Here is a 57671-nt window from a genome sequence, read left to right on the forward strand (position 1 = left end):
TGGCACTAAAATTTCTTCTCTGTCTGGACATGATAATGAATCCTCTCTTTCATACTGATTTTAGTATATCAGATTCATTAAAATCTGTCCGAAAAAGTGTCTTAATTTATGAGACCATTATACTCTCCAAGAATGGAAGAGATCGCATTCACTGCATGAAATGCGGTCGGACTCTTTTTGATAAAATCAAACAAATCCGTTATCATATTTTCACACATTATAGTTTCCTCTTATTGAATATTTTCTTTCTGGTTTTCTTTCTTTGCGATCTGTGGCATTAAAACTCCAAGCGCAGTAAGGACAACCGGTGTAATCACATTCAAGGCAAAAGTAAACAGATCATCACTGTACATACCCAGGAAACAGCATACTGCTGTGACTGCAAAACACCATCCTACAAAGAATTTGGCTACTTTCTGATTCTGAACAAAATGATATTCCGCAGGAATTCTGTCAAATGCTTTTCTAAGCGCCAGATAAGCCACAAACACCCATAACTGCCATTGCAATCATACCTTTCGGGAACCCCTTACTCGGATTTTCCACTTTATTAACATATGGAGATATTTTCTCACATCCGCCAACTGCAAAAACCAGAATCGATAAGGATGTGAAATACGCAACATTAAAGTTCGGTATTAGCATGTCCCTGCCAATGACAGCAGTTTCTTCAGCGGATTTAATCCTCTGCTTGCAATAAAACAGCCAATTAAGAATACTGCGAGTGACGCTAATTGTACATAGAGTGTCGGAAATGAATCATAAGTTTTCGCATTGCGAAATACCATCCAGCTAAGTGCCTTAAGACTTCCACTACCCTTGCTTGCGATATAAGTAATATGACAGGCAAAATAGATAAATCCATTCAGAACATTTCCAAATCCCCATACTGTGGAAAATCCCATCATAGCCAGAGCTGTCCATTTTATCTTTTTTGAATCTGACATATCCTTTTCCTCTTTCATATCTTGTGTTTACGATATCCTGTTATGCATCTGCATAAAGCTTAAGAATATCCTTTGTAATCTTTACCACAAGATCCATTGCTTCAACTGTAATATGCTCATATGGTCCGTGATATGCATAACCACCGGTTCCGAGGTTCGGACATGGCAATCCTTTAAAACTGAGTCTTGCCCCATCTGTTCCGCCACGAACCGGAGAAATATTCGGTACAAGTCCGACATTCACAAAAGAATACTGAATAGAAAATGCCGAATCCAGCATAGACTTATCCTCATACATACGTCCTTGAAGTGCGGACAGATTTCCTTTAAAGAAACCAGTACCAATCGCAATGATAATAACCATAAAGCTTACCATTGACGCATTCGAAGCCTTCCATCCAATTAAATATCCCATTCCCATAATAATTGCCCCAAGAGGAATTGCATATCGTGCTCCCAGCCAATGGTCGCAAATATAACCTCCAATAATCGGTGCAAGATACGTATATGCCGTCAGATTTGCAGCGATAATTGCAGCTTTTCCTGCATCAATTCCCAGACCGCCTTCGGCAGCTACCGTAATGAGGAATAATAAAAGGATCGGTTTTGAGCCATAGTATGCAAGTCTTTCAAATGTAAACGTTAAATTACATACATAAAATCCTTTCGGGTGTTTTTCTTTTCTGTGTTTTCTCCCATGTGTTTCTCTCTCCTTTTCTTTTGTGATTTTCTTTCAAAATAATTCTCTGAATTAAATTTTATTATTGATATGTCACAAACTCAAACAAGAAAAACTAATAACCAATAAGTATAATTTATGTTCGAAAGCGCAAAACTGCCGGTTGTTCAAATGACTTCAACCGGCATTTTTTCTAATTCTTCATAATATCTTTTATTCTAGATAACACATCATACATCTTCTTTTTTGTTGGATCTTTTCTATAGAATACTTGTATCGACTGTGGCATATCAATGTCTTCAATTTCATAAATTATCCCACTGCATTCCGAAAAAAAATAACTGTCAACAAATGCATATCCATCATTGAAATCCACTTTCAGTTTCATAGTCTCCACATTATCCACATAAGTTACATCGCCACATGTCTCCCAAAACTCCAAACTTCTGTTTTCAATAATACTGCAAGGATACATTTTTGTCCCATATCTTTTATAACCATCCAGATTTTGAATTGTAATTTTGGACTCTTTTTGTAACGTAGATTCTTTTCCTACATATACTCCGATATTATGGCTACTAACTGCAATACTATCTATGTTTTTTCTCTGACATTTTTCATCCAGCCCATAACCAATATACATATCTATAGACCCATCCTGCAAAAGAGCAGTTCCTATAGCACAATCAATCTTACTGAATCGAAAGTCTTCTTCTGTATAATATATATCCAGCATTTCCTGCATCTTTCTCCAGAAAAGTTTATTAATGGAATTATCAATCCCTATTTTAATAATATATTTTTCTTTACACCGTTCTACATCTTTTTCTAACTGTGACTGAATGAGCAGCATTTCTTTTGCTCTCTCGTACACAATATCTCCCAGATCTGTCAACATCAAAACTCCCCCATCTCGGTAAAGAAGCTTTCCTCCAATCTTCTTTTCCAAGTCTGCAATCTGTTGGCTGATAGCTGTCTGAGACACATAATTCTTTTTCCCTGCTTTCGTAAAACTTTTACATTCTACAACATCAACAAAGTATTTGTATTTCCATAGACTCATTTTTCCCCACCTGCATAAAATGATTTTTTCACTGCATCCATCATATAGCAGCAGCACAATATATTCAAATACATATATTTATATATAAATTATATTATTTTAACTATAACAAATAAATATTATATGCAAATAAAAAAGAGACTTAAGATATCTCATTCCTGTCAGATACCTTAACTCTCTTTTTCTAAAATAACTCAAACTATTACTTTCCCTTTTTTGCATCATGGAAAAAGATGCCGGAACATATAAACATTACAATTACCACTATCCATGTCAGAACAGTTAAAGGCAAAGATGTAATGACAAAACATGCAATTAAAACACCAATTACACCCGAAATAATAAGCGGCAATGCTGCTCGTCTGTGATATTTTCCGGCACGAATGAATGGAATACTTCCTGGCGGCATGAGAAATGCACAAGATCCCATCATAATCGGGAATGCCATATCCGCGCTTAATCCCAAAAGGAGACATAATGCCATACATGGTGCATACAAACCGACTCCAACCATCATAAGAGCGCCAAGTACAAAATTAGCAACAACTCCTATCACAAGTTTCGGTCCTCTGAGAATGTTCGCTGTTCCAACAATTCCAAATGGACCAAATCCAATTAATTTGCAGATCATAATAATTCCAAGTGCAATCATTGCAAACCCAAGTGCAACTCGCACTTTGTTAATATCCCATTTTGAAATAACAGATGCTCCAACTACTGCCCCAACAATAGATGCAACAATCATAAGAACTAACGTAAGCGGATCAATCTCCACTCTCTGAATAAAAACAAATGCCTCTACAGCAATCGGAACAGCATATGAGACGTTCATCGTCCCCGGAATAAGATCATCTTCACAAGACTTTGTAAATTTAAATGCTGTTGTTGATGTTGCAAAGCTTCCGATGCCAAGTGTATCAAAAAAGTTGGCAAGAAGCCCGATCAGAAGAACAGGGACTGTTTTCATTGGCAGATGTTCTTCTTTGTGTGTTGCCACGTCTCGCACAAGATAAACCATATAAACAACAGTCATAATCCCCAGTGCAAGCAATAAGATTTTTGCGATATTCATTTGAAAACTCCTAAAATTATAATGACACCCATAATAATATTGTAGTAAATATTTATTCACCGTTACTATCATATAACAGGAGAATCATATATTCTAATACCTATATCTATATATGAGTTATTACATTTTAACTATAAGAGGTTTTAATAAAATTGTTCTGATTCCTGCAACACTCTGCTTTCCCAGTCATAAAACTGGCTTGTATTTCCATAATCATATACATTCTTATTCTCATCAATATATCTGATCATGACACCGTCTTTAAAATATAATCGATGTTCTTCCGTCCCATTAAAGACGAATGCAAAATACAATACTCCATCATGGAAATAGTATTCTCGTGAATAGTTCCATCCGTCGGTTCCATTATTTAAAACAAATTTTTCGTCACTTTCGGTTGGAGAATAATACCACGAACGAATTTGTTCCACTTCCGCTTCCACATCCAGATTATCAAATGCATGATTCTCTTCCTCTGTCAGATCAGAAGAAGCTGGTTCATCATCGTTGCTGATGATCTCCTCTTCTACTTCTTTTTCTACTTCCTTCTCTGCATCCTTATCCGCTTCCTTTTTAGCTTCCTTTTCTTCTTGTATTTCACTCAAATACTCAGACTCTTCTTTCTTGTTATTAAAATGAGCCACAATCAAACCGGCCACAAGCGCACAACTAATCAGACCCCCCAAAAAGATGATAACAAATTCTGTCCTTGATGGCTTTTTTAACTTACTTGTGTTATTTTTCATGTAAGATTCTTTCTCTTTCGCATTCGAAGCGCCACTGCAATCCTGCTGATCGACTAACTGTGCCCCACACTGTGTACAATAAGAACCTTTTTCATATCTTTTATTACATACAGGACATATCTTCATTTCTGCTCATGCAATATGCATTTCCTTCCCTTCTGGTTTTCTTTGTTGATATTATTGAGTATATGAATATCATAAACCAGTAAAATCTTATCACAAACAAACAGACTTCTCAATATCTGTACTGCCGTTTTCCGGAATCTATTCTATCGATCCCTCCAGTTCTTTCCATACAAAGAAGCAGGCCCTATAAACCTGCTTCTCTTTCTTCTATTCTGTTTTCGTAGCTCCCGGCACCCATTTACCTGATGCATCCACATAGTACTTTCCGCCGTCTACCCATTCATCTCGAGCAACTGTTCCATCTTCTTTCAAGTAGTAGTCTCCTACCCATGCATTTTGAACTCTGGCTCCATTCGAATCGAAATAATATAACTCAACATGTACCCGTGTCCAGCCGATCTGCATTGCTCCGGATTCATCAAAATAATAAGTCTTTCCTCCAAGTTTCAGCCAGCCGGTCTTCATCTTTCCTTTTGGATCTGAATCCGGCATGCCGTAATACCAGATACCCTTAACTTTATACCAGCCGGTCTGTACTTTTCCGGTTGTCCCAAGGTAATACCAGTTAGTATAACCGTCCTCGTCGACCAGTTTCAACCAGCCCTTCTGATATTTGCCGGTTTCTCCTACATAGTAATCACCGATCCACGCATTCGTTACTATCTTTCCGTCTTCTCCGAGATAATAACTGCCTGCCCATGCATTCTTAACCATTGCCCCGCTGGATGCAAAGTAATAATCACTTCCATCGATGACCTGCCAGCCGGTCTGCATTGCTCCGGATGCGCTGAAGTAATACGTTTTGGTTCCGATCTCACGAAGTCCTGTTGCCATCAGACCCTTGTTTTCTGATTTCGGATCTCCGTAATACCACACATTTTTCCACTGATACCAGCCGGTCTGTACTTTTCCGGTTGTTCCAAGATAATACCAGCCTTCTTCCAGCTTGATCCAGCCTTTCTGATATTTGCCGTTTGCATCTACATGATAGTCGCCTACCCATGCATTTGTTACCATCTTTCCGTCAGATCCCAGATAGTAATCACCTTGCCATTTGTTCTCTACGCGATATCCACTTGCATTGAAGTAATAATAGTCACCGTCGATCAGTTTCCAGCAGCTCTTCGGATAGGTTCCATCCGCGTTGCGGTACCACCATCCCTTGCTGTCATGCTGCCATCCTCCGACAAGCCTGATCACATAAGTGTCATCCGTAAAGCTTGTATGTGCAGGATTACTGGTTGTAACCTCTACCACATGAGATCCGTCTTTGCCCATATTATTCAGGAACGGCTTCTCTCCTACGATCCGGATACTGTTCGGGAAATGAACTGTTTCCAGCAGTGCCTCTTTGAACGCATACTTGCCAATAGATTCCACACCTTCTTCAATCACAAGTTTTGAAAGTGTCGTGGCTTTATAAGTTCCCTCAAATGCGGATTCCCCGATTTCTTTTACATTACCGGGAATCGTAAGTTCAGTCAGGTGATGTAAGTGGAATGCCTTTTCCCCAATCTTAGTTACGGATTCCGGAATCATCAGTGAAGTCAGCCTTGCTCCGGCAAACGCCGTCGCACCGATCTCAGTTACAGTATCCGGAATCGTGACATTCTCTAATCGGATATTCATGGAGAATGCACCCTGTGGAATCACGGTAACACCTGCGGAAAGCTTCAGTTCTGTAATATCATTGGTTGCAAATGCTCCTCCTCCGAGTTCTGTTACGGTATCCGGAAGTTCCACTTTTACAAGATCATTTCCATAGAAAGCACTTTCTCCGATCGATGTCACTCCGGTCAGATCCACTTCTGTAAGTGCATTCTGTGAGAATGCCTCTTTTCCGATCACAGTCACATGTTCCGGAAGATTTACAGATATCATTCCGTTTGGAGAATCAATGCCAAATTTTGTAATAATAACTTCCTCATCCGGGATCTTGAACGCGCCATCCCCAATTGCAGTGATATCCTTACCATCCGGTGTCTGATCCGGAAGAACCAGTTCTCTTAACGTCGTTCGTTTTGCCTGTCCGCTTTCGGACCAGCCGGTAATCGTTGCGGTCTCCTCATCATATGTAAAGTCGTCTTCTGTCCAGCCGGTACCTACCATCTTATCATATACCACAATATGAGAATAATTATTCGCAAATTCTGTATTGCAGATCTCTACCGTCTCTTTATCAGATGTTTTTAATACAACAATCGGATCTGCAGGAGTCTTCGCATTTCCAAAGATACAGTCTGCAGCTTTATTGGTTGCGGATAACACAACCGTACCCGGAAGTTCTATCTCTGAGATCTGATTTCCCATAAATGCTTCCTTACCGATTGTCACAAGCCCTTCATGTAAAGTAACGCTCGTAAGTGATTTTTCCAGTCCGGTCTGCGTAATCTTAAATGCAGAAGTTCCGATCGTCTGCACACTTCCTGGAATCTCAACTTCTGTCAGCTGATGATTCTGGAATGCGGTATTTCCAATGGATGTAAGTGTATCCGGAAGTGTCAGGTTCTCCACATGTGTTCCTGTAAACGCAAGATTTCCAATGGTCTTCACACCTTCCGGAATCACAAGCGTTTCCAGTTTCATATCTGTAACCGTTCCTGCATTAAATGCGGACTGTGGAATATCCGTCACATTTTCGGAAAGCTTCACGCTTGTTAACGCGCCGCTTCCTGTAAATGTTCCGCTTCCCATGGTCGTCACACTGTCCGGAATGGATACAGACGTCAATCTGGAATTCTGGAATGCTGTCTGTCCGATCTCCAAAAGTCCATTTGGAAGAACGATCGATGTCATCTCTGCTTCATAAGTGAGACTTGGATTTAACGCAAAAGTCCATTTTCCAATCTTTGTAAGAGTCTTTGGAAGCAATACGCTTTCCGGTGTATAATTCTTGTCTTCTTCTGTATAGACAAAGATACCCGTCAAATTCGTTCCGTCGCCCAGCGCTGTGATCGCCTCACCCGTCGGACCTGCTTTTGGAAGTACCAGTGCAGGATTTACCTTGATCTTTGCTTTTCCCGCATCAGAAAGACCTGTGATCGTAGTTCCGGCTTCGTCGTACGTATAATCATTCACATTCCATGGAGCCTGTTCATCCGGAATCGTTCCAAAGATGATTTCCTGTACGTTAGAGGTTCCTTTGGTCTTATAATCCACATAATCCCCTGCTGACTTCGCATTCAGATACAGATATACGAGTCCGCCTTTTTTCTCAGCAGAAGTTCCCTCGGTGATCTCTTCCATTCCTGTATTCTGAAGGAATGCCCATTTGTGTAACTTTTCTGTATTTGCAGGAATCTGAACTGCTTTGATACTGTTGACTGCGAAAGCCATGTTGTCTGCCTGGAAGGCAAAGTCTGTCTCTGCCGGAAATTCCAGAGAGGAGATACTGTTCTTTCCAAATGCGCCGTTTCCTACCATCATAATGGATTTCGGCAGTTTCACAGTCGTCAGCTGATTGGTATTAAATGCATTTCCTCCAACATAGATCACGCCATCCGGCAGTTCAAGCTCTGTCAGACTGTTTTTCTGGAATGCACTTGATCCGATGAAAAAGTCTCCTCTTTCCGTAAGCCCTTTGCCGGTCGTTTCCCATGTAGAATCATCATACGCAGCCTTTACATTTTCCGGAAGTGTCAGAGATGTGATTCCTCTGCTCTTGAAAGCACTGTCTCCGATTCCCTGTACTTTCTTTCCATCCGTATCTTCCGATGGAATGACAACTTCGGTATTCTCTGCAATCTTCTTTTCCCCTTCTTCAGAGAATCCTGTCACTACCCATACATGAAAGTTTGCTGTGGAAGAGTACTCTGCCGCCGGGTAAAGTGCAAAGCCCTGCTCTCCATATGTAAAGTCTTTCGTCGTCCATACGGATGCATCCGTCAGATAGATCTCATGATAATCGGAATCCGGGAAGTTCTTGGTATCCTCATATTGAGACTGCGAAGATACGTATACTTTCGTAACGGTCGCCTCTGTGCCGTCCGAATACTCTTTCCGGAATGTATTCTTATTGATCTTGGTTACGGTAGTTGGCAGTGTGATCTCTGTAATCACCTTATTTCTGAACGCATCTGCTCCGATGGTTTCCAGTCCTTCATACAAGGTTACCGTACAAGGAGTTGTAAGATAATTCTTGGTTGAGAAAGCATAAGATCCAATATCCTTTACCGTGGAAGGAATATTGATCTCACTGAAATTATTTCCTGAGAATGCACGGCTTCCGATACTGGTAACACCTTCCGGGATCTCGATACTTGTCAGGTTCTCCATCCAGTTATCCGCATCGCTGCAGCCAAATGCAGATGCCGGAATCGCAGTCAGACCTTTCGAAAGGATGATCCGCTCCAGCTTCGGATTGGTCGCAAATGCTCCGGACCCGAGAGATGTCACAGAATCCGGCAGTACAACACTTGTAAGATTATTCGTCTGGAATGCCACATTTCCAATCGTAGTCAGACTATCCGGGAATGTCACTTCTTCAAGTCCGTTATTCTGAAATGCAAAATTACCGATGACTTCCAGTTCACTCGGAAGATATACCGAATCAAATCCCTCACCTTCCGCTCCGAACAGACCATAACCGCCGGCTGCTGCTGCCGCAATCTCTGTAATATACTCTCCGTCTTTATTCATATCCGGAAGTACCAGATCTTTGTTCACAGCTCTTTTTGCGATACCGGAATCAGAAAGCCCCGTGATTACGGTTCCTTCGATCACAAAATCGTTCACATTCCATGGAAGATCCGGATTCTGCGTTTCCTCCGTTCCGTCATTAACGATCAGTTTCTGTACATAGGACAGCTGAGCCGCAGTTGCCTTTTCTGTATGATGAATGCGGTCTTTATTGGCAAGATCTGCATTATCTGTATACATGTAGACTACACCGGCGTCATATGTGACACCATCAACAGCATATGTTTTGTAAGTATTCTTCGCATCTTCTGCAATCGGTTCCTTGCCCGTATTCCATGCAAACACATCTTTATTGACAACCTCGGTATAATCCGGAAGTCTTACGGACGTGATAAAGTTTTTTGCAAAAGCAAGGCCGTGCATTTCAAGCCGGAAATCACAGGTTGTCGGAAAATTAACCGTCGTAATCCGGTTACTTGCAAACGCCATGGTCTCAATCCACCAGATGGTCTTAGGCAATTTTACCGTCTGAATCTGATTGTTATTAAATGCAGACGGAAGGACTGCGATCACTCCCTCCGGCAACGTAACGGATGTAAGATAATTTCCTGCAAATGCATTCTCTGCAATGATGAAATTACCACGTTTTGTAACGATATTGGTTACGGTATCATCATAATCCACCATCATTCCGGATGGGAATTTTACAGACGTAAGACCTTTGTTCTTAAATGCACTTTCTGCGACTCCGACGATCATGTCCCCTTCGTCGTCTACAGACGGAATCACCAGATCCGTATTCAGGGCAAGCTTTGCTTCTCCGGATTCTGAAAATCCTGAAATTGCTGCCCCTTTAATCGTGATTTCTCTGGTATAGTCACATCCGTATAATAACTTTTCATAGCTTACATATGTAAAGTCTTCGGATGTCCAGACAGAGGCATCAATCTCTTCCTGTGCCTCTTCCTCAGCAAGAACTTCTGCTTCCTGTTCTTCCTGTACTTCTTCCGCTGCAGATTGCTCTTCCCGGACAGTTTCTTCTGTCACGGCTTCCTCATCTGCAGCGTTTTTATCTACTGCAGCATCCCCTTCTGCTGCAGAAGAATCCTTTTCTTCTTCCGTTGTTACTTCCTGAGCATTGACTGCATCTGCACTCTGTGTATCAATGTCTGCGGCAAAAGCCGTACTTGCACAGGACAAAAGCATGATCAGGCTCAGCAGTAACGCAAGAAGTCTTTTTCTCGTTTTTTTCAACTTTTTTACCTCCTGTTCACATAGTCCTACCATTTTATAATGATATTACTATTCTACCGCTGAAACCTGATCAGGCATAATCGATATTTTTTATATTTTCACTGCATTTATTTATTCCGTCTATATATCCCTACTTATATCCAAACATCTGGACCCAGTAATATGTCTTTGAACTTCCACTCACTTTCACGGATAACCAATCATGTTATAATTATTTTACATCATTTTCATCAAATGGATCTCCGCATTCCGGACAGAATTTCGGCAGTCTTTCTGGATCTTCCGGTTCCCATCCACAGGCATTACACCGGCACCTGTGGACTGCCACCGGTCTTTTTGCACCGCACTCCATGCAGAAATTCCTTTGATTCGGCGTTCCGCATTCCGGACAGACCCAGCCTTTCTGCTCCTCTTTGACACAGGATTCTTCCGCTCTTCCCAGAGGTTCGGCCCTGCCTGCTTTTTCTGCCATATTCATACCCATAAAGGCCATAACAGCTCCTGCGCCTTCGTTTGCTGCGGCCGCCTTCATAGATTCTACCCGGGCATCCACCATGGAAGCAGCCGCCATAGAAGCTTCACGATACACAGCTTTCTTCTGCATCTCTTTAATGATCGCCTCGTCCTCCTCTGAAACCCTGAGTCCGGATACTCCGATAGATGATATCTCAATTCCTCTCGTATTCATCCATTTTTCAGACAACACTTCATTCAGGACTTCTGCGATTTCCAATGTATGTCCCGGAAGTTCACTGTAACGGATTCCTCTTCTGGATATCTCTGAAAAAGCCGGATGCAGGGCTGTCAGAAATTCTGATTTCAACTGTCCCTGCAGCTGTTCCCGGTAGTATACCGTTTCCACATTGCCACATACGTTTTTATAGAACAGGATCGGATTCGCCATTTTATAACTGTATTCTCCAAAACATCTAAGTGATACATCCATATCCAGTCCACTGTTCGGTTCTACAATGCGAAAAGGAATCGGAGACGGTGTCCCATACTTATTTCCGACAATCTCCTTAATATTAAAATAATAGATGCGCTGATCCATGGGTGCTTCTCCGCCAAAGGTAAATCTCTTTCCAAAGGTATCAAACATCTCTCCAATACTTTTCCCAAGATTGCCACAGAACAAAGAAGGTTCCGTTCCTCTGTCATAGATATATTCCCCTGCTTCAGAACATAGATCCACTACCTTTCCCTGTTCTACGACCATCATACACTGCCCTTCATTCACTGCAATCACAGACCCGTCTGAGATAATATTATCGCCGGCATTCTTATTGGCAAAGCGCCCGGACATCCGTTTCTGGCCTTTTGCCACGAGTACATCTGCCGACAATGCATCACAGTAGAAATACTCTTTCCACTGATCCGCAGCTGTTCCGGTGGCCGCTCCGACAACTGCCTGAGGCAGTCTCATACTTCCCGCCGCAGCACCTGCGAGACCCCCTATCAGTATTTTCGTTAATCCCATTTTTTCTCCTTTACGTGCTTTTCTTTTGTTATCATTATTTTATCATATCTCCTGGCGAAAACAAACAGTGATTAACGTTTCATACAATTCAAAAGCTTTCCGCACACCTGCCTGCATCTGCAGCCAAATGTATGCTTCATGACCCTGAAGATTCCCCGCATTCCGGATTCCACATCCCATCCAAAACTTCCTGACCGGTACAGATAATCACCGGGACAGGAAGCACCGTCTTTCAGCTCCATGTCAAAGCGATTTCCAATGCTGATACCGCCCCGGATCGCAATTTCTCTGGAAAGTGAATCATCCGGCTGCTCCTTCCAGAGATGACCGTGGATCACAAGGGATACATTTCTTGGCTTATCTGCAGGCATCATCGTCCGGAAGATGACCCTGTCTCCCGGATAACCTTTCCACACCGGTGTTGACGGATCTCCATGCACTCTGCTGCTGAATACCTTCCAGATTCTGTTGTCATATGCCAGACGATTGGCAAATCTTTCCGAATGATAGTTATATCCTTTTTCACCCGTATCCTCTGCATCCACCATATCTTCTCCATCTGCCGATGCGGTTTGTATCAGCTCTCCTTCTTTATCCAGAAGGCGGATTCCGTTCTGAATAAAAAGTACATACTCCCGGAAACTTTCTTCTCCCGGTGCTGTGATCACTGCCTGTTCCGCAAATGGATTCCGTCTTCTTGTAAAATTCTCATACCAGCATGCCCCCGGCGGTTCCACAATGACTGCTCCGAAAAGTCCATGATACCGGTGGTTTCTCAGATCTCCAAAAGACTGCAGGATACAGGTCCCATATTCCCGGTCCGCTTTCCACAGATAACGTTTGCTCTCACCGATTCCAACCGTCTGCTCTCTTGAATTGTATCCGACATTAATTCCGGAATCACAGACCGGATCATACTTCAGAAACTACGGATTCAGTGAAACTCTTGTGGATGGCTTATGCCGCCGGTCCAGAGGTACCCTCGGATAATCATAATAGGGAATCGGCTGATCCGGATTCCATATGTTATGAAGTGTAACTTCAGCTAGTCTCCTGCATTAGCACGTAAAATCAGTGGTTTCGGCTGATACTTCCCGGACTTCAGAAGCTCTACATCCTGAAGCGGTACAAAGATCAGTCCGTCGGGGTCATGATCCCCATACCGATTATATGTAATTCTTGCCTGGACAAGCGCTATCTCAAATACACGGACTTTGTCACAATCTCCCGGCAGATCACAGTGCTCACACGACGTTTCACAATGCTCTTCCGGTTTTGCCGTATGACAGGGACAAGTATCCGTATACAATGCTCCGGCTGAGGCATGCTTCACAAAATTGGCCTCTTCCAGTTGTGTCGGTTCTTCTGTCATGGATTCTCCATAAGGTCCACATCCCTTCATGAAAATGTGGATACAGATGGCAATGAAATATCACATCGCCGATAACTCCGTTCCTGCTGCCCGCTCCATACAGAATATCCAGTGTATAACACTCCTGCGGACTGATCGTAATCGAATCAATAATTGTAGAAACCGGATTGTCTCCCTCCAGTCTCCATTGATGGTTATGAAGATGGAATACATGCGTTTCTTTGATGCCTCCGTGAATCAGCCGGATCTTTGCCGGATCTCCCACATATGCCCGAAGAATCGGCGGGGCCGGATCTCCATAGACCCAGGAACTCATGGAAATATCTTCTCCGGAATCCACCGGGTCGTGTGACAGAGGCATCCGGTTTCGCATCGGTTCAGAGCGATAGCTGATTGCCGTTGTAGAAGACGGAAGTCCTGTTCTGTGATCCATAGGAGGATTCCCGTCTCTGTCCAATATTTCCAGCTCATCGTGAAAAAACACAGTATATTCCCGAAATGCCGGTTTTCCGGGCGTATAGACATCTGCCATATCATGAAATAAAAAAACACCTTCCGTATTCGCATACCAGGTGTATATAATCTCATTCTCTGTTGTGCTGTCTATATTATATCCTGTGCAGGTTCCGTCTGCAGACGCCACATCATAGGACAGTCCCTGCACATGGATAGAAAGCCTTCGGTTCTATTCATATCTTCTCATTAATACAGATACTTTTCTGCAATTTTCCTGAGCTTTTCCGGATCTTTTGCATACCACTCTTCAAAAGTCAGTTCCTCTGCCTGAACTGCTTCTCCCAGTTCCACAAAGAATGCCGGCATCTCCTTTTGAAGCATCATGCCCCACGGTTCTCCAAATCGTTCCTGCCCCTGAACATCACAGCCGTTGACATGGAATGTAAATGCTGGTTCTGCCACATTGTTCACTCGCTTGGCCCCGCCATGAAATCCCAGTGTGCCGATCTGGTGTGTACCACAGGAAGACGTACATCCGGAGATATGGATCCTCGGCAGTACCCCATCTGCAAAGTCATGTTTTCTCACTTCTTCAATAATGGATGCCAGTGCCCCCTGTGAATCACGAAGTCCTACCTGGCAGATGGTGCTTCCGATACAGGATACAGATGTCTCAAACAGATTCTGTGCACCATCGGCCGTGACAGTTTCCACTTTCTTCGCCTCATCCCCGGTCAGATTGATCACATAGATCGTTTCATCCGGTGCAATACGAATCTCCACCTGCTCCATATCTCTGATTGCATCATATAATTCCGCAAACTTTGTAACCGGCGGAAGCCCTCCGACCGGATGATAAGCAACCGCATACAGTCCTTCCTGCTTCTGCCCGGTGATACGCTTTCCGAATGCCGTACTTCCGTCTCCTGCCTTTGTTACTTCTATGATCTCCGGATGAATCGTAAGATTACCCTTTGCTTTCACTGCCGCCAGTTTTTCAAGATATGCCTCTTTATAACCATCTGTACCCAGCGTTTCCTGCATATAACGGGTTCTTGCTTTTGCACGGTTCTCATAATTTCCATATGCAACAAAAGTATCCACCATTGCCTGTACATAATACAGTACCTCTGCCGGATCAGTTCCTTCCGCAACCTTCACACCCATACGCGCATTATTTCCAAGACCGCCGGCACTGTACACATCAAAAGTTCCGTCCGGTCTTGCCACAAACCCAAGATCTCGGAACGTCGCATGCGGCTCATTTGCCGGAGAGTTAGAAAAACATACTTTTAACTTTCTCGGCATCTTTACCGTCTTGATGATTCCCATCAGATAATCTGAAACAGCCTCTACATATGGAATCACATCGAAATATTCTCCCTTTTCCACTCCGGAAAGCGGGGATGCCATCGTATTTCTCGGAAAGTCTCCGCCTCCGCCACGGGTAATGATTCCGACATCCATTGCTTTTTCCATGATCGCACAGACAGTATCTGCTTCCAGATCATGCAGCTGTATCGTCTGACATGTTGTAAAATGTGCTTTATCCACACCATACTCAGCAATGACATCTGCAACAAATTTCAATTTATCTTTTGTCAGACGTCCACCAGGCAGACGAAGTCTTAACATACTTGCATTTCCGCCTTTCTGCGCATAGCTTCCAAATCCTCCGGAAAAACCTTTGTACTCTTTCATGCTGATTTCTTTCGCATAAAACTTATCTGTCATCTCACGGAACTCCATAAGATCTTCCTTGAATTCTCTGATTAAGTTATCCATACTACAGTTCTCCTTTTTCCTTTTCTATATTCAGGAACTCAGATTCTACCAGTTCCCATATCTCATCTCTGCCCTGTTTTGTTTCCGCAGAGAATGGAATCACCTTCGTCCCCGGCAGAACATTCAGCCCCTGCTTTACAAGCCTGATCTGCTTATCTTTCTGGCTTCTCTTTATTTTGTCCAGTTTTGTCGCAATAATCACCGGCCGGTATCCCTGTGCCACGATCCACTCATACATCATCTTATCATTGGCAGATGGTTCATGACGGATATCGATCAGCAGAAACACAACTTTCAACTGTTTTGACTCATGCAGATAACGTTCGATCAGCTTGCCCCATCTGATCTTCTCCTGCTCCGACACTTTTGCATAGCCATACCCCGGAAGATCTACCAGATATAATTCCTCATTGATATTATAAAAATTAATCGTCTGTGTCTTTCCGGGCGTTGCTGAGGTCCTTGCATAGGATTTTCGATTGATCAGTGCATTGATCAGCGAGGATTTTCCTACATTGGACTTGCCGGCAAATGCAATCTCCGGAAGCGTATTTTCCGGAAGTTTGCTTGTAATACCACATACTGTTTCCAAATTAATGCTTCTGATTACCATATGATTCCCCTTATCTGTCTTCTTTCACTTCCGACACCAGCGCCACATTCAGCACCTCATCCATGTGTGACACCGGTAGGATCTCCAGCCCCTTTGTAATCTCTGAAGAGATCTCAGCCACATCAGTTTCGTTTTCTTTTGGTACAAGCACTGTCTTGATTCCTGCGTTTTTAGCTGCCAGAAGCTTCTCCTTCAGACCTCCGATTGGGAGAACCCTTCCCCGCAGTGTAATCTCTCCGGTCATTGCCAGATCAGCTCTTACCTTCCGTCCTGTAACAGCAGACATCATTGCCGTAGCCATCGTAATTCCTGCAGACGGACCATCCTTTGGAACGGCTCCTTCCGGAATATGAATGTGAATATCATGTTTCTTAAAGAAATCCTCCGGGACTCCCCGCCGGTTGCTCACAGAACGAATATATGTGATTCCGGCTCTTGCGGATTCTTTCATGACGTCTCCAAGCTGTCCTGTCAGAAGGATCTCACCTTCTCCGGGCATGACATTAACCTCTATCTGAAGTGTATCCCCTCCGACGCTTGTCCATGCAAGTCCGCGGACAATTCCGACCTCATCCTTTTCATTGGCCATCTGGTAAGAGTACAGTTCTTTTCCAAGATACTGAGACAGATTTCGCTCCGTCACATGGATCGATTTCTTTTTTGATTCCAGAATTTCTCTTGCTGCTTTTCTGCAGATATCCCCGATTTTTCGCTCCAGCTGTCTTACACCGGCCTCTTTTGTATAATTCCGGGCCATCTTCCAGATTACTTTTTTACTGATCGTAAGCTGCTCCGGCTTCAAACCATGCTTTTCAAGCTGTTTTGGAATCAGATGTTCCATTGCAATATGCAACTTTTCATTTTCTGTATAACTGCCGACTTCGATCACTTCCATTCGGTCAAGAAGCGGTCTTGGAATCGTCTGAAGTGTATTCGCAGTCGTGATAAATAATACTTCGGACAGATCAATCGGAACTTCCAGATAGTGATCCACAAACTTGTTATTCTGTTCTCCATCCAGGACCTCAAGAAGTGCAGAAAAAGTATCCCCTTTATAATCGCTGCTGACTTTATCAATCTCATCCAGCAGCATCAACGGATTCTTAACTCCTGCCTGCTTCATCCCGTTTGCAATTCTTCCCGGCATTGCTCCGACATACGTCTTCCGGTGTCCCCGAATCTCTGCCTCATCGCGCACTCCGCCAAGGGATATCCTGACATAAGGCTTCTTCAATGCCCGTGCAAGTGACTTGGCAATGGATGTCTTACCGGTTCCCGGTGGACCCACCAGACACAGGATCGGCGCTTCTCCCTTCTTGGTCAATGCACGCACTGCCAGAAATTCCAGCACACGTTCCTTTACCTTTTCCAGACCGTAATGATCCTCATCCAGCACTTTTTTTGCGTATGCAATATCTTTATGCTCTCTGCACATTTTATCCCACGGCATTTCAAGCATCGTTTCAATGTATGTCCGGATCACACCGATTTCTGCCGGACTACTCATGGAATTCCGGAAACGTTTGATCTCTTTTGCAAGCTTCTCTTTCACTTCTCCGGATGCATTCAGGGCATCTGTTTTCTGCTGAAATTCATCCGCATCCGACAGCGTGTTGTCATCTCCAAGTTCTTCCCGGATCAGCTTCAGCTCTTCTCTGAGAATATATTCCCTCTGATTCTTGTCAACACGCGCTTTTACTTTTGCCTGAATCTCTTCCTTTACATTCAGGATCTGAATCTCATTGACAATCTTATAGATCAGTAATTCATATCGGCGCATGACGTCCGACTCTTCCAAAAGTTCCTGCGCATCTTCACAGGAAAACGGCATATTTGCCGCAATGATATCAACCAGAGCTTTCATCTCACTTATACTGTCAATCCGAAGAGCCAGTTCCTTGGAAAGCTTTGGATTCTTAAGCATATACTCTCTGAAGACATCCTTCAATCCCCGGATCATTGCTTCAAGATTCATCGGATGCTCCATAGCCCCTGTATCTTCTGCCGACGTATCTGTATCCGGAATCACGGTAACATGTGCCCGAAGGTAAGGATCCTCAAATTCCATTGTATTGATGCGAGCCCTGGCTTCTCCCGATATCAGGACTCTGCTGATTTTCTTTGGTAATTTTACTACCTGCCGTATAGTTGCAATGCACCCGATCTGCTGAATCTCTTCCAATCCCGGATCTTCCGTATCAATTTCTTTTTGCATACTCAGAAATATCTTCTGATCTCCCAGCATCGCTTCTTCGATTGCTTTCAGAGATTTTTCGCGGCTTACATCAAAATGCCTGACCTCTTCCGGAAGAATCACGAGTCCTCTTAAAGCAACCATCGGCAGACTATAAGTCTCTTTTATCATATATTACTCTCCTGGTATAGAACAGGCGGGTACAAACTGCTCCTCTTGCACCCGCCCTCTTTCATATCTCTTGTAAATAATTATGCACTTTCAGACCGAAATCCGGAGTGTTCACATTCCGGTTCACCAAGTCCCTTAACAACATCTTCTGTAATACGACATGATTTTAATGTCTCGTCTGATGGAGCCTTATACATAATATCCATCATAACATTTTCCATGATCGCACGAAGTCCTCTCGCGCCCGTCTTTCTCTTCAGAGAAGTCTCTGCAATCGCTTCCAGTGCCTCCTGATCAAAACTCAGGCGGACTCCATCCAGTTCAAGCATCTTCTGATACTGTTTCACAATTGCATTCTTTGGCTCTGTAAGGATACGGATCAGTGCATCTCTGTCAAGCATCTCCAGCGCAACAGTAACCGGCACACGACCTACAAGCTCCGGAATCAGTCCAAACTTCACCAGATCCTGAGGCAGAATCTGCTTCAGCAGTCTGTCTACATCATCCTCATGCTTCTGTGCGATCTCCGCATTAAATCCAATTGACTTCTGGTCAATACGTTTTTCTACAATCTTTTCAATTCCTTCAAACGCACCGCCACAGATAAACAGAATATTGGTTGTATCAATCTGTATCATCTCCTGATGCGGATGCTTTCTTCCTCCCTGCGGAGGTACATTTGCAACCGTTCCTTCAATGATCTTCAGGAGAGCCTGCTGTACACCCTCTCCGGACACATCTCTTGTAATAGATGGATTCTCCGACTTTCTGGTAATCTTATCGATCTCATCAATATAGATAATGCCGTATTCTGCACGTTCAATATCACCATCTGCAGCCTGAATAATCTTCAGAAGAATATTCTCCACGTCTTCTCCGACATATCCGGCTTCTGTCAATGCAGTTGCATCGGCAATCGCAAACGGGACACCCAGAATCTTAGCCAGAGACTGTGCCAGAAGCGTCTTACCGCATCCGGTAGGCCCGAGCATCAGAATATTACTCTTGCCCAGTTCCACTCCCATGTCCTTCCCGGCCATGATTCTTTTATAATGATTATATACTGCAACAGACAGAACTTTCTTTGCCTCGTCCTGTCCGATCACATAATCATCCAGAAATTCTTTGATTTCTTCCGGTTTCAGAAGATTGATATCAGAGAACGGATTCCAGTGTCTTCCGTTCTCATATTCAAATTCTTCTTCTATAATCTCTGCACAGACATCCACACACTCATCACAGATATACGCCCCATTTGGGCCTGCGATCAACTTTCTGACCTGATTCTGTGTCTTGTTACAGAACGAACACCTGATCTGATCGTCGTTCTTTCCCATTCTCTCACCTCGTCTAAGGACCGGTCCGCAAAATTAACGGCTTGTGATGACTTCGTCTACCAGGCCATATGCTTTTGCTTCTTCCGCAGACATAAAATTATCTCTGTCTGTATCAGCGCTGATTACGTCTAACGGCTGTCCTGTATTTTCCGCCAGTATCTGATTCAATTTCTGACGGGTCTTTAATATATGCTCAGCTGCAATCTGAATCTCCGTCGCCTGACCCTGAGCACCGCCTGACGGCTGATGAATCATGATCTCAGCATTTGGAAGAGCAAGTCTCTTGCCCTTGGTTCCGCCCGCCAGCAGGAAAGATCCCATACTTGCAGCCATACCGATACAGATGGTCTCTACATCACACTTGATGTACTGCATCGTATCATAAATTGCCATTCCGGCAGTCACAGATCCTCCCGGACTATTGATGTACAGATGAATATCCTTTTCCGGATCTTCCGCCTCCAGGAATAACAGCTGTGCAACAATCACACTTGCAGATGCATCGGTTACTTCTTCTCCAAGAAAGATAATTCTGTCTTTTAATAATCTTGAATAGATATCGTAGGAGCGTTCTCCACGGCTTGTCTGTTCAATGACATAAGGTATCACACTCATGTTTACGTCTCCTCCTGATTATATATGCAATTCGGGTTCTATTTTTCCACAGCATTTTCTACTAAGAAAGTAACAGCTTCCTGTACAGCCATATCTTCCTTCATCTGCTTCTTCTCGTTCTCACCCATAAATCCTTTGAGTTTTTCAACTTCCATATTGTATGTTTCAGCCATCTTAGCCAGTTCTTCATCCAGCTTCTCATCTGAGATCTCAATATTTTCAGCCTTTGCAATCGCTTCCAGAACAAGGCGGGTCTCAATACGCTTGATTGCCTGCGGTCTGAATTCTTCCATCATCTTCTCAGCTGTCATGCCGGTAAACTGGAAGTACTGTTCCATGCTCAGTCCCTGAGACTGGATTCTCTGTGCAAAATCATCTGCCATCTGTACAGCCTGAGTCTCGATCATTGGCTGCGGAATCTCATACTCTGCATTCTTAATTGCCTGCTCTACTGCCTGATCTTCCTGTTTTCTCTTTCCTTCAGCAGCTTTCTGCTCTTTAATCTTTGCCTTAATATCAGCTTTGTATTCTTCTAATGTATCAAATTCAGATACTTCTGCTGCAAATTCATCATCAATCTCCGGCAGTTCCTTTGCCTTGATCTCATGAACGGTACATTTGAACACAGCTGCTTTTCCCTTCAGATCTTCTGCATGGTAATCTTCCGGGAATGTAACATTCACTTCAACTTCTTTTTCAGCTTCTGCTCCTACCAGCTGTTCTTCAAATCCAGGAATGAAAGAGCCTGAACCAATCTTCAGCGGATAGTTTTCTCCTTTTCCGCCTTCGAATGCAACACCATCAACAAATCCCTCAAAGTCAAGGATTACTTCATCTCCATCCTGTACCGGACGATCCTCTACTGTGATCTCTCTTGCATTCTTTTCTGCTTCTTCCTGAACCTTTGCGTCGATCTCTTTCTGTGTTACACGAGTAGATACTTTATCTACTTCCAGACCCTTATACTCTCCGAGAGTCACTTCCGGTTTGGTAGCAACATCTGCTGTAAAGATGAACGGTTTTCCTTTTTCAATCTGTACAACGTTAATCTCCGGTCTGGACACAATCTCAAGTTCACACTCATCGTAAGCATCTGCATATGCCTTCGGGATCAGTTCATTTGCAGCATCATCATAAAAGATCTCTGCTCCGTACATTTTTTCGATCATCTGACGAGGTACTTTTCCTTTACGGAAACCAGGCAAAGAGATCTTGTTCTTCTGCTTCATATATGCACTCTGAAGCGCTTTCTCTAAATCATCGGCAGGAACTTCAATTGTAAGTTTCGCCATGTTTTTTTCTAATTTTTCTACCTGTAAACTCATTTATCATTTCCTCCTGTTTCTAACCGGCCTTCTGGGTAGCAAAAAAGGCAGGTATCCTACATTACATTCACTACAGAAGTATAACACAAACATTTATAAATATCTAGCCCCCGATTTCATCTAAACGAAGGATTTTTACAATCAAATTGTCCATGTCATCTTCATTGATCGTATATTCATTGTTTTTCTCCACGGTTACACGAAGAATTACCGTCTGCTTCTCCCCATAATCGGTAGCAAGATAAGCTGTGTCCAGTAACTCATAAGCATGATTTACAATATCATTCAGCACCTGCTGATTAATCTCCTCTTCTGTCCCCTGGTATTCTCCATTTTCCACTTTTTCTGCAATTTTCAGAGAATCCTCTGTCAGCGCATCATAATATTGAACGAACACATCCGAAGGCTGAATCTCAACCGGCACTTCATAGGTATCTTTATCTGTCCTCTTTGCTTCTTCCACCTGATATCGCATGGTCATGAAGATCTTTGACACCAGTTCGCCAAACTGACTGGTCTTCAATTCACTCATCTGAATCTCATTTGTAATATTTCCCGCCACAAAACGGTCAATGGAATCCTGATATATGAGCATTAGCTGCTGCTTGGAGGGCTCCTCCATATATTCCATGGCTGCCTGTGTCTCTCCCTGAAAAGTCAGTGCCAGAACAGCATTCACATAACCGGAGGCATCTGCCCCGCGTCCGCACCCGGTTAACAGAAGCACAGTAAGCATAAGGCCTGCTGCCGCTCTTCGGATTTTTACTCTTTCATATTGTTTCATCAGCCAATCCTCATTAATAGACGATTGCTTCCGCAATTTCTTTTGCTTTTTCTTCTCCTGCCAGAACTTCTACCAGCTTCAGTGCAAAATCAATGGCAGTTCCCACGCCCTGCCCGGTAATGATATTACCATCTCTCATAACCGGGGTACGTGTCAATATCGCATCCTTTATCTGTGATTCTACTCCCGGATAGCAGGTAGCACGTTTCCCCTGAAGGATCCCGATCTCATCAAGTACCGTCGGTGCCGCACAGATCGCCCCGATATATTTTTCTTCTTCTGCAAATCTTAAGAGAACTTTTTTCAGTCCTTCATGCTCCTTCAGATTCGTGGTTCCCGGCATTCCTCCCGGCAGCACGATCATATCGGTCTCTGAAAAATCCACTTCATCAAACAGATCTTCTGTCTGCACGTTAATTCCATGCGCGCCGTGAACGGTAAAATCATCCGTAATAGAAACTGTATCTACATAAATCTTTGCTCTTCTCAACAGATCAACCGCCGTCAGAGCTTCTACTTCTTCAAAACCATCTGCTAACATAACACTTACTTTTTTCATCTCAATCATCCTCCTTAATCAATCATTTTAACACTACTATCCTCAGGTGTACAAGAGTAAGCTTCTGATGTTATACTATAATATGATAATATAACACAATGGAGGTCCGACATTATGGAAATCGAACGCAAATATCTTGTTTCTGATATACCGGAACATCTGGAAATCTACCCATGCCGGCAGATTGAACAGGGCTATCTGAATACCAGCCCGGTCGTGCGTATCCGAAAGGATAACGACAAATATGAACTTACTTATAAATCCAAAGGCCATATGGCACGCATAGAATACAATCTCCCGTTAACAAAGGAGGCTTACGGGCATCTTCTGACAAAAATCGACGGGCGCCTGATTCAAAAAAAGCGCTATATGATCCCAATCTCCTCTGAACTGACCGCAGAACTGGACATCTTTGAAGGGGAACTGGCACCTCTGACTCTTGTAGAAGTCGAATTTTCCTCTGAAGAAGAGGCCAATACCTTCACTGCCCCTGAATGGTTCGGAGAAGATGTAACATTTTCCGGCGAATACCATAACAGCCATCTGAGCCAGATATAATGCAACAATTTGTTGCATTATATCTGATTGCTACGTTTCGATGCATAGATATGAATTTATTGTCCAAATTGCTATACTATCAAGTAAATTCACTTGTGGGGGTACAACATTATGCCGAACGTACAATTGGCCAACAACCTGCGTTATCTCAGAAAAAAACACAATCTGACTCAGGATGATGTATCCAGAGTATTGAACATATCCAGACAGGCATATTCGAATTATGAAACCAGCAACCGGACTCCGGATCTTGATACCCTGATCTGTCTGTCCAGTTATTACCATATTTCACTGGATGATCTGGCATTTCGCAGCCTTCCGGGGATGACTGCGTCTTCCGATACCCTCCGCGAAACTCCCGTTTCATATACTCTTACATCAGATAAAAATACCGGTAATTCTATCTATCTCACCGAAGAAGAACTGAATCTGATTCTCAGATTCCGCACCCTCTCCCGTGAGAACAAACAGATCATTACCGGTTTTCTGCATTCTAATTCCAACTCTCCCGCTGACTAATCACCCAATGCAAATCCATCGTGTACTGCATTCATTGCTTTTTCAATATCTTTCTCTGCAACCAGTACTGTAATACGGATCTCAGATGTTGATATCATATTGATATTTACTCTGGAATTATACAGACATTCGAACATCTTCGCCGCAACACCCGGATTACTCATCATTCCTGCACCTACCACTGAAAGCTTTGCAACATTTTCATTCCAGGTAATCTGCTGGATCGTAAGTCTTTCTTTGTTGGATTCCAGAACATCCAGTGCATTCTGCAGATCATCCGTCGCAACTGTAAATGAGATGTCTTTTGTTCCCTCTCGACCTACAGACTGAAGAATAATATCTACATTGATGTTATTTGCTGCAAGCGTATTAAAAATAGCAAATGCTGTTCCCGGCTTATCTTCTACTCCGATCACAGAGATTCTGGTCGTATTCTTATCGGCCGCCACACCTGTAACTAACAATTTTTCCATATTTGAACCCTCCTTGACTACGGTACCTTCTGAACGGTTCAGGCTGGACCGCACCACTAATTCTACATTGTATTTTTTTGCCATCTCAACAGATCTGTTGTGAAGTACTTTTGCTCCGAGACTTGCAAGCTCGAGCATCTCATCATAAGTAATGGCATCCAGTTTTTTCGCCGTCTTTACAACTCTCGGATCTGCTGTAAATACTCCGTCTACATCCGTATAGATCTCACATTTGTCTGCATGCAGCACTGCTGCAAGTGCAACCGCTGTAGTATCAGATCCTCCGCGGCCAAGGGTTGTAATATCGTCATATTTATTCACTCCCTGGAATCCGGTAATGATCACGATCTTCCGGGAATCCAGTTCATGACGGATTCTTTCGGTATCTACACGTTTGAATCTGGCATTGCCATAACGTGAAGTGGAATGCATTCTGACCTGAAATGCATTTAAAGATACTGCCGGAACATCCAGCGCCTGCATTGCCATCGCCATCAGCGACACAGACACCTGCTCACCGGTCGTAAGGAGCATATCCAGCTCTCTCTTCTTTGCATTCGGATTGATCGAATTTGCCAGGTCGATCAATTCATCGGTTGTATCTCCCATAGCAGAGAGAACAACTACTACATCATTTCCTGCTTTATAGTCTTCAATGCAGCGTCTGGCAACATTAAAAATTCTTTCCTGATTGGCCACAGAACTGCCGCCGAATTTTTTTACTATTAACATGTTTCCTCCTGTAACAAGTGCCCTATTAGTCTATAACCGTCAGACCAGTTTCTTCCGGTTGTGGCTGCTGTTTTCTCGTTGTAAGCGTTCTTTCCTTCTTTACTTTCGGTACTGTCATATAACAGATACGGAACAGGTTCTCCGGTATGTGTTCGCACCTCAATCGGAGTCGGATGATCCGGCAGTACCAGAACGCGGTAATCCTCACCGGCGTCTTTCAGACCATCAACCAATACCCGGAGCACTTCTGCATCAACCTTTTCGATTGCTGTAATCTTATCAGTAATGCTTCCCTGATGCCCCATCTCGTCCGGAGCCTCCACATGAATATAGGCAAAATCATATCCATCCCGGGTAAGTGCCTGCACTGCAGCAGTTGCTTTTCCCCTGTAATTCGTATGAAGTCCTCCATTTGCACCTTCTACAATGATACGGTCCATTCCGGCACCGACTGCAATACCCTTTAACAGATCTACCGCAGAGATCATCACACCTTTTTTGCCGGTACGTTCCTCAAAAGAAGTCAGTGACGGCTTTTTCCCTGCTCCCCAGAACCATGCAGAATTTGCCGGATGAAGGCCCTTCTTTCGGCGTTCTTCATTCAGCGGATGATGATTCAGAATCTCATAACTCTTCTTCATCATCTCCCTGAGCACTGCATCTTCCGGCAGATAATCACCGATTACTTTTGTAAGTATATCATGCGGGGGCGTCAGTTCCACTACTTTTCCGTTTTTCCAGATCAGAAGATGGCGGTAGCTGGTTCCCACATAGAATTCATACCCTTCCTTTTTCAGTCCTTCTTTCAGCGCTTCCATAAGCACGGCTGCATCTTCTGTACTGATCTCGTCCGAACTGTGATCAATCATCGTCCGATCCTCATATGCGCCTTCTTCTTCAGATAATGTTACAATATTACACCGGAAAGATACATCCGTCTCTTCCATATCCACGCCTATACTAAGCGCTTCCAGAGGTGAACGTCCTGTATAATATATCTTCGGATCATATCCCATAACCGCCAGATTCGCAGTATCGCTTCCCGGAGCCATTCCTTCCGGAACCATCGATGCCATACCAAGTTCCGCTTTGGCTGCCAGCCCGTCCATCACCGGGGTAACGGCTGCTTCCAGTGTTGTCTTTCCTTCCAGTTCTTCCAATGGTCTTCCGGCCATTCCATCTCCAAGCACTACAATGTACTTCATGTCCTCACTCCCATTCCTTTTCTGCCTGATCATCAAAGTCCAGATATCCGGAGACATCTCGACTGCTATTTCTGATCTTCCACTCGTATCATATGTAATATCTGGTCTTTATACAACTTTGATCTGGTCTCATAATCTCCTTCCATCATCACCGGCGTTATGAATCCGAATTCTCCCTTCAGCTCAGGAACTTCAACAATCTCAACCTCTCCAAAAGACTCTTTCAGTGCCGGAAGCATCTCGCCTGCATCTCCCTTGATACGAATAAAGAATCTTCTCTTTGCATCTGCTTTATCTTCCAGATGAAGCTTTTCTTCTTTCCACATCGTCATGATGTTGCGGTTCAGATGCTTGGCCGCATCTACTACATCAGCAACAACCGCACTGGCAGTCGGAAGCTTACCTGCTCCGCTTCCATAGAACATTGCATCTCCCAGCACATTTCCATGTACAAAGATTGCATTGAATACATCATTTACATTATATAATGGATGTTCCGGATAGAGCATACACGGAGCAACGATGGCATGCAGTCTGTTTCCTGCATAACGTTTGCTGGAAGCCAGAAGCTTGATCGTTGTTCCCATTGCTTTCGCATATTTCATGTCTTCTACTGTGATCTCCGTGATTCCCTCACAGTATATGTCTTCAAAATCCACCTGCTGTCCCGAGATCAGCGAAGACAGGATCGCAATTTTTCTGCAGGCATCATAGCCTTCCACATCCGCTTCCGGATTGCGTTCGGCATAGCCATTTGCCTGTGCTTCCTTAAGAACAGTATCGTAATCTGCACCTTCATAGAACATCTTTGTCAGCATATAATTGGTCGTTCCATTCAGGATACCTGTGATTTCTTCAATCTCATCTGCTGTCAGTGAAGAGTTGAGCGGACGAATGATCGGAATTCCACCTCCGACACTTGCCTCAAACAGGAAATTGATGTTGTGCTCTGCAGCAATTGAAAGAAGCTCCGCACCATGTGCTGCCACAAGTGCCTTATTGGAGGTTGCAACACTCTTTCCGGCCTGCAGACATTTCTTTACAAACGTATAAGCCGGCTCAATTCCTCCCATGACTTCTACCACGATCTGAATATCATCATCCCCAAGGATCGTATCAAAATCATGTATAATTTTTTCCTGCACCGGATCTCCCGGAAAATCCTTAAGATCAAGCACATACTTTACATTCAGTTCATCCCCGATCCGCTGGTTGATCCGGGCTCCGTTGGTATTGATTACCTCGACCACTCCGGAACCTACGGTTCCATAACCCATAACTGCTATATTTATCATAAAGTCCTCCCTCTATTTCTGCGCTGTTTTTTTCAGATAGGCATTGATGAATGAATCAATATTTCCATCCAGAACAGCGGTTACATTACTGTTTTCCTCATTGGTTCTGTGATCCTTGACCATTGTATATGGCTGCATCACATAGGATCGGATCTGATTACCGAATCCAATTTCTTTCACTTCACCACGGATGTCAGATACTTTATCTGCCTGTTCCTGTTCTTTGATAAGCTTAAGCTTGGCCTTGAGCATCTGCATGGCTTTTTCTTTATTATGATGCTGAGATCTTTCATTCTGGCACTGTACTACGATTCCGGTAGGAAGGTGCGTAATTCGAATTGCGGAAGAAGTCTTATTGACATGCTGTCCTCCCGCACCACTTGCACGATACGTATCAATCTTAAGATCCTCATCTGCAATCTCAATATCAATATCATCTTCAATATCCGGGATCACATCCAGAGACGCGAATGAAGTCTGACGTTTTCCCGCTGAATTGAACGGTGAAATACGCACCAGCCTGTGGACTCCCTTTTCGGATTTCAGGTATCCATAGGCATTTTCTCCATTCACTTCAAATGTGATTGCCTTGATTCCTGTAATATCTCCATCCAGATAATCCAGGACCTGAAGAGAAAATCCTTTTCTTTCCGCCCAGCGACTGTACATTCGATATAACATGTTCGCCCAGTCACAGGACTCCGTTCCTCCCGCTCCTGCATGAATCGTCACGATTGCATTGCAGGCATCATATTCACCCGACAATAATGTCTGAATTCTCAGTCCCTCAAACAGGGATTCAAATTCCCGGATCTCTCCTCCGATTTCCTTGAACATAGAAGAATCTTCTTCCTCATATCCCATATCAATCAGAAGACAGATATCATCATATGATGTATATAGCTGATGAATGGTTTTTACCAGTTCCTGAAGATTCTTCAGTTCTTTCATCAGCTTCTGTGATTCCTCCGGATTATCCCAGAAACCTGGGTCTTCTACTTTACGTTCCAGCTCCTCGATTCTTCTCTCCTTGCCGGTTACGTCAAAGTGAATCCCTCATCTCGGCAAGAGGTTCTTCATAAGCATTCATTATACTTTTAAATTGATCTAATTCAACCACTTTCTTCACCTCTTTCTATTTAATGATCAAGCCTGCTGGTGACATTATTTTCGTCCGCAGCACTGCTTATATTTCTTTCCGCTTCCGCATGGGCACGGATCGTTTGGATATACTTTCTTTTCCGCACGTTTTTTCGGTGCACGGATCGCAGATTCATCTTTATTGGTACCTGTAACCTTCGCCACCTGTTCTCTCTCTACCTTCTGTTCCAGTTTTACATGGAAAATAGTACGTACGGTATCCTCTGTAATACTTCTGGTCATCTCATCGAACATTTCATATCCGATCATCTTATACTCTACCTTTGGATCTCTCTGTCCGTAAGCCTGCAGACCGATTCCCTGACGAAGCTGATCCATATCATCAATATGTGCCATCCACTTCGCATCAATCACTTTCAGAAGAACCACACGTTCAATCTCACGTATCTGCTCTGTCTCCGGGAATTCGGATTCTTTCATCTCATAAGCCTTTGCTGCACGTTCCTTCAGCATATGTTTCAGTTTTTTCTGATTCATATCCCTGACATCATCTTCTGTAACAGGCGCCATCGGGATTGTATTATGGATGGTCATATTCAGTTCTGTCAGGTTCCACTCGTCATAGTCCTGATCGGCACTGGTGACCATATCTACCACATTCTCCACATAATCATTCATCATATGGAAGATAGAATCACGCATATTATCTCCGTCAAGAACATGGCGTCGCTCTTCATATATAATCTCTCTCTGTTCATTCATTACCTGATCATATTCCAACAGGTTCTTTCGAATTCCAAAGTTATTGCTCTCAATCTTTTCCTGTGCTTTTTCAATTGCACTGGAAAGCATCTTATGTTCGATCTGTTCTCCTTCTTCCACGCCCAGCGCACTGAACACATTCATCAGTTTCTCGGATCCAAAGAGACGCATCAGATCATCTTCCAGAGAGATATAGAATCTGGATTCTCCCGGATCTCCCTGTCGTCCGGAACGACCACGCAGCTGATTGTCAATTCGTCTGGATTCATGACGCTCAGTACCGATGATCTTCAGACCGCCTGCTGCTCTTGCCTCATCATCCAGCTTAATATCCGTACCACGTCCGGCCATATTGGTGGCGATGGTTACTGCATCATGTACACCTGCCTGTGCAACGATTTCGGCTTCCATCTCATGGAATTTGGCGTTCAACACATTATGTTTGATTCCGCGGCGTTTCAGCATGCCACTCAGAAGCTCGGAATTTTCAATCGTAATCGTACCAACCAGTACCGGCTGATGTCTCTCATGAGCTTCTTCAATTGCGTCACAGACAGCACGGAACTTTTCTTTCTGTGTTTTATATACCGCATCCTCAAGATCCTTACGGATAACCGGAACATTGGTCGGGATCTCAATAACGTCCATTCCATAGATCTCACGGAATTCTTTTTCTTCCGTCAATGCAGTACCTGTCATACCTGCTTTCTTTGTGAACTTATTAAACAGGTTCTGGAATGTAATGGTTGCCAGCGTTTTACTTTCCCGTTTTACCTTTACATGCTCCTTTGCTTCAATTGCCTGATGAAGTCCATCTGAATAACGACGTCCAGGCATAATACGACCTGTAAATTCATCAACAATCAGAACTTCATCATCTTTTACGACATAATCCTTATCGCGGAACATCAGATTATGTGCCCGGAGCGCCAGGATGATATTATGCTGAATTTCCAGATTTTCCGGATCTGCAAGGTTGTCAATATGGAAGAACTTCTCAACCTTTTTCACACCATCCTCTGTCAGATTGATATTCTTTTCTTTCTCATTTACAATAAAATCCCCGGTCTCTTCAATCTCTTCACCCATGATTGCATTGATCTTGGAGAACTCTCCACTGGCTTCTCCCCGTTCCAGCTGCCGTGCCAGAATATCACACGCATCATAGAGCTTTGTTGACTTTCCACTCTGTCCGGATATGATCAGCGGAGTTCTTGCTTCGTCAATCAATACAGAGTCAACCTCATCGATCAGGGCATAATTCAGCCCTCTCTGAACCAGCTGTTCCTTATATATAACCATATTGTCTCTCAGATAATCGAATCCCAGCTCATTGTTTGTAACATAAGTAATGTCACAATTGTATGCCGCACGCCGTTCATCATTATCCATACCGTTCAATACAACTCCGACCGTCAGTCCCAGAAATTCGTGAACCTGTCCCATCCACTCAGCATCTCGCTTTGCCAGATAATCATTGACCGTTACAACGTGAACTCCTTTTCCGGACAATGCATTCAGATATGCCGGAAGTGTTGCAACCAGTGTCTTTCCCTCACCGGTCTTCATCTCAGCGATACGTCCCTGATGAAGAATAATTCCACCAATCAGCTGTACACGATAATGCTTCATTCCAAGTGTACGATATGCTGCTTCCCGAACGGCCGCATATGCTTCCGGGAGAATATCATCCAGAGTCTCACCATTTGCAAGACGCTCTTTGAATTCTTTCGTTTTATTTCTGAGCTCTTCATCCGAAAGACTCTGCATCTCAGAATCAAGCGCTTCAATTGCATCTGCGATCGGATAGATTCTTTTCAATTCATTTTCACTGTGCGTTCCAAATAATTTCTGTATTAAACCCATATTGACTGTATGCTCCTTACTACTAATTATAGTCACAATACGACCACTCTAATCCCCATTCTAGCACTATCTATAATTCAATTCAACCCGTTTATAAAGTGTTCACAAACTGTTTACCTCGCTGTTACAGTTCACTCCGTACCAGAAAGATAGCATCTGCCTTCTGCATGCAGGAAAGGGCAGATGCTATCTTTCTGGTACGAGGGAACTCGTAACCGCCACCTGCATAAGCATTCTTAGCACGCAGTGCGAAACTGAAGTGCGTAAGCACGACGAATGCGCATGTCAGGTGGCGGTACGGTGTGAATTACTAAAACAGTTCACTCCTACCTGTACTGTCTTACCTCCTGATAAGGAATCGTTCCTCCAAACAGATCCAGTGCACTTCCTATGGTAAAATCCAGCTTTCCATGTGAAATCTCCCGAAAATGCCGCAGATCCTCCAGACTTCCGATCCCCCCGGCATAAGTGACAGGTATCTGCTGCTGTTCGCTCAGGATTTCGATCAGTTCATCCTCCACTCCGGAAGCTTTTCCCTCCACATCTACTCCATGCACCAGAAATTCATCGCAGTATGCAGAAATCCTGCGAAGTATCTCTGCATCCAGTTTCACCTGAGTAAAGGTCTGCCACCGATTTGTCACAATATAATATTCTCCGTCCCTTTTCCGGCAGCTTACATCGATCACTACACGTTCTTTTCCTACCTCTTTGCAAAGTCCCTCCATTCGATCCCATTGGATCTCTCCATCCTGAAACACATATGAAGTCACGATCACATGACTTGCCCCTGCCTCGATATACTCTGCGGCATTTTCGGCTGTAATGCCTCCGCCGACCTGAAGTCCGCCCGGATATGCCATCAGCGCCTTTACCGCCTGCATCTTTGTCTGTTCATAATACCCGGAAGATGGAGGATTCAAAAGAATCACATGTCCTCCCTTCAATCCGTCCTTCTGATACAGATGTGCAAAATAATCTGCATTCTGAACGGATGAAAAATTCTCCACTGCCTGATCATTTTCATCCGTAAGACTTCCCCCCACAATCTGCTTAACTTTTCCATTATGAATATCAATACATGGTCTGAATCTCATTATATGTACTCCTTGTATAGTATCTGCTGTTCTTTTCGGCATATTTTACCACACTAAAGCATTTAAGTCCAGTAAAAGAACTGCGGGGAATGCCTCCAATTCTTTTCGGCATTCCCCGCAGTTCTTAGTTTCTGATCCAAAGGATCTTATTATTTCTGATTTTTTTCCATCGTATTGTTTGTATTGTCTGTACCGGTAGTGTTGTTCTTATCATTCAGTCCGGTATTGTTATTGTCTGTAGTATCATTCACAGTATTATTCGTATTATTATTGTTATCCAGACCATTTTCTATATTATCAATACCGTCTTGCACGTCATTTCCTATATCTTCAACAACACCGCCATTGTTATTGTTATCTGTGGTTCCTTCCGTCGCAGCATTGTCATTGGCCGCGTTATCATCATTTGTATTATTGCCGCAGGCTGTAAGCCCCATCATCACTCCTGTACACATCAGAATTAATCCCCATTTTTTCAACTGTTTCATTTTTGATCTCCCTTTCATGTATATTCATCTATAATCAAGTATTACTTGTTGCTTGTAATATTTGCAGATTATGTCCGACATATACCATGGAAATCATGGGATTTTTTACTAATTATACATTTTTTACAGCCGTTCTGCAATCTGACCGCTCCGATATGCTGCCATCAGGACTTCCAGATCCTCAATCTGTTCTTTCAGTTCTCTTCCTGTATCCGTATCTCCGACTTTTTTACGTTCCAGAACCCGTTCTACAACCGTACTGTCCGAATGAATATCACTTTCCTTTTCGATTGCTGCTTCCGTAGATTCAAATGGCTCATGTGCTGCAAGGATCAGACCATAGGAATTGTAGATCAGTGTATATCCTGCAATTCCGGTTTCTTTCTGATAGGCTCTGGAAAATCCTCCGTCAATGACCAGCACTTTTCCACCGCATTTGATCGGATTTTCTCCATCCTTACTCTTCACCGGAACATGACCATTAATAATGTAGGATCCTTCACTTGGAAGTCCGAATTCCTTCAGAATATTATTGATTACTTTCTCATCTTCCAGCAGGCGGTAATATGCATTCTTTTTCTCTTTATGCGTCTCTTTTTCCGCAAGGAAATACCGTTCAAATGTAGCCATCTTATCCTTTCCGAACAGCGGCGAATTCTCACTGAGCCAGATGTACCACATCATATCTTTTCCACGTTCTCTTTCCTTCGGGTCCACCGCATAGAAGCCTTTTCTTACATAGCTCTCCAGAATCTCATAGAGACTCCTTCCTTTATATGTATGTCCATAGAGACGCACTTTTTTCAATGATCCGTCTTCATTCAGCGGAACACAGCCATGATACAGCAGATTGCCATTATATACCTTATACAATCCTCCTTTATTCAGAAGGAACTTCATATGACTCTGCAGCTTCTCACAATTGGTAAATGCCCGTTCCAGACGCTCCATGATATCCTCTTCTTCTTTGGTCAGAGCATATGGCTTTTTCGGATCAATCGTAGGGAAATTCTTATCAAGCAGTTCGTACTCCTGTCCGTCCAGCTCTATCGTTCCCTTTTCATAATCAATATGATGAAGCAGATTTCTCTTTTCCATCTTGAATCCCGGATTTTTCTTGATAATCTGACCTTCCACCTTGAACTGAATCACAGAGATTGCCTTGTGCATCTTGATATCCATCAGCATTTCACTCGGGTTGTAATTCGGGTGTCCTTTCAGTTTGAAGCACTCACATGGATCATCCCTGTATGTGCTCATTGCAAATGTTGCCAGTGGAAGCAAATTGATTCCGTATCCTTCTTCCAGAATGTCCAGATTGCCGTAACGGGCGCAGATTCGGATCACATTTGCAATACATCCTCTCTGTCCTGCGGCAGCTCCCATCCACAATACATCATGATTTCCCCATTGAATATCTACGGAATGGTAACCCATCAGCTTATCCATAATAATGTGCGGTCCCGGACCTCTGTCAAATATATCCCCAACAATATGCAGATGATCGACCGTCAGTCTCTGAATCAGCTCGCACAGCGCAATAATAAACTTCTCTGCCCTTCCGATCTCGATGATCGTATTGACAATAGAATTGTAATAAGATTCCTTATCCGTAATCTCTGATTTTTCAGTGATCAATTCTTCAATCACGTACGCAAAATCAGGCGGCAGTGCCTTTCTGACCTTAGAACGGGTATATTTGCTTGCCGTTCTCTTACATACCTCGATCAGACGGTACAGTGTAATCTTATACCAGTCTTCCATGTTTTCCTCAGTCTTTTTAATTCTGTCCATCTTTTCCTTCGGATAATAAATAAGAGTAGCAAGGGTCTGCTTCTCCCTGCTACTCATAGTATTTCCGAATACATCATCGATTTTACGGCGCACTGATCCTGATCCATTCTTAAGAACATGCGAAAAAGCCTCATATTCACCATGAATATCAGTCAAAAAATGTTCCGTGCCTTTCGGCAGATTCAGAATCGCCTGCAGATTAATGATCTCCGTCGATGCTTTGGCGATGGTTGGATAAAGCTGAGAAAGTCTCTCCAGATACCTCTCTTCTAACTTTTTCATAACTTCCTCCCATAATATAATAACATTCTATATCATACAGTTCTTTCCGAACTGAATATAGGCATACCTGTCTTAAAATTGAATCACATCTGACATGTCATATCTTCCCGCCGGTTTCCCAGCCAGAAATCTTGCCGCTTCAACAGCACCTTTTCCAAATACGGCCTTGGAATAAGCTGTATGTCTGAACTCAATCACTTCGTCCGTTCCGGCGTAGATCACTTCATGGTCCCCAACAATCGTTCCGCCGCGAACTGCAGAGATTCCAATCTCTTTTGCATCTCTTTTCTGACGCACCTGACTTCTGTCATATACATATGTATACTGATTGCCCACAGATTCATTGATAGAATCTGCCAGAGCGATCGCAGTACCACTCGGTGCATCCAGTTTCTGATTGTGATGTCTTTCCACCAGTTCAATATCATAGCCTGCAGGAGAAAGTACCTTCGTTGCATCCTGCAGAAGCTTTAACAACAGATTAATTCCAAGCGACATATTGGCAGACTTCAGGACAGCCACCTTTTTTGCAGCCTCTTCCACTTTTGCAAGCTGCTCTTCAGAAAGGCCTGTCGTACACAGTACAACCGGAACCTGTCTTTCCACACAGTAATCAAGAAGTGCATCTATCGCTGCCGCGTTTGAAAAATCAATGATCACGTCCGCTTTTATATTACACTTTTCAATACTGTCAAAAACGGGATATTCATTTGGAATTCCCGTGTATTTATCAATTCCGGCAACCAGTTCAATCCCTTCACTGTTTTTTATGATATCCGTGATTACACGGCCCATATGTCCATTGCATCCATGCATGATTGCCTGTACCATCTTTTTCATCCTCCTGTCACATCATGTTAAAAAAGGATATCATATATGTATCATCAGATATGATATCCCTCTTATCTTTATTATTCTATATTGTACAACATTTTCTGTAATTAAGCCAGTTTAATACCAAATTCCTTCATTGCCTTTGCAAGTGTTTCTTCATGTGCTTTTGAAATCTCTGTCAGCGGCATGCGAAGTGGTCCACAGTCTACACCCATCAGCTGCATCGCTTTTTTAACCGGAATCGGATTCACTTCACAGAATAACTGCTCAACCAGCGGGAGCGCCTTTAACTGCAGTGCTGCACTTCCTGCAATATCACCATTAAAGAATTTTTCGCAGATATCATGCGTTTCATCCGGTGCAACATTGGATAATACAGAGATAACACCCTTTCCACCGAGCGAAAGAATTGGAACGATCTGGTCATCATTACCGGAATACAGATCAACCTTACCGTCTGTCATAGCCATGATCTTTGCAATCTGAGAAATATTACCGGAAGCTTCCTTGATTCCGACAATATTATCTACATTTTTCACGAGTTCAGCAACCGTTGCAGGCTCGATATTGCATCCGGTTCTGCTCGCAACACTGTACATAATGATCGGTGCTTTTGCTTCCTTTGCAACGGCTGTAAAATGAGCGATCAGTCCATTCTGTGTTGCCTTATTATAATACGGCGTCACCAGAAGCAGTCCGTCTGCTCCGTACTCCGATGCCTCTTTGGACATATCAATTGCGGTTCTCGTACAATTGGAGCCTGTTCCTGCAACGACCGGAATTCTTCCCTTTGCACGGTCGATCGTAAACTTCACACAATCCATGTGCTCTTCCTCTGTCATCGTAGCAGATTCACCCGTTGTACCACATATAATAATACAGTCTGTTTTTTTCTCGCAGTGAAAATCAATCAATTCATCCAGTTTATCATAATTAATACTTCCATCTTCATGAAATGGTGTAACGATTGCCACACCGGCTCCTGTAAAAATAGCCATAGCATTCTCCTGCCTTTCCTTATAACTATCAAAATTCTATCATCAAAGAAATGTGATGTCAATGGAATATTCTATTACAAACTGATACCCGCCAGATCTCTTTTCACTTCTCCTGCTATAATCAGACCCACCACCATATTTATTCTGCCAGACACTCCAGTTTACTGACGGACACTTCATATGCCGTTCGCTTTTCTGTCTCTGTATCCGTCAGCTTCTTAATATATTCTCTGCTCTGAATCCGTCCGATCACTTGTACATGTTCCCCGACCTCAAACGCAGAAGCATATCTTGCATTTCTTCCCCAGCATATGCACGGTATGTAATCAGACTTTCCGTATGGCCGATTGACCGCCAGCAAAAGATCCGCAATCTCTCTTCCCAGCGGAGTTTTACGATATACCGGCTGCTTACAGATATAACCGTCCAGAAATATATTATTTGTCTTGGCACCGTCCAGTTCTTCTTCTACAAAAGACACTTCTCTTACGAATACGGATAAAATCAATCTGTTCTTTTGCTCATCGTGCCTGTTGTAGGATCGAAACTGCCCGCTTGCCATGATGAACTCTCCGGTATAATCCCGGGATACATCCATCAGTCTTTCTGATATCATAAGCGGAATCCGGTCCTCTGAATTGCTGAGACGCCGCACACTTACATCCACCATATAGAATCCTTCGCCAAACACTTCATGACTGAATGTAAATGGTGACACAATCTCTCCCATAATCGTTACCTGGTTGTTTTCAATGATCTTATCTGACATAATTTTACAATCTCCCTTCCTCTGAATCGTATTTTGAGTCATTACATAGTCTATGAACGGGATCAGTATTTTAGAACGAAATACTTGTAAAATTTGAAAAATGTGATAAACTAATGGAGTTATATATAAATATAGGAAGAGAAAAGGAAGATTCGTATGAATACAAAACGTGAAGATGTACGTAATATAGCGATTATTGCTCATGTTGATCATGGTAAGACAACTTTAGTAGACGAATTATTAAAACAAAGCGGTGTCTTCCGTGAGAATCAGGAAGTTGCCGAACGTGTCATGGACTCCAACGATATCGAAAGAGAACGTGGTATCACGATCCTTTCCAAAAACACTGCTGTTACTTACAATGGTGTAAAGATCAATATCATTGATACTCCGGGTCATGCCGATTTTGGCGGCGAAGTAGAACGTGTCCTGAAGATGGTCAACGGTGTTATCCTTGTTGTTGATGCTTTCGAAGGTGCAATGCCGCAGACCAAATTTGTGCTGAGAAAAGCACTTGACTTAAGCCTTCCTGTTATCGTCTGCATCAATAAGATTGACCGTCCGGAAGCAAGACCGGAAGAAGTGATCGATGAGGTTCTGGAACTTCTGATCGATCTGGGTGCTTCAGACGAACAGCTCGACTGTCCTTTCGTCTATGCATCTGCAAAAGCAGGCGTTGCTGTTCTGGATCTGTCTGATAAAGAACAGGATATGAAACCATTATTTGAAACCATTCTGGAATACATTCCTGCACCGGAGGGAGACCCGGAAGCTCCCGGTCAGGTTCTGATCAGTACCATTGATTATAATGAATATGTCGGCCGTATCGGTATTGGAAAAGTTGATAACGGAACGATCTCCGTCAATCAGGATATGGTCGTTGTAAACCATCACAATCCTGACAAACAGCAAAAAGTAAAGATCAGTAAGCTCTATGAGTTTGACGGATTGAAAAAAGTAGAAGTAAAGGAAGCAACCATCGGATCCATCGTTGCGATCTCCGGTATCTCGGATATTTCCATCGGTGATACCCTCTGCTCTCCTGAGAACCCGGAACCTATTCCGTTCCAGAAGATCTCTGAACCGACCATAGCTATGGACTTTGTTGTGAATGACAGTCCTTTTGCAGGACTGGAAGGCAAATACGTGACCTCCCGTCATCTGCGTGACCGACTCTTAAGAGAGCTGAATACGGACGTCAGTCTCCGTGTCGAAGATACCGAAAACACAGACTGTTTCAAGGTATCCGGCCGTGGAGAGCTTCATCTGTCCGTATTGATTGAAAACATGCGCCGTGAAGGATATGAATTTGCGGTCAGCAAGGCAGAAGTACTCTATAAGCACGACGAAAAAGGAAAATTGCTGGAACCAATGGAAATTGCCTATATTGATGTTCCGGACGAATTTACCGGTGTCGTCATTGAAAAATTAAGCCAGAGAAAAGGCGAATTGCAGGCAATGGGAGCTGCCAACGGCGGATATACACGACTGGAATTCAAGATTCCATCCCGTGGTCTGATCGGTTACCGCGGCGATTTTTTAACAGACACCAAAGGAAATGGTATCATGAATACTGCTTTTGACGGATATGCCCCATATAAAGGTGATATCCAGTACCGGAAACAGGGTTCCCTGATCGCATTTGAGACCGGTGAGTCCGTAACCTACGGTCTGTTCAGTGCACAGGAACGTGGAATCCTCTTCATCGGACCCGGAGAAAAGGTATATTCAGGTATGGTAATCGGCGAAAATGCAAAGACTGATGATATTGAAGTCAATGTATGTAAGACCAAACATCTGACCAATACCCGCTCTTCAAGCGCAGATGAGGCCCTTCGCCTGACTCCTCCTAAAATCTTAAGTCTGGAACAGGCAATTGATTTCATTGATACAGACGAATTACTGGAAGTAACTCCAAAATCTCTTCGTATCCGTAAGAAGATTCTGGATCCAAAAATGAGAAAACGAGGAAACAGATCATGACATTTTTATGGCTGTTAGAGGGGATCCGTACTCCCTTCTTAGACAAACTGATGCAGTTCATCACATATTTCGGCCAGGAAATTATTATTATAGCGGTTATCTGCACACTGTACTGGTGTGTGGATAAGCGCTTTGCTTATCTTATGGGATTTACGTACTTCAGCGCCGGATTATGTGTACAGACTTTAAAAATCACATTCCGCATCCCAAGGCCCTGGATACTGGATCCAACATTCCATGCAGTTGAAAGTGCCGTGCCGGGTGCCACCGGTTATTCCTTTCCGAGCGGACACACACAGGGGGCAACCTGCCTGTTCTTTCCGCTCGCACTGAAAGTAAGACGAACCTGGATGAAAGTACTCTGTATTCTGGCGTTTCTTGCAATCGGATTTTCAAGAATGTATCTTGGATGCCATACGCCTAAAGACGTCCTGACATCTATGATTCTTTCTTTGATCATCGCATCCTTGCTCTGGAAATATCAAAAATATATTCTGGATCAGGAAGAATTCCGAAAACCGATTGCTGCCCTTCTTATCATTTGCAGCGTTTTCGTAGCGGTCTACGCCCTGATTTTAAACGGAAACGGCACAATTGAAACCAAGTACGCCATGGACTGCTGTAAAGCTTCCGGCGCAGGACTCGGGTTTGCGATCGGATGGTATCTGGAACAGACCCGTCTGAATTTTTCCACTTACTGCCACAGCCTGCATGCCCAGATCCTGAAGCTTCTGATCGGCCTTGCCGGTGCGCTGCTTCTTCGGAAGGGACTTCCTTTCCTTCTGGGAACTTCCATCTTGGCAAAAGCTGCAGAATACTTTATACTTGTGTTATGGGTACTCATAATATATCCATATCTATTCAGTAAAAGATTAAGGAGAGAATAATGAGACAATTCGTATCAAGTTTTTTAAAACGGGTTGCAGTCATTCTGGAATTCGTGATTGCCATCATGCTGGCAGTTGGAGTCATTCTACTGTGCCTTCGTATGGTCATGTCACTTGGAAACATTCCCGATCTGAATATCTGGCCAAATTATGATGATCTGCTGGAAACATGTTTCAATCTGATCATCGGCGTCGAGCTGATCCGGATGATGTATTCCCATTCTCCAAACACAGTATTTGAAGTACTGTTGTTTGCAATCGCCCGACAGATCATCATCGATCACTCTTCTGTTTACAGCAGTCTGATTGGTGTATGTGCTATCGCAGTGCTTTTTGCCACAAGAAAGTTTTTGTTCTGCGAATTCGATGTTGCAGATGAAATCATCTTCCGTGCAACCTCCAAGGCAAAGGCAGTCAACAAGATCCTGGGAGTCAATATTCCCTATGAACCCGGCGAAACCCTGCTGGATGTACTGTCCCGCAATCTGGCCGACCATGACATTGAACTCGGTGTAGGCGCCTGCTTCTACTTCAAAGACTGTGGACTTCGGGTTGCAAAGATGCATGACGAAAAAATTACAAGAATTGAAGTAATCCGTGCTATACATTAACGTCCAAACGTGCTATACTACATATATCAGATAGATTGTTATTCAAGACAGCAATTGTCAGACTATACACATTTTTTCAATTCTGTCAAGTACATTTTATTTGAAATTATGTCGAAAAGGAGTTGGACAGCATGAAGTTTATCATTATCGGAAAGAACATCGATGTAACACCAGGTTTGAGAGAGGCCGTAGAAAGCAAACTGGGAAAATTAGAAAGGTACTTTACTCCAGACACGGAAATCCATGTAACATTAAGCGTTCAGAAAGAGCGCCAGAAAATTGAAGTAACCATCCCTGTCAAAGGCGGTATTATCCGCTCCGAACAGGAAAGTAACGATATGTATGTATCCATTGACCTTGTAGAAGAGGTGATCGAGCGTCAGCTTCGCAAATATAAAAACAAACTGGTTGCAAAGCATCAGGAAGGCAGCAACTTCAAGGAAGAATTCATTGAAACAGAAGATAATGCTGAAGATGACGGAGAGATCAGGATCGTACGAACCAAAAAGTTCGGATTCAAGCCGATGTATCCGGAAGATGCATGTGTACAGATGGAATTACTCGGACATGATTTCTATGTATTCTGCAACGCAGAGACTGACGAAGTAAATGTTGTATACAGAAGGAAAAACGGAACATTTGGATTGATTGAACCGGAATTTTCATAATTTCATATCTGAACTGACACATTAATTTTACAGGGGGCTGTCCTGAACTGCATATTCAGGACAGCCTCCTTATTTTTTTACTCAAGAACAGTAGGAATTCCATCAATTTCCGCAAAATAGCAATCCTGAAGCACCTGCATCTTCACCTGCCCATTTGTTCCTTCCACCAACGCATCCTGTACTTCTTTTTGCATACTTTCCGGGACCAGTACATATATATCTACTTTATCTGTATATTCCGTATCCAGAACCTTCAGATTCCGCTGTGCCAGAATGTACTGAATCTTCCCAAGCCCCGTATAATCAGTCGCAATATGAAGTTTAACTCCATGAATCTTGGTTATAATTACAGAGGAATGAAGTCCCTCTCTTGTGGCAGATGAATATGCGCGGACCAGTCCGCCGGTTCCAAGTAACGTACCGCCAAAATATCTGGTCACCACTACTGCAACATTACGGATCTCCTCTCCGTTCAGAACATCCAGCATTGGTTTGCCTGCTGTTCCGCCCGGTTCCCCGTCGTCACTGCATCTTTGCAGCTCCCCGCGTTCTCCGATCACATATGCAAAACAATTGTGCGTTGCGTTCCAGTATTTTTTTTTCATCGATTCGATAAAAGAAAGGGCTTCTTCCTCTGTTGCAGCAGGAACCACTGTCGCAATAAAACGTGATTTTTTCTCTGTAATTTCGCCTTCTCCGCCTTCATAGACTGTCTTATATTCTGATAACATATGTTCTTTCTCCTGTCTGTTGTCACTCTTCTACATATTAATATAACGAATTTCTTAAGATTTTCCTACTGAAATATGAACTTTTTATTTTTTTCTTTATTAACACAGGCTTATTTGCTATAATGACATGGTATAAAGGAGGCCAAATCGCATGAATTATGGAAAGAAAAAAGCTTCGAAGAAGCAAAAGAAAATAACATCCAAATCCACCATGCAGGGAAAACGTGTCGGCATCCGATTATTCAAGGCACTGCTTTTGTGCATTATCGTTCTGGCAGTGATCGGAGTTATCGGCGGTGGACTTTTTGTCAAAAAGATACTTGCCAATTCCCCTGATATCTCTCCGGAAGATGTAAAACCGCAGGGATTCACTACTTTCGTTTATGCTGACGATGGCACTACGGAGATTGAACGATTTGTATCTTCCGGTTCCAACCGTGTATACAAGTCTATAGATGAAATTCCCAAAGATCTTCAGCATGCTTTTGTTGCGATCGAAGATGAACGTTTTTACAAACACAATGGTATTGACCTTCAGGGTATTGCCCGTGCCGCTGTCGTAGGTATCACCTCCGGCGGACACTTTTCCGAAGGAGCCAGTACACTCACCCAACAGCTGATCAAAAACAACGTATTTCCGAACTTCACAAAAGAAAAAACGTTCTATGATCGATTGGAACGTAAGATTCAGGAACAGTATCTGGCACTTCAGATTGAAAAACAGATGGACAAGGATACGATTCTTGAAAGCTATATGAATACAATCAACCTTGGCCAGAACTGCCTCGGCGTGCAGGCAGCTTCCATGAGATACTTTAACAAAGATGTATCTGAGCTGACACTTTCAGAGTGTGCCGTAATCGCCGGAATCACACAGAATCCGACAGACTACAATCCGATCACCAATCCGGAATCCAATCAGAAGCGTCGTGATAAAGTATTAAAAAACATGCTGGAACAGGGCTATATTGACCAGGCCGCATACGACGAAGCAATGGCTGATGATGTCTATGCCCGCATTCAGACTGTCAACAACACTGCAAGCGTTGATGACAACCCTTACAGTTACTTTGTAGATGCACTTGCAGAACAGGTAATTAACGATCTCTGTGAACAGCTTGGTTACACAGAGACTCAGGCATATAATGCTGTATACAGCGGCGGTCTCAGCATCTATTCTACACAGAATCTTGCCATGCAGCAGATCTGCGACGAGGAGATGAACAACGATGCTAATTATCCCGCACTAAAAGAATACGGTCTGGATTATGCGCTTACCGTTACACGTGCAGACGGTACGGTAGAAAATTTCGGAAGCAATAATATCAAAGCCTATGTAAAACAGACATATGGCAATGAACAGGGACTTCTCTACTCCAGCGAAGAAGCTGCCCGTGCAATGGTAGAAGAATGGAAGGCAACCATCGCTCAGGAAGGCGACACTTATGATGAACGTTTTGAAGTTACTCCGCAGCCACAGGCATCAGTAACCATCATTGATCAGTCTACCGGACAGATCAAGGCCATGGTCGGAGGACGAGGCGCCAAGACGACAAGCCTGGGGCTTAACCGTGCATATACGGGTGCTAAGAGACAGCCCGGTTCCTGTTTCAAGATTCTTGCAGCTTATGCTCCTGCACTGGATTCCTGTGGCAAGAGCCTTGCAACCACCATTGTAGATGAACCGTACACCTTGAAAAACGGGCAGCAGCTCCGTAATGCCAACGGAAGATATGGTGGCCCAACCACGATTCGAAAAGCCATTACCTGGTCGATCAATGTATGTGCTGTAAAGTTAAGCGATGAAATCACCCAGGAACTGGGATATGAATACTGTGAAAAATTTGGCATCAGCACTCTGGTAACCAACAAGGAAATCAATGGCGGCATCTACGATGATAAGACAACGCAGACACTGGCACTTGGCGGTATTGCAGAAGGTGTCTACAATTATGAAATGTGTGCAGCTTATGCTACCATTGCCAACGGCGGTGTTTATAATCAGCCAACTCTATACACAAAGATCCTTGATCATGACGGAAATGTACTTCTCGAAGGCACCGGGGAATCCCGTACTGTGATCAAAGACAGCACAGCGGCTCTTCTTACCAGCGCAATGGAAGACGTAGTGAATTCGGGTACCGGTACAGCATGCAGACTCGGTAATATGCCTGTAGCCGGTAAGACGGGTACCACAACTTCCAACGTAGACCTGTGGTTCTGTGGATTTACTCCATATTATACCTGTGCGGTATGGGGAGGTTACGATGATAACAAACCTTGTAACTCAGACATGAATTTCCGATTCCGAATCTGGAAATCCATCATGAGCCGTATCCATCAGAATCTGGAACCAAAAGACTTCAAGATGCCTTCTTCCGTAGAGAAGAAAACCATCTGTTCTGAGACCGGAAAACTGGCTGTATCCGGAAGCTGTCCTGCAATAACAGAGTATTTTGCAACCGACACGGCTCCGACGGAAGTATGTCCGGGCCATAAACCGGTAGAACCGGAAGAACCGAAAGAAGAGGTTGATCCATCAGATTCTGTGCCGGTAGAACCAGTAACTCCGGGTGACAATACCGGCGGCGGTACCGGCGGTGATCCCGGAGGGAATCCGGGTGGAGGCACCGGCGGCGGTACCGGCGGTGATCCCGGAGGAACTGTCCCTCAATAAATAACAACAAAAAGATAAAGAAAGAAGGGATTGTCTCAAATATAACCAGACAATCCCTTCTATTTTCTTTCTTTTAAAGGATCAGCTTTGCTGCTCCACATATGCCAGCATCATTTCCTAATGTTGCCAAAACAAATTCTGTATCTTTATTTGAGAAAAATGCTTTTTTCTGGAAATTCTTCTCTACATATCCCAGAAGAATCTCTCCTGCTCTTGATACGCCTCCTCCGATTACGATCACTGCAGGATCTGTGACTGCTGCCAGATTAGCGAGCGCATGTCCAAGATATTCACCAAATTCCTCTACAATCTCTTCCGCTACTTTATCGCCTTCCTTTAATGCATCAAACACTGACTTTGCACTGAGATGACGTCCTCTCAATACGGTATCTGCATCATCCTTTTCCAGTCTCTTTCTGGCAAGTCTTGCGATTCCCGTAGCAGAAGCATACTGCTCCAGACATCCGGTTTTTCCACATCCGCAGTGCTCTGTCTCTTCATAGTTCACACACAGGTGTCCGATCTCTCCACCTGCTCCGTGTGCTCCAACCAGAGGACGTCCATTTACGATCACGCCTCCTCCAACACCGGTTCCAAGTGTGACCATGATCATGTTTTCCCGGCCTTTTCCTGCTCCCAGCCACATTTCTCCCAGGGCAGCAACATTGGCATCATTGCCGGCTTCTACCGGAAGACCTGTCAGTTCTTCCATCTCTCTCTTTACCTCTTTATATCCCCAGCCAAGGTTCGCCGTATTCTGAACAACTCCCTTTGCATCTACAGGTGCAGGAATTCCAATCCCGATTCCGGACATTTCCTGTACAGCCAATCCTTTTTCTTCCATCTTTCTTTTCAGAGATTCCGCGATATCCGGAAGAATCGCTTCTCCTTTATTCTCTGTACGGGTCTTGATCTCCCATTTTTCCAGAAGTTCTCCTTCTGTTGTAAAGAGTCCGATTTTAACTGTTGTTCCTCCGATGTCCACTCCAAAGCAATACTTCATTTTCCTTTTTCCTCCCTCTATTTTCTCGTCAGATTCTGCTGAACACGTTTATACAGCTCCTGTGCCGCATTATATCCCATCTGCTTCTGTCTGTGATTGATTGCTGCCGTCTCAACGATGATGGCAAGATTACGTCCCGGACGAATTGGAAGATGATGACATACAACCTTATTTCCGAGAAATTCTGTATACTCTTCTTCCAGTCCAAGTCGATCATACTCTTTATCCCGATTCCACTCTTCCAACGTAATGACGAGATCAATATTCTCTGTCTCCCGGACACTTAATACACCAAACAGCGTCTTAACATCTACGATTCCGATTCCTCGAAGTTCAATAAAATGTCTCGTAATATCCGGCGCAGATCCAACCAGTGTCTCATCGCTGACTCTTCGGATCTCAACAACATCATCACTCACCAGACGATGTCCTCTCTTAATCAGCTCCAGCGCAGCCTCGCTCTTCCCGATTCCGCTTTCGCCCATGATCAGAACTCCGACACCATATACATCAACCAGCACACCGTGAATAGAGATACACGGTGCCAGCTCAACGTTCAGCCAGCGAATCAACTCAGATGTAAATTCCGAAGTCTTCTTTTCCGTCTGGAATACCGGAACGTTCGCTTTTTCAGCCATCTCAAGCAGCATCTCTTCCGGTGGGAGATTACGGCAAAATACCAGACATGGAATCGGATAAGACAGGAAGGTCTGATAGATCTCTTTCTTCTTCTCCTCTTCCATTTTTTCCAGGAATGTATACTCTACATATCCGATAATCTGAACCCGGTCAGAATCAAAATGTTCAAAAAACCCCGTCAGCTGAAGTGCCGGCCGGTTGATATCCGGAACTTCCACAAAGCTTTCAGACAGGTCCACATCCGGAGTCAGATTCTTCAGATTCATCTTTTCTACGATCTTTTGCAGTTTCACCTTATTTGCCATCTTTTTCTCCTTCATACACTTTATATTCTTCTCAAACACCTCCTGCAGACAATTCACACATCAGGAAGCAATTGAAATTCACCTGTTGTAATTATAACACACTGAAGAACATTAGTGAAAAAATTTATATACTTCCTGTGCGGATTTTTCATTCATAGAAGGCAGTTCTTTCAATTCCTCTACCGTAGCATTTCTGATCGCCTCTATATTTTCAAAATTCCTCATCAGATCCTTTCTTCTGGCCGGTCCGATTCCGGGAATATCGTCAAGGATCGAATGTACCTGTCCTTTGCTGCGAAGCTGCCTGTGAAAAGTAATTGCAAATCGATGTGCTTCGTCCTGTATCCTTGTGATCAGCCGGAAGCATTCTGAATTTCGATCAATCGGAAGTTCCTGATTCTGATAATATAACCCTCTGGTCCTGTGGTTATCATCCTTCACCATTCCGCACACAGGAATGTTCAGATGCAGCTTATCCAGAACCTGCAGTGCGATGTTAACCTGCCCTTTTCCTCCGTCCATCAGGATCAGATCCGGAAATGAACTGAAGCCTCCTTCTCCTTTTTCCTCTCTCTCCAGAAGCCCATGCTCAAATCTTCTCGTAAGCACTTCTTCCATGCTCGCATAGTCGTCCGGACCCTGTACATTTTTTATCCTGAATTTACGATAATCGTTGCGTTTCGGCCTTCCTTTCTCATATACAACCATGGAACCAACAGAATTAAAACCGCTCGTATTCGAGATGTCGTACGCCTCCATCCTGACGATTCCCTGAAGTCCAAGTATCTTCTCCAGTTCCCTGACTGCCCCGATGGTTCTTCCCTCTTCTCTTTTTAAGCGTTCTTTGTCATTTTTCAGTACCATCTGTGCATTCTTCTGTGCAAGTTCCACCAGCTTTTCTTTTGTCCCTTTCTTAGGCACTTTCAGATGAACACGATGTCCTCTCTTTTTCGTCAGCCACTCTTCCACCAGCTCCTGATCTTCAATCTCCTCCGGAAGCATCAGTTCCGCCGGTATATAAGGAGTTCCGGCATAAAACTGTTTCACAAAGCTTGACAGAATCTCCCCTGAAGTGTCTTCTTTCGCAACCTTCAGATAAAAATGATCCCTGCCGATCAGACGTCCTCCCCGGATAAAAAACACCTGTACCACCGCATCTTCCTCTTCCAGTGCAGCGGCAAGAATATCCCTGTCATCTCCAGCTGTATCCGTAATCTTCTGCTTCTGTGCGATCTGCTGCACACTGGACAGCAATTCCCGATATTCAATCGCCTTTTCGAATTCCAGAGCCTCTGACGCTGCCTGCATCTTATCCTCCAGTTCTTTCAGAATCGGATCATAATTTCCATTCAGAAAATGCAGAACCTCCTGTATCGATTCTCTGTATGTTTCTCTGGATATATATCCCTGGCAGGGTGCTTCACACTGATGAATGTGATAATTCAGGCAGGGTCTTTCCTTTCCGATATCCTTTGGAAGATTCCGGTTACAGCTTCTGATGTGGTATAGTTTCCGGATCAGTTCTATCGTATCCTTCACAGCTCCCGCACTCGTGTATGGACCGAAATATTTTGCTTTATCCTTTACCATTCTTCTCGCCATCATCACACGGGGATAAGCTTCCTCCACTGTCACTTTGATAAAAGGATATGTCTTATCATCCATCAGCATCGTATTGTATTTTGGCCGATGTTCTTTGATCAGATTACATTCCAGTACCAGCGCCTCCAGCTCTGAGTCTGTCACAATATACTCAAAGCGGCTGATATGAGTTACCATCTGTTCTATCTTAACACCCTTATTTCGGCTGCTTTGAAAATACTGTCTTACACGGTTCTTCAGACTGATCGCTTTTCCCACATAGATGATCGCGTCCTTCTCATCATGCATGATATATACGCCCGGTTTTCCCGGCAGCTTTTTTAACTCTTCCTGTATATCAAATGTACTGTTCATATGTCTCCCCTCACAGTTTTTCTTTTCCTTCCCGCCTTTTGCAAGAAATCCGGGATAAAAAAGGAGAAGCCGCACTGTTTTTTGTCCGCTTCTCCCTCTCTGTTCTCTGCTATTCTTCTTCCATTTCGGAAGATTCCGGCTCTTTCTCTTCCGGAACCAAAGGTTCCGGCTCAGATGGTATCTCCGGTGATGTCTCTGTCTGCTTCATCACAAAATTATCACCTTCCACCGGATTCATGCCGATTCTTACTTCTTCTTTCTTCGGTGCATCCGGATCAATTCCTTCCACCTTATGAAAGATTTCCATAAACTCTTTTCCGGTTATGGTCTCCTTCTCAATCAGGAAATCTGCGATCTCATCCAGGGATCTTCGATGCTCTGTCAGAAGCCGTTTTGCCTCTTCATACGCCTCCTTCAGCATCTTCATCACTTCCTGATCGATCTCAGAAGCTGTTTCCTGTCCACAATTGCTTACCGGCCTTCCGTCCAGATATCTGTTCTGAATTGATTCCAGTCCGATCAGTCCGAACTTTTCACTCATACCATACTGCGTGATCATGGCCCTTGCAACATTCGTCGCTTTTTCAATATCATTGGATGCGCCTGTGGTAACGGTATCAAACACAACTTCTTCTGCAGCACGACCTGCAAGCAGGCCGACCAGCATAGCTTCCAGCTCTTTCTTTGTGTTCAGGAATTTCTCTTCTTCCGGTGTCTGCATGACATATCCCAGTGCTCCCATCGTACGCGGAACGATCGTAATCTTCTGCACCGGCTCGGAATCTTTCTGAAGAGCACTGACAAGCGCATGCCCCACTTCATGGTAGGATACGATCTTTCTCTCTTCCTGACTCATAATGCGGTCTTTCTTTTCCTTACCTACCAGAACGACCTCGACTGCCTCAAACAGATCTGACTGTGATACCGCATGTCTTCCATGTTTTACGGCATTGATTGCAGCCTCATTGATCATATTGGCAAGATCAGAACCCACAGCTCCGGAAGTTGCAAGTGCAATCTCTTCCAGATTCACAGTCTCATCCATTCTGACATCTTTGGAATGCACTTTTAATACATCCACTCTTCCTTTCAGATCCGGTTTTTCGACAATGATCCGACGGTCAAAACGTCCCGGTCGGAGCAGTGCAGGATCCAGGATCTCCGGACGGTTGGTCGCTGCCAGAAGTACCAGACCTTTATTGCTTTCAAATCCATCCATCTCTGCAAGCAGCTGGTTCAAAGTCTGTTCACGCTCATCATTGCTTCCCAGCTGATTATCACGGCTTTTACCGATTGCATCGATCTCATCGATAAATATAATACAAGGTGCCATCTGCTGTGCCTGTTTGAACAGATCACGCACTCTGGATGCACCAACACCAACATACATTTCTACAAATGCAGATCCACTCAATGAAAAGAATGGTACCTTTGCCTCTCCTGCCACCGCTTTGGCAAGCAGTGTCTTACCTGTTCCCGGAGGACCTACAAGAAGTGCACCCTTGGGCAGCTTCGCTCCGACGCTGGTATATTTTCCGGGATTATGCAGGAAATCAACCACTTCCTGCAGAGATTCCTTCGCTTCATCCTGTCCCGCAACATCTTTGAATGTTACACCAGTCTGCTTCTCCACGTACATCTTGGCATTGCTTTTTCCTATGCCCATCATACCTCCGCCCTTGGCCATCTTTCTTGTCATCCAGACAATCATTCCTACCAGGAACGCAATCGGAAGAAATGTGAAGATCACCTCGGCAATGATACTAGACGTCGTATCCGGTATCTCCTGCTCATACTCAACACCTGCCTCATAGAGACGTTCAGACAGTGTATCATCTCTTACTACTCCGGTATAATATTCCTTTTCCACTCCGCTGTCTTTACTTTTTTTCTCAGTAATCACAATTTTATCATTCTGGATTACTACCTTTTCAACCTCACCTTTGTCTACTTTATCCAGAAACTCATTGTAGGAAATCTCCGTTGCAGAAGTTGTTCCCTGAAACTGAAACAGTGCAAGAACCAGTATGGAAGCAATTACAGTAACTAATAGAATAAACGAGATCCCCTGTTTATTGTTTTTGTTGTCATTATTTTTATTATTCTGGTTGTCCATTTTCATCCTCCTGTACTCCATTTTATTATAAGGACAGCACCTTTAGAAATCAATAAAAACATTATGAAAAGATTGTAAACTTCCTTCTTATTGTAGTATACTTGATGTGAAAATGCTTATACTTCCATATATGCATTTTATGAATATTACGTTGACAAAGCAGAGGGAATGAGACTTATGAAAATTGGATTTGATAACGAAAAATACCTTAAGATGCAGTCTTCTCACATCAGAGAACGCATTGAACAATTTGGCAATAAGTTATATCTGGAATTCGGAGGCAAGCTGTTTGATGATTATCATGCTTCCAGAGTTCTTCCGGGATTTCAGCCCGACAGTAAGCTCAGAATGCTAAAAGAACTGTCCGATCAGGCTGAAATTGTAATCGTAATCAGTGCAGAAGACATCGAAAAAAATAAAATACGCGGAGATCTCGGAATCACCTATGATTCCGATGTTCTTCGCCTCATGAATATCTACCAGGAGCTCGGTCTTTATGTCGGCAGTGTCGTAATCACCAAATACAGCGGTCAGGAAAGTGCCGATCTGTTTAAAAATCGTCTGGAAAAACTGGGAATCACTGTATACCGCCACTATGTAATCCCCGGATATCCTACGAATGTTCCTTATATTGTAAGTGATGACGGATACGGAAAAAACGATTACATCAGGACAACCCGTCCACTGGTCGTCATTACAGCTCCCGGCCCAGGAAGCGGCAAGATGGCTGTATGTCTGTCACAGCTTTATCATGAACACAAGCGGGGGATCAATGCAGGATATGCCAAGTTTGAAACATTCCCGATCTGGAACATTCCGTTAAAGCATCCTGTCAATCTTGCATACGAAGCAGCAACGGCAGATCTGAATGACATCAACATGATTGATCCGTTCCATCTGGAAGCCTATGGAGCAACCACAGTCAACTATAACCGGGATGTTGAGATCTTCCCTGTCCTCAAAGCCATGTTCCAGCGTATCTACGGAGACAGCCCGTATAAGTCGCCAACAGATATGGGCGTTAATATGGCCGGAAACTGTATCTGTGACGACGAAGTATGCCGGGAAGCTTCCCGTCAGGAAATCATACGGAGATATTACGATTCCAGAAGACGTCTTCTGATCGGTGCATGTTCTGAAGAAGAAACTTACAAACTGGAAATGCTGATGAACCAGGCTGACATCACCGTTCATGACCGTCCGGTCGTTGATGCTGCACTTGCATATGCTAAGGAGACTGGCGGACCTGCCGCAGCTCTTCAGCTTCACGACGGAAGGATCATTACCGGAAAGACGTCTGATCTTCTGGGCGCCTGTGCGGCTCTTCTTTTGAACGCTTTAAAGGAATTGGCCGGAATCGATCATACCTGCCATGTCATCTCTCCGGAAGCAATCGAACCGATCCAGAAACTTAAGACCCAGTATCTGGGAAGTAGAAATCCGCGCCTGCACATGGATGAAGTTCTGATTGCCTTGTCTGTCAGCGCCGCTTCCAGCAAGCCTGCACAGCTTGCACTGGAACAGCTTCCCAAATTACAAGGCTGTCAGGCACATACTTCTGTCATGGTAGGCTCTGTAGATATGAAGCAATTCAAAAAACTTTCGATTCAGGCAACTTTTGAAGCCAGATACGAAAAAAACTCTGTATTTTTCGCCGAAAAGGGTGTATAATTCTAAAGTATTTTTTTTAACAACAAATGCTCGAATCAACACATTCAACTTAAGGAGGAAATTATGGCAGTAAAATATGTATTCGTTACAGGCGGTGTCGTATCCGGATTGGGTAAAGGAATCACAGCTGCGTCTCTCGGACGTCTGCTTAAAGCACGTGGTTACACTGTGACCATGCAGAAATTCGATCCTTATATCAACATTGACCCGGGAACCATGAATCCCGTACAGCACGGTGAAGTATTTGTAACCGATGACGGTGCTGAGACAGATCTTGATCTTGGACATTATGAAAGATTTATCGATGAAAGTCTGAGCAAAAATTCAAATGTAACAACCGGTAAGATCTACTGGTCCGTTCTACAGAAGGAACGCCGCGGAGACTTCGGTGGAGGAACCGTTCAGGTAATCCCACACATCACCAATGAAATCAAGTCCCGTTTCTATCGTAATCCTGCTGCCGAGAATACAGAAATTGCCATTATAGAAGTCGGTGGTACGGTAGGTGACATTGAAAGTCAGCCTTTCCTGGAAGCAATTCGTCAGTTCCAGCATGAAAAAGGACGCGAGAATGTAATCCTGATTCATGTCACCCTGATTCCTTACCTGAAAGCTTCTCAGGAGATGAAGACCAAGCCTACCCAGGCAAGTGTAAAAGATCTTCAGGGAATGGGTATCCAGCCGGATATTCTGGTCTGCCGTTCTGAACATCCTCTGAATGTTGGAATTAAAGATAAGATTGCGCTTTTCTGTAATGTGCCATCCAACCATGTACTTCAGAATCTGGATGTGGAATATCTTTATGAAGCACCACTTGCAATGGAAGAAGAAAATCTCGCCGGAGTTGTATGTGAATGTCTCCATCTGGACTGCCCGGAACCGGATTTAAAGGACTGGCAGGAAATGGTAGATTTTCTGAAAAATCCGAATACAGAAGTCACTGTCGCTCTGGTCGGCAAATATATTCAGCTTCATGATGCTTACATCAGCGTTGTAGAGGCATTAAAACACGGCGGTATCTTCAGTCGCGCGACCGTGAATATCAAATGGATCGATTCTGAGACGGTAACTGCCGATAATGTCGATGAGCTTCTTGGAGATGTAAGCGGTATCCTGGTTCCAGGCGGTTTTGGGAATCGCGGAATCGAAGGAAAACTTGAGGCGATCAAGTATGCCCGTACACACAAGATACCGTTCCTTGGTCTCTGTCTCGGTATGCAGCTCGCCATTGTGGAATTCGCAAGAAATGTCATTGGCTTTAATGATGCACACAGTGCAGAACTTGATCCGAATACCACTCATCCGGTCATCCACATCATGCCGGAGCAGATTGGAATTGAAGATATCGGCGGAACTTTAAGATTAGGTGCATATCCATGTGTTCTTGATCAGACTTCAAAGGCATATGCACTGTATAAAAAGGAAAATATCAGCGAACGTCATCGTCACCGCTATGAAGTCAACAATGACTACCGCGATGATCTGACCTCTCACGGAATGAAGCTCTCCGGTCTTTCTCCGGATGGCAGAATCGTAGAAATGATTGAGTTACCGGAACACCCATGGTATATTGCAACACAGGCACATCCGGAACTGAAGTCAAGACCAAACAGACCACATCCGTTATTCAGAGGATTCATAGAAGCTGCTCTGCAATACCAGGACGAACACCGGACTGAGACTTTATAAGAAAAATAACGATTTAAAAGGGATGATTGCAAAATATTTGCAGCCATCCCTTTTTATTATATCCGATCCATCATCTTCTTCACACATTTTAACGCTTCCGCGACAATCTGATGCATATCATAATACCGGTACATTCCCAGTCGTCCTCCAAAGATCACACGAGTTTCCTTTTCAGCCAGTGCCAGGTATTTCTGATATAATGCATTATTCTTTTCATCATTCATTGGATAATAAGGCTCACATCCTCTGCTCCATGCCGCAGGATATTCCCTAGTGATTACCGTCTTTGGATTTACCGTTGTCTCTGTATTGCCATAGCCTCCCTGGCAACCATATTCAAAATGCTTATGTTCAATGATACGCGTATATGGAACCTCATATTCTGTATAATTCACAACCGCATTTCCCTGATAGTTCTCTTCATCCAGCACTTCTGTCTCAAAACGCAGGCTTCGATACTCCAGCTCTCCGTAGCAGTAATCATAGTATTCATCGATCATACCTGTGAACACAATATACTCAGCCTCCTGCTCCAGCTCCTTTCGCTGTGCAAAATAATCTGTCTCCAGACGTACTTCTGCTCCTTCGAGCATCTTTTCTATCATCTGCGTATACCCGCCGATCGGAATTCCCTGATATTTATCATTAAAATAATTATTGTCATAGACAAACCTTACAGGAAGTCTGCGGATGATAAAACTTGGAAGTTCTGTTGCCCGTTTCCCCCACTGCTTTTCAGTATATCCTTTTACCAGTTTTTCATAGATATCTTTTCCAACCAGAGAAAGTGCCTGTTCTTCGAGATTTTTTGGCTCTTCAATTCCTGCTTCACGGATCTGCTGTTCTATGATTGCTTTTGCTTCCGCAGGAGTCTTGATTCCCCACATCTTACTGAACGTGTTCATGTTGAAAGGCAGATTGTATAGTTCATCCTTATATCTGGCAACCGGACTGTTTGTATAGCGGTTAAACTGCGCAAACTGCTGCACATAATCCCACACTTCCTGATCCGATGTATGGAAGATATGGGCGCCATACTCATGCACCTGTATTCCCTCAACTTCTTTCGTATAGATATTTCCTCCCACATGAGATCTTTTATCGATCACCAGAACCTTCTTTCCCCGTCTGACTGCCTCGTGTGCATAGATCGCCCCGAATAATCCGGCTCCTACTATCAGATAATCATATTTCATCTTTATTTTCTCCTTTCATCCGACCACTGTACTTTGCTTCCTTTTTCCGTCTTTTTGACTGTAAGCTGACAGTCGATCTGTTCTTTCAATTCATTTACATGGGAAATGATACCGATCAGTCTGTCACCGCCCGCCAGATCGTTCAATATACGGATCGCCTGCTCTCTCGATGCATCATCCAGTGAGCCAAATCCTTCATCAATGAACATGGTATCCAGACGGATCGCTCCCGCTGTACTCTGAACAATATCAGACAGCCCCAGTGCCATGGAAAGGGATGCCATGAATGACTCTCCGCCGGACAGCGTCTTCACATCCCGCACGGAATCGCTGGCCATATGGTACACATCCAGATCCAGCCCTGCCTGTCCCTGACTTCCAAGGCTCTTTACATCCCTGCATTGAAGAATGAATTCTCCTCCCGTCATCTGTACCAGCCTCCGGTTAGCCGCATGAATGATTTGACGAAAATACTGCCTCTGAACATAAGTTTCAAAGTCCAGTTTTGCACTGCCGCTCAGGCTGCCGTTTGCCGTCCTGCTCAGATTCCCGATCATCTCATACCTTCTTTGCATTTCTCCATTCATCTCAAAGTACTTCTTCAGATGCTCTCTTGCTTCCCGGTTTTTCTGATTGACCGTATAAAGCTGCATATACGCTTCCCGAAGCCCACGGGTCTGTTCCTCCAGCATATCCAGGCTGCTTTTCATGGATTCCAGATCTCTTCTTTGCTTGTCTTTCAGCTGCTCTTCCAGAATCTTTTTCTTCCCGGCGAGTTCTCTTCCCTGTATCTGATATTCCTGGATGTTTCGTTCCACATTCTCCATCTGATCCGATTCCATCCGGCTTGTGCGATACTGCTCTTCATTGGCAAATCCCTGTTCAGACAGCAACTTCGTATATTCGGATTTCCAGTGTTCTTCCGACTCCACACACTGCGTAAGCGTCATTTCTTTGTTGTCCCGTTTTCCCTCTGTCTGTCGAAGATCTTCTGTCATCTGCCGAAGTTTCTGCTCTGCTTTTTCATAAGTTCTTCTTGCTGTATCCAGACATGTCTCCATCTCTTTTACTGCCCGTACGGCCTGTTCCTTCTGCGGATATGGGAGACGTTCATTCCATGCATTCTCCTCAGCTTCCATGACACGGATATTCGTCTGGATCTCTGCGAGATGTTCTTTTTTCTCTCCCCATGCTTCTTTCTGCTGCTCCTCTTCACGGCGCAGGATCTTCTGATCCTGTTCTGCCCGTTTCCAAAGAGCTGCCTCTCGATCTGCCTGCTGAAGCTTTCGCGAAACTGTCTGTATCTCTTTTTTCAGTTCCTCTTCCCGGCGTCCCGGCAGACCATCCGCTTCCGTACTTTCTGCTTCCGATTCCTTCCCACACACCTTCACATACGCCTTTTCATAAGCTTCCTTTTGAGCCTGGTATCTTAGGATAGATTCCCGGAAATCATAAGCGTCAGCATCTCTTACTTTTTCTGCCTGGTTACGCCTTTCTTTTGCCGCTTCTACTTCTTTTTGTGATGGCGCACCCTCTTTCAGGATACATTT

The 57671-nt window shown here is 43.8% G+C and carries 44 protein-coding genes and 1 pseudogene (1 of these 45 running past the window's edge); 9 read left to right on the plus strand and 36 right to left on the minus strand.

Annotated features, from left to right (window positions below; genetic code table 11):
* Positions 1 to 230: 230 nt before the first annotated feature.
* The 18 genes and pseudogenes from ABE547_RS10990 to ABE547_RS11075 all read right to left on the minus strand — a co-directional run bounded on the left by ABE547_RS10990 (position 231) and on the right by ABE547_RS11075 (position 23216).
* Positions 231 to 947, minus strand: a pseudogene (locus ABE547_RS10990) (hypothetical protein).
* 40 nt (positions 948 to 987) lie between these two features.
* Positions 988 to 1674, minus strand: a complete 687-nt coding sequence (locus ABE547_RS10995) for a hypothetical protein (RefSeq protein ID WP_347378879.1) — start codon at positions 1672 to 1674, stop codon at positions 988 to 990.
* A 145-nt stretch (positions 1675 to 1819) separates the two neighbouring features.
* On the minus strand, positions 1820 to 2689 hold the full coding sequence (locus tag ABE547_RS11000) for a LysR family transcriptional regulator (protein ID WP_347378822.1): 870 nt from the start codon (positions 2687 to 2689) through the stop codon (positions 1820 to 1822).
* A gap of 202 nt (positions 2690 to 2891) precedes the next feature.
* Positions 2892 to 3761 (minus strand): sulfite exporter TauE/SafE family protein, encoded by an 870-nt coding sequence (locus ABE547_RS11005; RefSeq protein WP_347378823.1) that lies wholly within the window; start codon positions 3759 to 3761, stop codon positions 2892 to 2894.
* A gap of 143 nt (positions 3762 to 3904) precedes the next feature.
* Positions 3905 to 4507 carry a hypothetical protein gene (locus tag ABE547_RS11010; RefSeq protein ID WP_347378824.1) on the minus strand — a complete coding sequence of 201 codons (603 nt, stop codon included), beginning with the start codon at positions 4505 to 4507 and terminating at the stop codon, positions 3905 to 3907.
* Positions 4508 to 4840: 333 nt separating this feature from the next.
* Entirely contained in the window at positions 4841 to 10525 is a 5685-nt protein-coding gene (locus ABE547_RS11015) for a leucine-rich repeat protein (protein ID WP_347378825.1), read from the minus strand.
* A 211-nt stretch (positions 10526 to 10736) separates the two neighbouring features.
* The gene (locus ABE547_RS11020; RefSeq protein WP_347378826.1) at positions 10737 to 12005 is read right to left on the minus strand and encodes an SPFH domain-containing protein; all 1269 of its coding nucleotides are present in this window, start codon (positions 12003 to 12005) and stop codon (positions 10737 to 10739) included.
* Between the two features lie 71 nt (positions 12006 to 12076).
* The gene (locus tag ABE547_RS11025) at positions 12077 to 12742 is read right to left on the minus strand and encodes a hypothetical protein (protein WP_347378827.1); all 666 of its coding nucleotides are present in this window, start codon (positions 12740 to 12742) and stop codon (positions 12077 to 12079) included.
* A gap of 308 nt (positions 12743 to 13050) precedes the next feature.
* Complete coding sequence (locus ABE547_RS11030) at positions 13051 to 13338, minus strand: hypothetical protein (RefSeq protein WP_347378828.1); 288 nt, start codon at positions 13336 to 13338, stop codon at positions 13051 to 13053.
* Positions 13262 to 14041 (minus strand): hypothetical protein, encoded by a 780-nt coding sequence (locus ABE547_RS11035; RefSeq protein ID WP_347378829.1) that lies wholly within the window; start codon positions 14039 to 14041, stop codon positions 13262 to 13264. Before ABE547_RS11035 ends, ABE547_RS11030 begins: the two co-directional genes overlap by 77 nt.
* 38 nt (positions 14042 to 14079) lie before the next feature.
* The gene (locus tag ABE547_RS11040) at positions 14080 to 15618 is read right to left on the minus strand and encodes a nitrite/sulfite reductase (protein WP_347378830.1); all 1539 of its coding nucleotides are present in this window, start codon (positions 15616 to 15618) and stop codon (positions 14080 to 14082) included.
* Position 15619: 1 nt separating this feature from the next.
* The gene (gene yihA, locus ABE547_RS11045; protein WP_347378831.1) at positions 15620 to 16231 is read right to left on the minus strand and encodes a ribosome biogenesis GTP-binding protein YihA/YsxC; all 612 of its coding nucleotides are present in this window, start codon (positions 16229 to 16231) and stop codon (positions 15620 to 15622) included.
* 10 nt (positions 16232 to 16241) lie between these two features.
* Positions 16242 to 18596, minus strand: a complete 2355-nt coding sequence (gene lon / locus ABE547_RS11050; protein ID WP_347378832.1) for an endopeptidase La — start codon at positions 18594 to 18596, stop codon at positions 16242 to 16244.
* An 80-nt stretch (positions 18597 to 18676) separates the two neighbouring features.
* Positions 18677 to 19933, minus strand: coding sequence for an ATP-dependent Clp protease ATP-binding subunit ClpX (gene clpX / locus ABE547_RS11055; RefSeq protein WP_347378833.1), 1257 nt, complete (start codon positions 19931 to 19933; stop codon positions 18677 to 18679).
* A 33-nt stretch (positions 19934 to 19966) separates the two neighbouring features.
* Positions 19967 to 20548: an ATP-dependent Clp endopeptidase proteolytic subunit ClpP gene (gene clpP, locus ABE547_RS11060; protein WP_235248519.1), complete on the minus strand. Its 582-nt coding sequence runs from the start codon at positions 20546 to 20548 to the stop codon at positions 19967 to 19969.
* A 38-nt stretch (positions 20549 to 20586) separates the two neighbouring features.
* Positions 20587 to 21873 (minus strand): trigger factor, encoded by a 1287-nt coding sequence (tig, locus tag ABE547_RS11065; RefSeq protein WP_347378834.1) that lies wholly within the window; start codon positions 21871 to 21873, stop codon positions 20587 to 20589.
* Positions 21874 to 21976: 103 nt separating this feature from the next.
* Positions 21977 to 22657, minus strand: coding sequence for a hypothetical protein (locus ABE547_RS11070; protein WP_347378835.1), 681 nt, complete (start codon positions 22655 to 22657; stop codon positions 21977 to 21979).
* A gap of 13 nt (positions 22658 to 22670) precedes the next feature.
* The gene (locus ABE547_RS11075) at positions 22671 to 23216 is read right to left on the minus strand and encodes a DJ-1 family glyoxalase III (protein ID WP_347378836.1); all 546 of its coding nucleotides are present in this window, start codon (positions 23214 to 23216) and stop codon (positions 22671 to 22673) included.
* A 114-nt stretch (positions 23217 to 23330) separates the two neighbouring features.
* On the opposite strand from ABE547_RS11075, the gene ABE547_RS11080 reads away from it, so the two are divergent.
* A complete protein-coding gene (locus tag ABE547_RS11080; RefSeq protein ID WP_347378837.1) occupies positions 23331 to 23774 on the plus strand; it encodes a CYTH domain-containing protein in 444 nt (147 codons plus the stop codon).
* Positions 23775 to 23885: 111 nt separating this feature from the next.
* Entirely contained in the window at positions 23886 to 24293 is a 408-nt protein-coding gene (locus ABE547_RS11085; protein WP_347378838.1) for a helix-turn-helix transcriptional regulator, read from the plus strand.
* Here the strand turns inward: ABE547_RS11085 and ABE547_RS11090 are convergent.
* From ABE547_RS11090 to ABE547_RS11140, 11 genes are all read right to left on the minus strand, one after another.
* Positions 24290 to 25498, minus strand: coding sequence for an aspartate kinase (locus ABE547_RS11090; RefSeq protein WP_347378839.1), 1209 nt, complete (start codon positions 25496 to 25498; stop codon positions 24290 to 24292). The genes ABE547_RS11085 and ABE547_RS11090 overlap by 4 nt on opposite strands.
* Complete coding sequence (locus ABE547_RS11095) at positions 25492 to 26703, minus strand: cofactor-independent phosphoglycerate mutase (protein ID WP_347378840.1); 1212 nt, start codon at positions 26701 to 26703, stop codon at positions 25492 to 25494. Before ABE547_RS11095 ends, ABE547_RS11090 begins: the two co-directional genes overlap by 7 nt.
* A gap of 65 nt (positions 26704 to 26768) precedes the next feature.
* On the minus strand, positions 26769 to 27998 hold the full coding sequence (locus tag ABE547_RS11100; RefSeq protein WP_347378841.1) for a homoserine dehydrogenase: 1230 nt from the start codon (positions 27996 to 27998) through the stop codon (positions 26769 to 26771).
* 12 nt (positions 27999 to 28010) lie between these two features.
* Positions 28011 to 29118 (minus strand): peptide chain release factor 2 gene (gene prfB / locus ABE547_RS11105; RefSeq protein ID WP_347378842.1). Its coding sequence is split into 2 segments (ribosomal slippage): positions 28011 to 29042 and positions 29044 to 29118, totalling 1107 coding nucleotides; the frame shifts between segments, so codons are not numbered across the junction.
* Between the two features lie 44 nt (positions 29119 to 29162).
* Entirely contained in the window at positions 29163 to 31727 is a 2565-nt protein-coding gene (secA, locus tag ABE547_RS11110) for a preprotein translocase subunit SecA (RefSeq protein ID WP_347378843.1), read from the minus strand.
* 326 nt (positions 31728 to 32053) lie between these two features.
* Positions 32054 to 32824: a phosphoribosylformimino-5-aminoimidazole carboxamide ribotide isomerase gene (gene hisA / locus ABE547_RS11115; RefSeq protein WP_347378844.1), complete on the minus strand. Its 771-nt coding sequence runs from the start codon at positions 32822 to 32824 to the stop codon at positions 32054 to 32056.
* Between the two features lie 149 nt (positions 32825 to 32973).
* Positions 32974 to 33312, minus strand: a complete 339-nt coding sequence (locus ABE547_RS11120; protein WP_347378845.1) for a hypothetical protein — start codon at positions 33310 to 33312, stop codon at positions 32974 to 32976.
* A 123-nt stretch (positions 33313 to 33435) separates the two neighbouring features.
* Complete coding sequence (locus ABE547_RS11125) at positions 33436 to 35388, minus strand: fructose-1,6-bisphosphatase (protein WP_347378846.1); 1953 nt, start codon at positions 35386 to 35388, stop codon at positions 33436 to 33438.
* Between the two features lie 72 nt (positions 35389 to 35460).
* Positions 35461 to 36219 carry a 4-hydroxy-tetrahydrodipicolinate reductase gene (gene dapB, locus ABE547_RS11130; RefSeq protein WP_347378847.1) on the minus strand — a complete coding sequence of 253 codons (759 nt, stop codon included), beginning with the start codon at positions 36217 to 36219 and terminating at the stop codon, positions 35461 to 35463.
* A gap of 110 nt (positions 36220 to 36329) precedes the next feature.
* Positions 36330 to 37220: a 4-hydroxy-tetrahydrodipicolinate synthase gene (gene dapA / locus ABE547_RS11135; RefSeq protein ID WP_347378848.1), complete on the minus strand. Its 891-nt coding sequence runs from the start codon at positions 37218 to 37220 to the stop codon at positions 36330 to 36332.
* A 139-nt stretch (positions 37221 to 37359) separates the two neighbouring features.
* Complete coding sequence (locus ABE547_RS11140) at positions 37360 to 37989, minus strand: single-stranded DNA-binding protein (RefSeq protein WP_347378849.1); 630 nt, start codon at positions 37987 to 37989, stop codon at positions 37360 to 37362.
* Positions 37990 to 38145: 156 nt separating this feature from the next.
* On the opposite strand from ABE547_RS11140, the gene typA reads away from it, so the two are divergent.
* The 4 genes from typA (at position 38146) to raiA (ending at position 42138) form a co-directional block, all read left to right on the plus strand.
* A complete protein-coding gene (gene typA, locus ABE547_RS11145; protein WP_347378850.1) occupies positions 38146 to 39972 on the plus strand; it encodes a translational GTPase TypA in 1827 nt (608 codons plus the stop codon).
* Positions 39969 to 40859 (plus strand): phosphatase PAP2 family protein, encoded by an 891-nt coding sequence (locus ABE547_RS11150; RefSeq protein ID WP_347378851.1) that lies wholly within the window; start codon positions 39969 to 39971, stop codon positions 40857 to 40859. The genes typA and ABE547_RS11150 overlap by 4 nt, the downstream gene beginning before the upstream one ends.
* Entirely contained in the window at positions 40859 to 41470 is a 612-nt protein-coding gene (locus ABE547_RS11155) for a transporter (RefSeq protein ID WP_347378852.1), read from the plus strand. The genes ABE547_RS11150 and ABE547_RS11155 overlap by 1 nt, the downstream gene beginning before the upstream one ends.
* Positions 41471 to 41601: 131 nt before the next feature.
* A complete protein-coding gene (gene raiA / locus ABE547_RS11160; RefSeq protein ID WP_347378853.1) occupies positions 41602 to 42138 on the plus strand; it encodes a ribosome-associated translation inhibitor RaiA in 537 nt (178 codons plus the stop codon).
* 77 nt (positions 42139 to 42215) lie between these two features.
* Here raiA and ABE547_RS11165 read toward each other — a convergent pair whose 3' ends face one another.
* Positions 42216 to 42869, minus strand: a complete 654-nt coding sequence (locus ABE547_RS11165; RefSeq protein ID WP_347378854.1) for a YigZ family protein — start codon at positions 42867 to 42869, stop codon at positions 42216 to 42218.
* Positions 42870 to 43020: 151 nt separating this feature from the next.
* On the opposite strand from ABE547_RS11165, the gene ABE547_RS11170 reads away from it, so the two are divergent.
* Positions 43021 to 45546, plus strand: a complete 2526-nt coding sequence (locus ABE547_RS11170; RefSeq protein ID WP_347378855.1) for a PBP1A family penicillin-binding protein — start codon at positions 43021 to 43023, stop codon at positions 45544 to 45546.
* A gap of 73 nt (positions 45547 to 45619) precedes the next feature.
* Here the strand turns inward: ABE547_RS11170 and ABE547_RS11175 are convergent, their stop codons facing one another.
* The 4 genes from ABE547_RS11175 to ftsH form a co-directional block, all read right to left on the minus strand.
* Positions 45620 to 46549 carry an ROK family glucokinase gene (locus ABE547_RS11175; protein WP_347378856.1) on the minus strand — a complete coding sequence of 310 codons (930 nt, stop codon included), beginning with the start codon at positions 46547 to 46549 and terminating at the stop codon, positions 45620 to 45622.
* Between the two features lie 17 nt (positions 46550 to 46566).
* Positions 46567 to 47493, minus strand: coding sequence for an HPr(Ser) kinase/phosphatase (gene hprK, locus ABE547_RS11180; RefSeq protein ID WP_347378857.1), 927 nt, complete (start codon positions 47491 to 47493; stop codon positions 46567 to 46569).
* A gap of 111 nt (positions 47494 to 47604) precedes the next feature.
* On the minus strand, positions 47605 to 49449 hold the full coding sequence (gene uvrC, locus ABE547_RS11185) for an excinuclease ABC subunit UvrC (RefSeq protein ID WP_347378858.1): 1845 nt from the start codon (positions 49447 to 49449) through the stop codon (positions 47605 to 47607).
* A 109-nt stretch (positions 49450 to 49558) separates the two neighbouring features.
* On the minus strand, positions 49559 to 51565 hold the full coding sequence (gene ftsH, locus ABE547_RS11190; RefSeq protein WP_347378859.1) for an ATP-dependent zinc metalloprotease FtsH: 2007 nt from the start codon (positions 51563 to 51565) through the stop codon (positions 49559 to 49561).
* Between the two features lie 177 nt (positions 51566 to 51742).
* Here ftsH and ABE547_RS11195 point away from each other — a divergent pair, with 177 nt between their 5' ends.
* Both ABE547_RS11195 and ABE547_RS11200 read left to right on the plus strand, forming a co-directional pair.
* A complete protein-coding gene (locus ABE547_RS11195; protein WP_347378860.1) occupies positions 51743 to 53236 on the plus strand; it encodes a DUF1846 domain-containing protein in 1494 nt (497 codons plus the stop codon).
* A gap of 63 nt (positions 53237 to 53299) precedes the next feature.
* Positions 53300 to 54925, plus strand: coding sequence for a CTP synthase (locus tag ABE547_RS11200; protein WP_347378861.1), 1626 nt, complete (start codon positions 53300 to 53302; stop codon positions 54923 to 54925).
* Positions 54926 to 54981: 56 nt separating this feature from the next.
* Here the strand turns inward: ABE547_RS11200 and glf are convergent, their stop codons facing one another.
* Together glf and ABE547_RS11210 are read right to left on the minus strand one after the other, a co-directional pair.
* Positions 54982 to 56121 (minus strand): UDP-galactopyranose mutase, encoded by a 1140-nt coding sequence (gene glf, locus ABE547_RS11205; protein WP_347378862.1) that lies wholly within the window; start codon positions 56119 to 56121, stop codon positions 54982 to 54984.
* A 2-nt stretch (positions 56122 to 56123) separates the two neighbouring features.
* Positions 56124 to 57671, minus strand: partial view of an SbcC/MukB-like Walker B domain-containing protein gene (locus ABE547_RS11210; protein WP_347378863.1) — the 3' portion only. Its footprint extends 1626 nt past the window's final position; 1548 of the gene's 3174 nt are visible here — the last part of the coding sequence; its start codon lies beyond the right edge, outside the window; the stop codon is at positions 56124 to 56126.

This window comes from Dorea sp. YH-dor226, assembly GCF_039832105.1.
Classification (GTDB): domain Bacteria; phylum Bacillota; class Clostridia; order Lachnospirales; family Lachnospiraceae; genus Dorea_A.

What these genes read in the sequence shown, in the direction of transcription:
- ABE547_RS11000 (WP_347378822.1), bottom strand. Translation starts at nt 2,689, where the DNA reads ATGAGTCTATGGAAATACAAATACTTTGTTGATGTTGTAGAATGTAAA.
- ABE547_RS11005 (WP_347378823.1), bottom strand. Translation starts at nt 3,761, where the DNA reads ATGAATATCGCAAAAATCTTATTGCTTGCACTGGGGATTATGACTGTT.
- ABE547_RS11010 (WP_347378824.1), bottom strand. Translation starts at nt 4,507, where the DNA reads ATGAAAAATAACACAAGTAAGTTAAAAAAGCCATCAAGGACAGAATTT.
- ABE547_RS11020 (WP_347378826.1), bottom strand. Translation starts at nt 12,005, where the DNA reads ATGGGATTAACGAAAATACTGATAGGGGGTCTCGCAGGTGCTGCGGCG.
- ABE547_RS11040 (WP_347378830.1), bottom strand. Translation starts at nt 15,618, where the DNA reads ATGGATAACTTAATCAGAGAATTCAAGGAAGATCTTATGGAGTTCCGT.
- yihA (WP_347378831.1), bottom strand. Translation starts at nt 16,231, where the DNA reads ATGGTAATCAGAAGCATTAATTTGGAAACAGTATGTGGTATTACAAGC.
- lon (WP_347378832.1), bottom strand. Translation starts at nt 18,596, where the DNA reads ATGATAAAAGAGACTTATAGTCTGCCGATGGTTGCTTTAAGAGGACTC.
- clpX (WP_347378833.1), bottom strand. Translation starts at nt 19,933, where the DNA reads ATGGGAAAGAACGACGATCAGATCAGGTGTTCGTTCTGTAACAAGACA.
- clpP (WP_235248519.1), bottom strand. Translation starts at nt 20,548, where the DNA reads ATGAGTGTGATACCTTATGTCATTGAACAGACAAGCCGTGGAGAACGC.
- tig (WP_347378834.1), bottom strand. Translation starts at nt 21,873, where the DNA reads ATGAGTTTACAGGTAGAAAAATTAGAAAAAAACATGGCGAAACTTACA.
- ABE547_RS11070 (WP_347378835.1), bottom strand. Translation starts at nt 22,657, where the DNA reads ATGAAACAATATGAAAGAGTAAAAATCCGAAGAGCGGCAGCAGGCCTT.
- ABE547_RS11075 (WP_347378836.1), bottom strand. Translation starts at nt 23,216, where the DNA reads ATGAAAAAAGTAAGTGTTATGTTAGCAGATGGTTTTGAAGAAGTAGAA.
- ABE547_RS11080 (WP_347378837.1), top strand. Translation starts at nt 23,331, where the DNA reads ATGGAAATCGAACGCAAATATCTTGTTTCTGATATACCGGAACATCTG.
- ABE547_RS11085 (WP_347378838.1), top strand. Translation starts at nt 23,886, where the DNA reads ATGCCGAACGTACAATTGGCCAACAACCTGCGTTATCTCAGAAAAAAA.
- ABE547_RS11090 (WP_347378839.1), bottom strand. Translation starts at nt 25,498, where the DNA reads ATGTTAATAGTAAAAAAATTCGGCGGCAGTTCTGTGGCCAATCAGGAA.
- ABE547_RS11095 (WP_347378840.1), bottom strand. Translation starts at nt 26,703, where the DNA reads ATGAAGTACATTGTAGTGCTTGGAGATGGAATGGCCGGAAGACCATTG.
- ABE547_RS11100 (WP_347378841.1), bottom strand. Translation starts at nt 27,998, where the DNA reads ATGATAAATATAGCAGTTATGGGTTATGGAACCGTAGGTTCCGGAGTG.
- secA (WP_347378843.1), bottom strand. Translation starts at nt 31,727, where the DNA reads ATGGGTTTAATACAGAAATTATTTGGAACGCACAGTGAAAATGAATTG.
- hisA (WP_347378844.1), bottom strand. Translation starts at nt 32,824, where the DNA reads ATGAGATTCAGACCATGTATTGATATTCATAATGGAAAAGTTAAGCAG.
- ABE547_RS11120 (WP_347378845.1), bottom strand. Translation starts at nt 33,312, where the DNA reads ATGAAACAGTTGAAAAAATGGGGATTAATTCTGATGTGTACAGGAGTG.
- ABE547_RS11125 (WP_347378846.1), bottom strand. Translation starts at nt 35,388, where the DNA reads ATGAAAAAGTTAGAAGAGAGGTATCTGGAGAGACTTTCTCAGCTTTAT.
- dapB (WP_347378847.1), bottom strand. Translation starts at nt 36,219, where the DNA reads ATGGTACAGGCAATCATGCATGGATGCAATGGACATATGGGCCGTGTA.
- dapA (WP_347378848.1), bottom strand. Translation starts at nt 37,220, where the DNA reads ATGGCTATTTTTACAGGAGCCGGTGTGGCAATCGTTACACCATTTCAT.
- ABE547_RS11140 (WP_347378849.1), bottom strand. Translation starts at nt 37,989, where the DNA reads ATGTCAGATAAGATCATTGAAAACAACCAGGTAACGATTATGGGAGAG.
- typA (WP_347378850.1), top strand. Translation starts at nt 38,146, where the DNA reads ATGAATACAAAACGTGAAGATGTACGTAATATAGCGATTATTGCTCAT.
- ABE547_RS11150 (WP_347378851.1), top strand. Translation starts at nt 39,969, where the DNA reads ATGACATTTTTATGGCTGTTAGAGGGGATCCGTACTCCCTTCTTAGAC.
- ABE547_RS11155 (WP_347378852.1), top strand. Translation starts at nt 40,859, where the DNA reads ATGAGACAATTCGTATCAAGTTTTTTAAAACGGGTTGCAGTCATTCTG.
- raiA (WP_347378853.1), top strand. Translation starts at nt 41,602, where the DNA reads ATGAAGTTTATCATTATCGGAAAGAACATCGATGTAACACCAGGTTTG.
- ABE547_RS11165 (WP_347378854.1), bottom strand. Translation starts at nt 42,869, where the DNA reads ATGTTATCAGAATATAAGACAGTCTATGAAGGCGGAGAAGGCGAAATT.
- ABE547_RS11170 (WP_347378855.1), top strand. Translation starts at nt 43,021, where the DNA reads ATGAATTATGGAAAGAAAAAAGCTTCGAAGAAGCAAAAGAAAATAACA.
- ABE547_RS11175 (WP_347378856.1), bottom strand. Translation starts at nt 46,549, where the DNA reads ATGAAGTATTGCTTTGGAGTGGACATCGGAGGAACAACAGTTAAAATC.
- hprK (WP_347378857.1), bottom strand. Translation starts at nt 47,493, where the DNA reads ATGGCAAATAAGGTGAAACTGCAAAAGATCGTAGAAAAGATGAATCTG.
- uvrC (WP_347378858.1), bottom strand. Translation starts at nt 49,449, where the DNA reads ATGAACAGTACATTTGATATACAGGAAGAGTTAAAAAAGCTGCCGGGA.
- ftsH (WP_347378859.1), bottom strand. Translation starts at nt 51,565, where the DNA reads ATGGACAACCAGAATAATAAAAATAATGACAACAAAAACAATAAACAG.
- ABE547_RS11195 (WP_347378860.1), top strand. Translation starts at nt 51,743, where the DNA reads ATGAAAATTGGATTTGATAACGAAAAATACCTTAAGATGCAGTCTTCT.
- ABE547_RS11200 (WP_347378861.1), top strand. Translation starts at nt 53,300, where the DNA reads ATGGCAGTAAAATATGTATTCGTTACAGGCGGTGTCGTATCCGGATTG.
- glf (WP_347378862.1), bottom strand. Translation starts at nt 56,121, where the DNA reads ATGAAATATGATTATCTGATAGTAGGAGCCGGATTATTCGGGGCGATC.